Annotated in this window: 30 protein-coding genes; 1 reads left to right on the top strand and 29 read right to left on the bottom strand. The window is 45.2% G+C overall.

The features are described from left to right. Positions 1–192: 192 nt before the first annotated feature. The 7 genes from ONB37_18005 to ONB37_17975 all read right to left on the bottom strand — a co-directional run bounded on the left by ONB37_18005 (position 193) and on the right by ONB37_17975 (position 10,306). Positions 193–3,252 carry an alpha-amylase family glycosyl hydrolase gene (locus ONB37_18005; GenBank protein MDZ7402058.1) on the bottom strand — a complete coding sequence of 1,020 codons (3,060 nt, stop codon included), beginning with the start codon at positions 3,250–3,252 and terminating at the stop codon, positions 193–195. Positions 3,253–3,455: 203 nt separating this feature from the next. After that, entirely contained in the window at positions 3,456–3,956 is a 501-nt protein-coding gene (locus ONB37_18000; protein MDZ7402057.1) for a 3-isopropylmalate dehydratase, read from the bottom strand. A gap of 180 nt (positions 3,957–4,136) precedes the next feature. Further along, positions 4,137–5,399 carry a 3-isopropylmalate dehydratase large subunit gene (locus ONB37_17995; GenBank protein MDZ7402056.1) on the bottom strand — a complete coding sequence of 421 codons (1,263 nt, stop codon included), beginning with the start codon at positions 5,397–5,399 and terminating at the stop codon, positions 4,137–4,139. Positions 5,400–5,555: 156 nt separating this feature from the next. Beyond that, positions 5,556–6,041 (bottom strand): hypothetical protein, encoded by a 486-nt coding sequence (locus ONB37_17990; protein MDZ7402055.1) that lies wholly within the window; start codon positions 6,039–6,041, stop codon positions 5,556–5,558. A gap of 148 nt (positions 6,042–6,189) precedes the next feature. Then, on the bottom strand, positions 6,190–7,326 hold the full coding sequence (locus tag ONB37_17985; GenBank protein MDZ7402054.1) for an alpha/beta hydrolase-fold protein: 1,137 nt from the start codon (positions 7,324–7,326) through the stop codon (positions 6,190–6,192). A gap of 378 nt (positions 7,327–7,704) precedes the next feature. Beyond that, positions 7,705–9,210, bottom strand: a complete 1,506-nt coding sequence (locus ONB37_17980; GenBank protein MDZ7402053.1) for a sugar ABC transporter ATP-binding protein — start codon at positions 9,208–9,210, stop codon at positions 7,705–7,707. Positions 9,211–9,568: 358 nt separating this feature from the next. Then, the gene (locus tag ONB37_17975) at positions 9,569–10,306 is read right to left on the bottom strand and encodes a radical SAM protein (protein MDZ7402052.1); all 738 of its coding nucleotides are present in this window, start codon (positions 10,304–10,306) and stop codon (positions 9,569–9,571) included. Positions 10,307–10,789: 483 nt separating this feature from the next. Here ONB37_17975 and ONB37_17970 point away from each other — a divergent pair, with 483 nt between their 5' ends. Further along, entirely contained in the window at positions 10,790–11,104 is a 315-nt protein-coding gene (locus ONB37_17970; protein MDZ7402051.1) for a hypothetical protein, read from the top strand. A 696-nt stretch (positions 11,105–11,800) separates the two neighbouring features. Here ONB37_17970 and ONB37_17965 read toward each other — a convergent pair. From ONB37_17965 to ONB37_17860, 22 genes are all read right to left on the bottom strand, one after another. Further along, complete coding sequence (locus ONB37_17965) at positions 11,801–13,036, bottom strand: hypothetical protein (GenBank protein MDZ7402050.1); 1,236 nt, start codon at positions 13,034–13,036, stop codon at positions 11,801–11,803. Between the two features lie 293 nt (positions 13,037–13,329). Continuing rightward, the gene (locus ONB37_17960) at positions 13,330–14,586 is read right to left on the bottom strand and encodes a hemolysin family protein (protein ID MDZ7402049.1); all 1,257 of its coding nucleotides are present in this window, start codon (positions 14,584–14,586) and stop codon (positions 13,330–13,332) included. 62 nt (positions 14,587–14,648) lie between these two features. Continuing rightward, positions 14,649–15,086, bottom strand: coding sequence for an rRNA maturation RNase YbeY (gene ybeY / locus ONB37_17955; protein MDZ7402048.1), 438 nt, complete (start codon positions 15,084–15,086; stop codon positions 14,649–14,651). Then, on the bottom strand, positions 15,067–17,391 hold the full coding sequence (locus ONB37_17950) for an HDIG domain-containing protein (protein ID MDZ7402047.1): 2,325 nt from the start codon (positions 17,389–17,391) through the stop codon (positions 15,067–15,069). The genes ybeY and ONB37_17950 overlap by 20 nt, the downstream gene beginning before the upstream one ends. Further along, positions 17,360–18,361 carry a PhoH family protein gene (locus ONB37_17945; GenBank protein ID MDZ7402046.1) on the bottom strand — a complete coding sequence of 334 codons (1,002 nt, stop codon included), beginning with the start codon at positions 18,359–18,361 and terminating at the stop codon, positions 17,360–17,362. The genes ONB37_17950 and ONB37_17945 overlap by 32 nt, the downstream gene beginning before the upstream one ends. Positions 18,362–18,728: 367 nt before the next feature. Continuing rightward, positions 18,729–19,577, bottom strand: coding sequence for a LysM peptidoglycan-binding domain-containing protein (locus tag ONB37_17940; GenBank protein ID MDZ7402045.1), 849 nt, complete (start codon positions 19,575–19,577; stop codon positions 18,729–18,731). 33 nt (positions 19,578–19,610) lie between these two features. Continuing rightward, positions 19,611–19,886 carry a hypothetical protein gene (locus ONB37_17935; protein MDZ7402044.1) on the bottom strand — a complete coding sequence of 92 codons (276 nt, stop codon included), beginning with the start codon at positions 19,884–19,886 and terminating at the stop codon, positions 19,611–19,613. A gap of 338 nt (positions 19,887–20,224) precedes the next feature. Next, on the bottom strand, positions 20,225–21,985 hold the full coding sequence (aspS, locus tag ONB37_17930; protein MDZ7402043.1) for an aspartate--tRNA ligase: 1,761 nt from the start codon (positions 21,983–21,985) through the stop codon (positions 20,225–20,227). Positions 21,986–22,476: 491 nt separating this feature from the next. After that, positions 22,477–23,622 carry an AgmX/PglI C-terminal domain-containing protein gene (locus ONB37_17925; GenBank protein ID MDZ7402042.1) on the bottom strand — a complete coding sequence of 382 codons (1,146 nt, stop codon included), beginning with the start codon at positions 23,620–23,622 and terminating at the stop codon, positions 22,477–22,479. A gap of 35 nt (positions 23,623–23,657) precedes the next feature. After that, entirely contained in the window at positions 23,658–24,152 is a 495-nt protein-coding gene (locus tag ONB37_17920; protein ID MDZ7402041.1) for a biopolymer transporter ExbD, read from the bottom strand. Positions 24,153–24,337: 185 nt separating this feature from the next. Then, positions 24,338–24,874: a biopolymer transporter ExbD gene (locus ONB37_17915; protein ID MDZ7402040.1), complete on the bottom strand. Its 537-nt coding sequence runs from the start codon at positions 24,872–24,874 to the stop codon at positions 24,338–24,340. Positions 24,875–24,876: 2 nt separating this feature from the next. After that, entirely contained in the window at positions 24,877–25,527 is a 651-nt protein-coding gene (locus tag ONB37_17910; GenBank protein MDZ7402039.1) for a MotA/TolQ/ExbB proton channel family protein, read from the bottom strand. A gap of 368 nt (positions 25,528–25,895) precedes the next feature. Continuing rightward, on the bottom strand, positions 25,896–26,294 hold the full coding sequence (locus ONB37_17905; GenBank protein MDZ7402038.1) for a hypothetical protein: 399 nt from the start codon (positions 26,292–26,294) through the stop codon (positions 25,896–25,898). A gap of 14 nt (positions 26,295–26,308) precedes the next feature. Beyond that, complete coding sequence (locus ONB37_17900) at positions 26,309–30,868, bottom strand: tetratricopeptide repeat protein (GenBank protein MDZ7402037.1); 4,560 nt, start codon at positions 30,866–30,868, stop codon at positions 26,309–26,311. 73 nt (positions 30,869–30,941) lie between these two features. Next, complete coding sequence (locus tag ONB37_17895; protein MDZ7402036.1) at positions 30,942–33,824, bottom strand: tetratricopeptide repeat protein; 2,883 nt, start codon at positions 33,822–33,824, stop codon at positions 30,942–30,944. A gap of 752 nt (positions 33,825–34,576) precedes the next feature. Continuing rightward, on the bottom strand, positions 34,577–35,011 hold the full coding sequence (locus ONB37_17890) for a polymer-forming cytoskeletal protein (protein ID MDZ7402035.1): 435 nt from the start codon (positions 35,009–35,011) through the stop codon (positions 34,577–34,579). A gap of 160 nt (positions 35,012–35,171) precedes the next feature. Beyond that, entirely contained in the window at positions 35,172–36,062 is an 891-nt protein-coding gene (locus ONB37_17885; GenBank protein ID MDZ7402034.1) for a M23 family metallopeptidase, read from the bottom strand. A 272-nt stretch (positions 36,063–36,334) separates the two neighbouring features. Beyond that, a complete protein-coding gene (locus ONB37_17880; GenBank protein MDZ7402033.1) occupies positions 36,335–37,192 on the bottom strand; it encodes a ParB/RepB/Spo0J family partition protein in 858 nt (285 codons plus the stop codon). Continuing rightward, complete coding sequence (locus ONB37_17875; protein ID MDZ7402032.1) at positions 37,182–37,946, bottom strand: AAA family ATPase; 765 nt, start codon at positions 37,944–37,946, stop codon at positions 37,182–37,184. The genes ONB37_17880 and ONB37_17875 overlap by 11 nt, the downstream gene beginning before the upstream one ends. Positions 37,947–38,252: 306 nt before the next feature. Further along, the gene (locus ONB37_17870; protein ID MDZ7402031.1) at positions 38,253–38,705 is read right to left on the bottom strand and encodes a LysM peptidoglycan-binding domain-containing protein; all 453 of its coding nucleotides are present in this window, start codon (positions 38,703–38,705) and stop codon (positions 38,253–38,255) included. 496 nt (positions 38,706–39,201) lie between these two features. After that, positions 39,202–39,747, bottom strand: a complete 546-nt coding sequence (locus ONB37_17865) for a TlpA family protein disulfide reductase (protein MDZ7402030.1) — start codon at positions 39,745–39,747, stop codon at positions 39,202–39,204. An 83-nt stretch (positions 39,748–39,830) separates the two neighbouring features. Further along, a partial coding sequence (locus ONB37_17860; protein ID MDZ7402029.1) for a T9SS type A sorting domain-containing protein occupies positions 39,831–41,342 on the bottom strand: 1,512 nt, incomplete at its 5' end.

Genomic DNA, 41,342 nt, shown 5'->3' with positions numbered 1-41,342 from the left:
TGCTGAATCGGAATGGTCTGTTTTTCCCAAAGATGATATAACAACCACGGATGATAATTCAAAATAACCATTCCGAAAGCTGAGAGCTTTCGGAATGGTCTGATCTTCCCCACAGACGAAAAAACAAAAGCGGATGATGATCACTAAACTTCCAGATGTTGTTGAAACTTTGGGACCCCGAGATAAATAATTTTATCTGATAAGAACCATCTTTCTTACTGCATAAAATCTGCCAGAATGGATCGAATACAGATAAACGCCACTGGCGACCGATTTGCCAGCGTTGTCCAAACCATCCCAGATCACCTGATATTCCCCCGCCACCTGAGGCCGATCGATCAAGGTCTTGACTTCCTGGCCGAGGAGATTCATAATTTTCACTATGGTCGCGGTAGGCCTTGGGTCGCTTAGCTGATACCGAATCGCGGTGCGGCTATTAAATGGATTGGGGTAATTTTGTCCGAGCCCAAAGCTGAGTTCGCTCTGTGCGGCCGCTTGCTCCTCGACCGCTACCGCAATCGTGGGCAGAATGACCCGCTGTTCCTGGGTACTGATGGTGTAGATCGCTACCTGAAAGGCATCCAGTTCGATGCTCAACTTGTCCAGTTCCGCGCCAATTTTTACCTGCGAGGTCTGGCGATAAAGGTCATTCAAATAATAAAGTTGATTCCCATCAAAGCCATGGCTGAACTCGGCCCAGTTCGCCAGATTCAGGGGCAATTCCAATTGTCTTGGCAGGTTGGTGAAATTCATCACCACCAATCCATTTTGATCGGGAAACGGTCGACCGAAGGCGTAAATTCCACCACTGTTGTACAGCACTGGCTGGGCGCTGGGATCGCTGCTGTCGATGCGCCGGTCGCCATTGCGATCCTCCATCTGCCGGCGGAAGGCGGGAAATTGCGCGCGAATTTGCGCCAACTTTTGGTAATGAGGCGCCAACACCCGAGCAGCCGGATTCTGCCAGTTCACCGTCGATCGGACGCGAAAATCCCGACTGCCGCTCATTCCATAGCCCATGCCAACCTCCTGCCCCTGGTACAACAATGGAATGCCAGTCGCCATAAAAATGGCAGTCGAAACGGGCAGCGTCTTTTCGATGCTGTTATAACGATAAGCGACTCGATCCTCGTCCTGGTTCTCCAGAAAGCGCAAGAACAATGAATTTGGGCCAGGCCGATAACCGGCATTGTAGAGCTTGTCGTTCAAATTGGTGATGCTGGGAAAGTTCAAAATAGCGTCTTTCAAAATCCAATCGTAGCCCAGGTCAATGCCACCCCCCTGATCGGCATATTGGACTTCTGAACCAACACCGGTGCCATTGGTTTCACCCAATAGCATGATATCGGCTTTGGCCGCCCGCAAGCCGGCGCGCAGCGGCTGATCGAACGCAGCCTTGCCATAGCGCCGATGCGGCCCCCAATACACATCGAACCGAAAACCATCGATGTCATATTCCCGCAGCCAATGGGCGTAGACATCGATCATGTACTGCCGCGCTTCGGCATCGGACCAATCCCAATTGAGCAGTGCATCGGAGAATCCCGAATAATACACGATCCCGTCACTGGAAACCGTTTGGCCCAAGCCATTATCATTATGCGGAATAATCTTATGCTGATAAAAATCGTAATATCGGCTATACTGTTTTTTGGCTCGGACATCCAGCGCTATGGGATGCGAGCGACTGCTATGGTTAGGGGTCACATCCAAGATCACCCGCAATCCGAGCTCATGGGCGCGTCTGACGAACGACTTGAAATCATCGCTAGTGCCATACGCTGGCTCGATCCGATAAAAATCGATGACATTGTAGCCGATGTTCGTCCATTGGTCCACGACCCCCTCCACATCCATCACTGGCAGCACCCAGATCACGTTGAAGCCCATATTTTTGATGTGCTCCAAATTCTCCCGAGCCGCGGCAATTGTCCCAACATTGGTGTACGATTTGATGAACATGCAATAGATTCGGGCATTCGCCACCCAACTGGGAATCGTGGTTTGCGTAGGAATGACGATCGAACAATCGGACTGGACCGTGAAAAAATTGACTGTGGAATTGGAGTAGCCATCTGCGTCGGTAACGGTTAATTTAATGGAATAATCGCCAGCGATTTTAGGGGGCGAAATGGTAATTTCCTCGCTGGTCTGTCCCTCGATATCGCGAAGGGGTATGGGATTGGTTGATTGATTGCTCCATAAAAAGCTGACGGCATTGTTCTGGGGATCGTTGGCCTGGCCGATCATTCTGAGCTGGGTTTTATCGGCGCTCAGTTGGAAGATGATCTGTGGCTGCGGTTTTTGCGGGGCCGGATAATTCAGGATCAAAGTATCAGATTCCGTCACCTGTCCAGCCGTATCGGTCACCGAAACCACATAGCGGTTTTTGCCATATGAAAGCGTGACGCGGTATTCGTAATCTTTCTCGACTTCAGCCGGCAGGCTGATGGGGTAGCTATTCAGTTGTTTCAAAGTTAGCGATTGCAGCTTTTTGCCCGCCATGTTCACCCGCCAGCGGATAGTGCGATAATTCGCCCAGACGCTATCGGTCGATGGCGTATAAAAAAACACATCACCTGCCACCACCAGAAAGGTGATCGATTCAGTTGCCGATTCGCCTTTTTTGCTTTTCAAAACAATCTTGACCTCATGACTGCCATTTTTTAATTTGGGCAATTTGTAGTTCAAAATAGATAGATTTGGGATCACGTGTCCAGAAAAACTGCTCAGGTAGCTATTATCCAGCCAAATTTCGGATTGGTCGAATAAAATGGAATCGCCTTCGGCAACGAACACGCCAGCGGTGATGATCGGTTCAGCCTGAGCTACCACTGCATCGTTTTTCGGCGCGATCTCAAAGATCATGGCCTTTTTCACCACCAGGATCGAATTATTATTATCGCTGTAATTGATGAGCGGATTCAATGGGTCGGTGTACCATTGCCATTGCGAGCCATCGACGTTGAAATGCTCGTGGAATTTGTAATTGTGCGTTACTCCCACTTGAAGCCGGATCGTCTTTACATAGTAGCCCAGGGAATCGACATAGCTCATCTGCGAAGGCGCATTGATGGCGATCCGGCCATTGGAGTTCGGTCCCCAATTATTGAAGGACCCAGGCACGAACGCGCGTACCACATTCTGTCGAGTTGGATAGTGACGGAACGTAATATTGATATAATCCTGCCCGTAGATGGAATTGAACGATAATAGAGCTAACGAAAACAGCAGGAGCATAAATCTTTTCATTGGCAAATCCTCGAAATCGATTGGTGTTTATTTGGCCCATCGAATGACAATTTCGATGCGTATGGTGGTTTGCTTTGATCATTGGAGCCCAGAAAAAGTCATCCCCACGGATGGAGGGAAGCCACGGAATTGAAGATCATCTTCAGTTTTATCATCTGTGGGGAAAAAATGATGAGCAGGTTTAGCGACACATCATTTTCAGATTATCGCGGCGTTTGCATCAATTTCTTTCGGGTGTATTCCAGCAATCCCCCAGCATCACGGATGGCAATAATTTCTGGTGGCAAGGTTGGAAATGGGAATGGTTTGCCAGCCACGATGATTGCGCTATTCGCCAGATCCAATCGGACCGGATCCCCATCGCGATAGGCCTCAATGGCGGCTGGGCATTCGATCAAAAGCAACCCCTGATTAATGGCAGCTCGATAGAAAATTCGAGCGAAGCTTTTTGCCACGACAGCCTGAATTCCGACAGCCTTTAGCCCCAGTGCTGGTTGCTCCCGCGAACTGCCGCAGCCGAAATTCTTGCCAGCAAAAATGAGATCGCCAGGCTTCACCTGCTTGGCAAAATTTGGATCCAGGTCCTCCAGCAGATGCGGCTTGATCTCCTCAGCCGTGCTGCAGGTGTAAGTGTATTTGCCAGGGAATAGCATGTCGGTATTAATATCGTCACCATAATGCCAGACTTTGGGTTGTTGATCCATAGATTCTCCTTGTATGATACTTGACTGTCATTTTAGAAATGACCGTCATGGGCATCACTATTCAATTGTTCTCGCGATGCTAATTTAATCTTACAACTTGCATAATTCACAGTAGAAATAGGGTTGCCATTTCTACAGTCAGGTTTCCGACAAAATAAAATTGTGATCTTCCGATCGAAATTACAGCAATTTCCTCGGATCAGTGATCATTCCGGTGATTGCCGAAGCTGCTACCGTTGCTGGGCTGGCAAGATAGATCTCTGCCTCTTTACAACCCATGCGGCCCTTAAAATTGCGGTTGGAGGTGCTCAAACATTTCTCCCCTGGTGCCAGAACTCCCTGATGCGCTCCCAAACAAGGACCGCAGCCAGTCGGCAGGAAGATCGCCCCTGCCAGGCTCAACGTCTCCACGTAGCCCAACCGCAGCGCCTCTTGGAAAATGCTCCTCGAGGCTGGTAGCACCAGAAACCGCACCTGGGGAGCGACCTTCTGGCCCTTCAAAATTTCAGCCGCAAGCGCTAAATCGCTGACACGGCCATCGGTGCAGGTGCCCAAAAGACACTGATCGATGGGAATTCCCGCCACCTCGCTAACCGGAACCACATTATCGACTGTATGGGGCCGAGCCACCATCGGCTCCAATCGCGACAGATCATAATGGAGTTCTTTGATATAATGGGCGTCAGGGTCGGCCCAAATTTTTTCGTAGCTACCACGCTTTACACCGATGGACTCGAGATATTTCTCGGCCAACTGATCTACCGGAAAAGCGGCATTTTTCGCCCCCATTTCCACGCCCATATTGGCGATAGTGATGCGATCATCAATAGATAAATTTTGAATGTCGCCATGAAACTCCACCGAACAATAATCTGCACCATCCGCACCAATATCGCCGATGATCTTCAGCACCAGATCTTTCGCTGTGACGAACGGCTGAAACTTGCCAGTCAGCGTAATCTTGATGCTCTGCGGTACTTTTAGCCAGGTTTCTCCAGTCAACATCAATGCTGCGGCTTCGGTGCGATCGATTCCAGTGGAAAAAACGCCCAGCGCGCCGTAGGAACAGGTGTGCGAATCGCTGCCCACCACAATCGTTCCTGGCACCGCAAAACCTTTCTCGATCACCACCTGATGACAAATTCCCTCACCGGCATCGAAAAAATTTCGGATGCCATATTTCCGTACAAACTCCCGAACCTTTTTATGGCCAGCCGCGGTCTTTTCATCTGCCGCAGGCACCACGTGATCCAACACAATCACAGGAAAACTTGGGTCGATCACCCCATATTTTTCCAGATCTGGCGTTATCTTGCTGACAATCGCCGAAGTATTATCATGCGTCAAAAGATGTTTGGGACGAACGGTGACAATTTGACCGGGGACGACGCTGGACAGCCCGGCCTTTTTAGATAAGATCTTTTCTGCGAAAGTTTTGCCCATGTTCCACCCTCAATTGAACTGCGCTTTTCGAACAAACTTGCTCATTATCTCGATTCAAGCCAGATTCTGTCAGAATTATAATCAGAATTACAATAAGAAAAATCCCGTTGCTAATCGAAAGATTGGCATGAACGGTTGCCTGGATTTCTGAAACGCCTATTTGTCAAAACAGTCAATTATAGTCTTGAGATAGATCATCATCATCCCCACATTGTCCTCACGAATGTTTACCCCTTGCTCATCCTCTTCCATAAGAGCTTCAACCACATATCGAAGCACTTCAGTTTGATTATAACTTTGAAACATTTTGGCCGTTGTATCATAAGACTCGTTTTCGTCTTCTCCCTCAAGGTATTGGAGCATTCTGAAATTTTTGTCCTCTGCCTCAAATATCATTTCCTCAGTCACTTTTTGGAGCGGTTTATCACCTTGCGACATCATCCGCCAAACCACGGTTCCTAAATAAAATAGAAGCTCCCGTTCATCCTCATTGAACTGGTCTTCATCGACGGACATGAGATAGCTCAGAATGAAGGGTTGTTCTTTTGCGAACTGATTGATGATTTTAGGGTAATTTGCTGGGGCCATGGTGGCAATTTCTTGCCAGGTCCGCTCAACGATTTCTGCTGAAATTGGGTTCATCTTTTCCTCGCTAATAATGGGTGAGGCAACCGCATCATGGTTTGGTACCACGACATGGTCACGATTGATTAAATGGATTAATAAAAAAGTTACTAATCATTCAGAAGTTCGGTCAACCTCAGATGAGGCTTTTGCCAGAATGGATAATCTAAATCCCAAATAGAAAAACAAGCGGCCGCCAGACCCGTTTGGACCAGGAGCGCTCCGAATGATCCCCTTGCTCATCGAAATAGTATATCAAGTCCTGGCCTTCTACAAAACCCTTGCTGAGCAATAGATCTTTTAACCGCAAATAATCCGCTTTCATTCGACCCTCGGCACCCTTGCCGCTGCTGTCTAAATATATCTTAATTTCAGGCTTTTGTCCAGCGAAATTTTCAATTTCTTTCAATAATGCGCCGTTTCTCCACATCAACGATGTGGACAAACAACCCGCCTTGCTAAAAATATGGGGATAACGCCACACCAGATAAAATGAGATCAAACCGCCCATTGAAGAACCCATGATCGCAGTATGATCCCGATCAGCGAACGTCCGATAGTTGCTGTCGATGAAAGGTTTGAGTTCTTTCACAATAAATTCCATATAAGCCCGGCCCTTTTTCGTATCCGCGTATTCTTCTCGGCGATCGGCTGTATTGAAGATGCCTACGATAATGATTTCTTCAATTTTCGCTTGTCGGATCAGGCTGTCGGCGGTCTCATCCATTTGCCAATCGACCCCAAGAAATGAAGTGCGCGGATCAAACAAATTTTGTCCATCATGCATATAGAGCACTGGATAGCGCTTGGCAAGATCGAAATCATAGCTCGGAGGCAACCAGACAACAACAGTGCGATCATTGTTCAATTGCTGCGAATAGAAGCGATTGTGATAGTGCAATTTCCCAACGATCCCTCCAGCAACCTGATACCGTCGATCCCGCCAATTGGCGATCAGATGATGAACAATTAGATTTGGGCTTACTGTTAATTGTTTGTTCCCAGGTACCGTGCCATCGATGAGCACTTCCTCATTGTCCCAACTGCCACGCGTAAATTTGTACTCTATTTCAGCACCACAGGGAAGCGCAAGCGTGATCTCGTAGCGGTTCGGTAATACCTGTTCCATTCTCACCGCATTGGGCTGCCAGTTTCCCAATTGCGACATATTCCCCGTGATGTAAATGGCATCGGTTGGGAGTGAGTCCGGCACTGTGACAATGAAAGTGACGCTGCATTGATCGGCCATCGCCGAGCGGCTTATCAGCGCCAGCAAGCCGCAAGTCATAATGAATTTGAGCATCGCTATTCTCTCAATTTTTCCATTGAAAAAGATTCTTTATCGAGTGATTGGTCGACTGATAACTTTTCTTCTCTGATTTCAAACAATCAGAGTGCAGGATAATTTTTTAAGAACCACAAAAAGATCTATAAACTCCGTCTGGGCATTGGGGATTTTTTCAACATTGCGATTCCGAGCGGTTGCGATTGAATTGAATTAAAAACTTTTGCATCCCTGGTTCAATTTGATCTTTTCGATCACGCAGATCAAAACAGATGCTCGATCATTAGCGAATTTGTTTATATCATCTGAATTTTTGCTAATGGAACATTCAAATATTTTTTTGAAATGAGCGAATGACTATTGGATGAAACTGCTGGTCATCCGTCTCCAAAGAATCTATCGAGTCGCCAGGGACATGATTTTTTCCTCAGTAGCCTCCTCTCGCGAAAGCACCCCAGTGATTTTACCATCATGGAGGACCATGATGCGGTCGCTCATCTCAAGGATCTCTGGCAATTCCGACGAGATCATGATGATCGATACCCCTTGGGCGGCCAACTGGCGCATCAATTGGTGAATTTGAGCCTTGGAAGCGACATCAATGCCGCGGGTCGGCTCGTCGAACAATATGATTTTGGCTTTGCTACTTAACCAGCGCGCCAAAACCGCTTTCTGCTGATTTCCACCGCTCAGATTTTCGATCCGCTGCTGGATCGAGGCTAAACGAATTTTAAGCTGATCCACCAACGTGTTTGCACTGCGCGCCTCGAGCCGGCTGCGAATGAATCCCAATCGCACCAAGGGTTTGAGATTGGCGATGGTGATGTTCTGAACCACAGGTAGCTGATGGAACAATGCCTGGGCTTTGCGATCCTCTGGGATCAATCCCAGGCCGAACTTCACCGCATCGGCAGGCGATCGAATGTCTACAACATGACCGTCAATCAGGATTTTCCCAGATAGCTTCGGCTCGGCGCCAAAAATCGTCCGAATCAACTCGGAGCGACCTGAGCCAACCAGACCAGCCACCCCCAGGATCTCCCCGACGTAGAGCTTGAAACTAATCGGTTCGGGTAGCGAAGCGCAGCGCAATTCTTTCACCTCAAGCGCAACCCCTTCCTCTGCCAGTGCTGGCCTCGGATGAACAGTTTCATTTAAATCACGGCCGACCATCATTGCAATGAGCTGCTGGCGCGTAACCTCGGAGATCGCCCTTGTTCCTTGAACCACTCCGTCTTTCAACACCGTCACCCGATCCGCAATTCGAAAAATTTCATCAAGTCGATGAGAAATGTAGATGAACGATTTTCCCTGCTGCCTCAGCCGATCAATGATGTCAAACAATTTCTCAAGTTCTTTTGGCGTCAACACCGCAGAGGGCTCATCCATCACAATGATCCGAGCATTCAGCGATAGCGCTTTGGCCACTTCGACCAATTGTTGCTGGGCGACTGTCAATCGCTTTAATGGCAGCCGAAGATCGATCGCCAGCCCGAGCATGGCGCTGAGCTCCTGGCCGATGGAAAGCAGCCGCTTTCTATTGATGAACAGCTTCCATTTCTTCGGGAATCTTCCCAATAAAATATTTTCCGCTGCAGAGAGCGCTGGCGCCAACATAAGTTCCTGATAGATGACCGCAATTCCCAAAGTCTGGGCGTATAACGGATTGTTTATTTCCACGCATTGACCATCTAAGTAAATTTGGCCAGAACTTCTGGGTACCGCTCCACTCAGTATCTTGATTAATGTCGATTTCCCAGCGCCATTTTCACCTACCAGAGCATGGACCTCTCCAGGAAGTAACTCAAAATCAACTGACTTGAGTGCTACCACCCCTGGGAATTCCTTGGTAATCCCCTGCATTTTGAGAATTGGCTGCACTATTTGACCATTTCGGCTCATCGAATTGATTGTCCTTCAGCGAAGTTCATTCATGCTTGAACAAAATCCACTCAATTTGAATTATAAATGTCATTTCGAACGAAATGAGGAATCTGGTGACATGGGGTCTGGTGGACTCATGGATTTCTTCCTGCGGTCGAAATGACAGAAAAAGGTGCGTTTTCGGTCATGCAGTAATGAACTTTTCTTATCGCCGAATTTGGCATGTCGTCTCATGTGATGAATTGCAACTCTTACAATTACCCTGATTAAAAACCCTCAGCACTTTTGCTTTGTTTTGTTTTGCATGCTGATTTTTCCCATGGCTCACCGATCACAACACCATTTTGCAACATGGCTTTTCAAAAATATAGGATCATTAAAATCCTCGATGTAAACCATATTTCTTTGCCAATTGGACCGCACGATCATATTCTTCCATCGTAATGCGCCGATCAATGCCAGGAATCTCATAAGCTTGATAGCATGGACGATATTGGGCCATGATATTGACGTAGCTATCCTTCGAAAGCCCTTCAGCAATGAATTTCAGGATTTCTTCTGAACCGGCAATGTCGTTGGGCATCACCAGGTGACGGATGAGCAACCCCCGATAGGCGATCCCATTTTCGATTTTCAAATCTCCAACCTGCCGATGCATCTCTTTTAGCACTAGTTTTAGCACCTCGAAATAATCTGGCGCATCGGCGAACTGCTTCGCATAGTGAGGGGAAGAAAATTTCGCATCAGGCATATAAATATCGACAATCCCTTCCAATAACTGAATCACCTCCAATGATTCATAGCCACCGCAATTGTAAACTATGGGCAATTGCAGTCCTAATCGGATAGCATGGAGCAGCGCGGCGATCAGTTGTGGTGCATAATGGGTTGGCGTTACCCAATTGATATTATGGCACCCCTGATACTGAAGCGCTACCATCATTTGGCCGCATCGTTGGACCGAGACAATCTCCCCCTCTCCTCCATGGGAAATCTCATAATTCTGACAGAAGCTGCAACGCAAATTGCAATGGGTGAGAAAAATTGTTCCTGAGCCACCCCGGCCGACCAATTCTCGCTCTTCTCCGAAATGGGGAAAATAGCTTGAAATCATCAAGTTTGCCCCGGCTCGGCAATAGCCCAATTCCCCCTTTAAACGATTTACCCGACATCGGCGCGGACATAACGTGCACGACGTTAGCTTTTCCGCTAATAAGCGAACACGTTCTTCTAACTCTCCGCTTTCAAATAGAGCTAAATAACTGGGCTTTGGCATTGCAATTGATGATGAAAATGGGTACATTCTTGACAAAAATTGAGCTGGAATCTTATCTACCAATTGTCACGTTTCTGGACGCTAAATGATCAGTCTGAACTAAACTCTCACCATCAATGGAAGATATATTTCGACACTATCCACAAAATTCATCGGGTGCTGGCGAGCTCACCAAAGCATATCCTGCTTTGACCATATATTCCTTCAGCCATTAGCGCAAGGTTGAGGGGAATTGCCGCTTGCCCATTTAACTTATCTTTTTTCGTGAAATATTTTCTTGCCAGAGAATCATAAATTTTGGTGTAAGCAAGGAGAAAACCCATGGACGATATCATCCATTTATCGACGCAGAATGTCATGCAAATGTTATTTGGTATCCCTGAAAATCATAAGCATTGTCGGTTGGTCCTGAAAACCGAACAAGCAGCCACGCTGGTGTTTTCAGAGGCATTGGTCGCCGCCATTGTTCGGGCGTATGTGACAGTCAAAACGCACCCCACGCAGGGTGGCCTTGAAATGACCTCCCAGCCGATTTCCAATGGCAAAGCGGATTTCGCAACATGGCAATTGCTTGAAACCGATAAATCAGATAACGAAATTCAGCGCGAGATCTCCAGCTACTTGACCAAGAGCTGATCGGCAATTATTCTAATTAGCGCCTGAACGAAAACTCACCTCTCTGTCATTTCGATACGCCAGTTGGCCTTTGGCGTCAACCTAAGCGAATGAATGGGCAAAGATTGTCATTGTGAACATCCGGCGATTGGCTATTACCGTCAATTTGAGCTCAGAAAATGTTAAAACCATTAAAGCGGCTATTGAAAGCGATACGAGTTTGCACTTTATGCCCGAATTCACTCGGGCATGAATGACAAATTAGCAGGAGCTGCTGAACGCATCACCGGTCATTGAAACCAAAATATCCTGTTTGGACGCTAATAATCAGTTGGCGGATCGCTCAAAATAACATTCCTTTCTTAAGTTAACGCCAATGGCCAGTTAGCGGAAACAAAATAATCTCAAAGCAACCAGATTCCTCACTTCGTTCGGAATGACATTTTTGTTATAGATTTAATAGTTTTCGCTCAACTACGAATTGATTTTAATGGACAGCACACAATTTATCTTTAAAATGATTGAAAAAAATCCACTCATTTGATCAAAGAGTCGGAGGCGATTTCGCATGCTCATCAATTCACTTATTCAGAAGCAAAAATAGAAATACCACCCTCTATTGGCAGTTGAGGATGGTATCTCGATAATCATTACTCCCTAAAATGAGGGAACAAATTTGTAGTTGCTTTCATTACTCCCATCAGAGATTAAGAAACATTACGATCCAGATTCTTTGGATTTCTTTTTACGCTCCTTTTTGGGTTTTTCTGTCGGAGCCGCAGGAGCAGGTTGTTCTACTGGGGGTTGCGGTTCTGAACTCGCTTGTCCCTGATCAGTTGGTAGTTTCGTCTCTTCTTCCTCTTCTTCCTCAGAATCCTTGCGTTCTAATAGATTATCGCCATCCTTTTTCTTCCGCAGAACCAGATACGCAACAGTGTTGCCCACATTGAAACTGCTTAAGCCATACGAAACGATAATGAAGCCGATAATCAACATCCAGATCGCAAAAATATAAGAAGCAACGAATTGATAGCCATGCGGCAAGGGCAACGGGATGAAGTCTTTGCTGAAATAGAACCAGCCGACCAGATCGCCCAGCAGGTTTCGCGCCCATAATACTGAGTGATAGAGCCAGACATTCAACAGATACATAGCGTGAGCGGATATATTAATGAAATTTGCCCCCATTGCGAAGCTAAACACGCGCTCCATGACCAGATATGCTTGTTTCGATAACAAAGCCGCGATCAATAGTCCCAAGATTGAAAGAGCTACGGCCACCACGGTATACCAGATCAAACGCCAAGGTTGAGACCAGAGCAAGGAAAAGGATTGAAACACAGCCTCAAATGCATCGTCTTCTGTGGTCGCAATGATCGCAGGACTTTCAATCAGCGCCACTGCCAAGACGATGATCATAAACACTACTAATAATGAAGTGAAAAACCAGATAAGCGTAAATAGGGTAATGCCGAATTCCCCGACAAAAGGTATTTTGCCCAACAAGCCGACGATCGCACCGCCAGCGAGGATGAACGCTACCATGAGGGCAATAGATATTGGAGAAAGTATGACAGAGCCAGCTTTTCTGAGGGCAAATTTGACTGCGTCAAGCCAGGTATAAAAATGGTCATTTTTAAGAAGCTTATAGGTAGCACGCGAAATCGCAGTAGCTGTTATCAAATAAATGGCGATCAACCAAATCAATCCAATGAAATAGACAATAAGACTGTACCAATTCGGAGATTCTGGAAATAAGCAAGGCAACAAGCCATATTTTTTCCAGCCTTTGACAAGCCCTACACCAGCAACAATGAAACTTAAATAAGTGAAAATAAGATAGCCGACATAGCCCGTGATTAGCCCTAAAAATTGGATCCAAATTCGTTGCAGACTTAATGCATAACGAGGCGATTTTAAGATATCTCGCGTATCAAACCGCATCTCAGTCATAACATCCTCCGTTTATCGTTGGTAATTCCACTCCCACTTGCAGAACCAGTCGAAACAAAATGCCTCTTATAATAATAAATTTTCTCTACTTTGTCAAGATTTTTTCCAGGATTTTTTGGCTTCTTTCCTGTTGAATCCAGGGATAAATAACTATGTTTCGACCTCATCGATCATTGATCTCATCGAGCCAGCATCAAAGAAGCCATAATTTAACCCGTTGCAATTGGATATTCGGTTGTTGACCTTCTTATTGCATCATCAAAAGATGAACAATCAAACAAAAGATCGATTTGTTAATCTTCTGGAAACTCCTCGTCTAATTTGGGAGCAGTTTTGATGATTAGTACCTCCACGATCCGGTTTCGCTCTATTTTTTCAATAATGAACTTGTAATTTCCGTAGACAATCTCTTGCTTTTTTCGAGGTACCGAGCCAATTAGATCAAAAATAAAGCCGCCCAGACTTTCATAGCTCTGATCCACTGGCAAGTCCATGTCCAGCTCTTCATTCAGTTCATCTAAATCGATCTTCGCATCGACCAAAAAATGCGTATCGTCGATCTTTTTATAAAGCGGTTTTTCGGCATCGAATTCGTCTTGGATTTCCCCCACGATCTCCTCGATTACATCTTCCAACGTAATCAAGCCGGCAGTTCCACCATATTCATCTACCACGATCGCCATGTGCTGCTTTTCCACTTGGAAATCTTTCAGCAACTCATCAATCGGCTTGCTCTCTGGAACGAACATCGCAGGTCTCGCCAAAGCTGCGAGATCGGCATTTTGGGCTTCACCTTTGATGAATGGCAAGAGCTCTTTCGCATGGATAATGCCGAGGATATTATCTACTTTTTCATCATATAGCGGAATACGAGTATGGCCTTCGGTTTTGATGATTTCGATTAACTCGCCGAGCGAGGTGTTTTTCTCAACACAAACCATGTCGATTCTGGGCACCATGATCTCTTTAGCCGTGGTCTTCGAAAACTCAAAGATCGAATGGATCATCTCGCGCTCATCTTCCTCCAGCGCGCCCTTTTCCTCACTCACCTCAATCAGAGTTTTTAATTCCTCTTTGGACAGCAAGCGCCGATTCACCCGGGTGGCTAAGATTCCGGATAACAACTGAGGAAATTTCTCCAGCAAGCTGACAATTGGAGAAAGTAAAACTCGTAAGATCGAGAGAGGGATGGAAATCGTTTCGGCGAATTGAAATGAGTTTTTGACCGCGGCGATTTTCGGAAACAATTCCCCTAATATAACCAACACAAAAGTGACCATTAAAATTTCAAGGGCAATGGCGAGATTTTTGGGGAATTGCCAATAGGCACTTAGATCTGCGGTCAATAAAGCGGCGACGGTCGCGGCCGCCACGTTAACAATCGTGTTACCAACCAGGATGGTCACTAATAATGTTCGTGGTTTTGATAAAAGGTTTGCAACTCGTATCCCGCTTCTGGAGCTACTCTCTTTGAGCCGTTCGATTATCTCTTTCGACAACGAAAAGTAAGCTCCTTCAGCGCCAGAAAAAAACGCTGATGCGCCGATCAATAAAAGGAATAGAGTAAGCCTTAATAAAATTTCTGCTTCCAAAAAAACACTTTCCCTTCTTTTTATCGTCCTTGCTTGTAAATCGTCAAATAATCATCTTCTTTTTTAGTCATATTCTTTCGTTCGAGATCAGTTCGATCGTCATAACCGATCAAATGCAGAATACCATGAATGATGATCCGAGTCACTTCCTCTTCAAAATCTACGCCATAATCCTGAGCTTGTCGCGCGATCTGATCGACATCGGCATAAATTTCGCCCTCTAATAACTCTGAGACATCATCGCTTAAATTGAAACTCAATACATCGGTTGGCTCGTCATGCTGCAAATATTTTTGATTCAATTCGATCATATAGGCATCATCGACAAGCACGATATTAATCGTGGCGCGCTCAATTCCCTCTCCTGCCAGAACGCTCTGCGCGATTTGTTTCAGTTTGGAATTGGTTATCCTTGGAGTTGCGCAGCATTTTTCGATCCTAAGCTGATATTTCGACATTAGGCGCTTTCACTTTTTTCTGTTTCTTAGGTTTGAACTTTTCATCTTGATCCGGATATTCGATTCGAGCATGAAAAGTTCCCAATAAGACTGTTGCGAAACTTTCTTTAATTTTGGTTAAATCTTTTAGCGTAAGCGGAGAATCGTCCAACTGGGAATCATTAAACCGTTCCTGAACAATAGCGCTTACCATGGTGCGAATTCGGCTAGGGGACGGATCTTTTAAGGTTCGCGAGGCGGCTTCCACTGCATCAGCCAGCATCACAATACCAGTCTCTTTGGTTCTAGGTCGCGGACCTGGATATCGAAAAGTCGACTCCTCAATTTCAGTTCCATTGTTTCGTTCGAGTGCCTTCTGATAAAAATATTTAATGATATTCGTCCCATGATGTTCAGCAATGAAATCTCGGATTTGCTGAGGCAAACGATATTTCTTGGCGATCTCCAATCCTTTTTTCACATGATTGACCAGGATTAGACAGCTCATGGTAGGCGATAATTTTTCATGGGGATTTTTTGATCGCATTTGGTTTTCAATGAAATATTCGCGTTTTTCGATCTTCCCCACATCATGATAATAAGCACCGACCCGTGCCAATAGCGCATTTGCCCCAATGGCATCAGCAGCAACCTCCGCCAAATTGCCCACCATCAAACTATGGTGATAAGTACCTGGAGCCTCCATGGCGAGCTTTTTCAGCAGCGGATTATTTAAATCCAAAAGCTCCAGCAACTTCATGTCGGTAGCGATATCGAAAAAATATTCGAATAGGACCTGAAGTCCGTATACCATTAGCGGGGAAAGAAAACCGTTGAGCGCACCATACATCCAGCAAGTAGCCATCGTTTTAAAATTGGAATAACGGATGATTTCCACCGCTGTAATCGAAACCCAATAAGCCGCAACGATCATCACAATGGAATGAAACAACCAGCTCCGATCCCTAATGCGCTTGACAGATAGTACCCCAATAATCCCGACCAAGAGCGATACCGCAGCGATGTTAAATTCCCCGCCCCGCATCAAACCGATAATCAGGCTCAACACCGCAGTTCCCGCGAATCCGACTTTGGTATCGAAAAATATTGTGAGCAACATCGAGCCAATAGTAATCGGGATCAAATAGGATGAAAGAGAGAATCGATTGATGTTATAGGTTAAAAAAGTAACCAGGAGAAATATGATTGCGATTAAAACGACTCGTTTGAGATCGGCCAGTATCAAAAACCGATTTTTGCTAAAGCTGAGGAAAATTGCAAACACTGCAACCGCTAACGCGATGATCAACAATTTGCCAAAATAGCGAACTGCTGTTAGCAAGGCACTGACCCCCGCTTCCCGTGCCGCTAACTCGATTGCTAAGGAGTTCAGTTTATCGAGATGTTCCTTGGTGATTCGCTCATTGCGATTGATAATACGTTCTTTTTCGAGTACGGTTCCTTTCGCCAGTGGTACATTGTTGCGAGCCTCAACGATCCGGCGATGGGTCTCGACTTCATCGTAAATTAGATTTGCTCTAATAAATGGCTTTAAAATCTGGTATCCGATTCGTACCCTGAGATCATCATTCGGAAAAGCCGCTCTCAATTTCTCCAGCAGCACCGCTTCAATTTCTGAAAAATTATAAAACGATCGATATTCATCGACGATCTCCTCATTCACAGTTACCACAGAAATCTTACCTTCTCCATGCTTAATTACCTCTTTGTTGACATTTAGAATACCGACCGCATACATATCGCGAGCAAGGCGTAACAATTGCTCTTGAAATTCGTTCAGTTTGGTCTGACTTGAAATCCGCAAAAATTGGACTAAATTTTCATCGGGAAAGCTGATCGAAAAGTGAGACAGAAGTTGGGCAACCCGAGTGATCACGGTAGCGCCGTTTATGTTTTTTTGCCGTATCGCCCTAAGCGAATCGAAAAACACTGCCAATCGCTGCTGGTTTTTGTTGCTAAGCGTGTCGTTTCGATTAAACACTGGCAGAACCTGTTCCTCAGCTCGTTGACGGTCACGCTTCAATTCCTCTTCGGTCTTGTAAATGGCAAAAGTAAAAGGGGCGATGATCTCCTCCCCGAGATACACCTCTTTATCTTTCAGATCACCGTATTTGTACGATTTACCATGCGGTAGCATGATAGAAATTGCAAAGACAACAATGGAAGCTACCACGATGGTCTTGAAATATTTCTCAAAAAATTTTGGCTGGCCATTATTGCCCTTTGAGCCCCCCAATCGCAGCTTAACCCACCAAGCCAATTGATCCCAAGTCTTAAACACGCCCGCCTCCGCTATTTGATTCATCCGTCTCAAGCTGGTTACTATCAAATCGATCATAAGCTTTGATGATCTCGCGGACTAAACGATGTCGCACAACATCTCGCTCCGACAGATAAACGTAATCAATTCCCTCAATACCCTGCAATATTTTTTGAATCTGCACTAGGCCCGATTGCTTTTTATTTGGCAAATCAATTTGAGTTATATCCCCGGTGATAATTGCCTTGGAATTGATTCCCAGCCGCGTCAAAAACATTTTCATCTGATTCGGATAGGTATTTTGGGCTTCGTCCAAAATGACAAAGGCATGATTCAACGTTCTGCCGCGCATATAGGCTAACGGAACGATCTCGATGGTGCCATTTTCCATATATTTCTTCAGCTTGGCAGGAATAACCATATCGAATAGCGCGTCATAAAGCGGCTTCAAATAGGGATCTACCTTCTCCAAGAGATCACCAGGCAAAAAGCCCAGGCTTTCGCCAGCCTCCACTGCTGGCCGCGCCAGGACCAACTTGTCGACCAGTTTATCTCGCAAATGTGCCAAAGCTATTGCAACTGCCAAATAGGTTTTCCCTGTCCCAGCAGGACCAATCACGAACACGATATCGTTCTTCATCGCTGCCTGGCAATACCGTTTTTGCCCTTCTGTTTTGGGCTTCACATAACCATCCTTTGTATAAAGAACCACAGAGGACAGGTCTGTTGGTTTTTCTTGGATTGTTTCGCCCGATTTGAGCACCTCGATCAACGTGGTCAGATCGTTTTCTGTGATTTGTTGGTTCCGTTCCAGAATCTTAATCATCTCTAAGAGCAACTGTTCAACGATCTGAATCTCACTTTCAGCGCCAACCAATGTGATCTCATCACCGCGGGCGATGAGTTTCGTGCCAAAATTTTTTTCAATCCGTCTTAAATTGATGTCATTAAAACCAAACAACTGCAACTGATTCACACCGCGGATGGAAATTTTCTTCTGAATCTCAATCGACATCGTCACTCCCCAATCATCGCTCCATTCATCGCTCAATTTTGAGCATCGCCATAGCGCCTTGACTGCAACTCTTTTATCTACTGAAGGGGAAATGAGGAAATATACCCTTGTGTTCCCTTGCAGCCCCGCGTTTGGCTTGAGAGGCCTTCTCTTTCAGCCTTAGGAAAACAATTTAAATATTCATATCCAGCAATCGCCTAAAATTGCCTGGTTTCTCAACTCTTGTTATATCATAAATAGAAAAAGCTCTTAGGTTATCGCGATCGCCAATAACCAAGAGCTTTTCTTCATATCTATTATTGATAATAATTGCTACCTTTCGTTGACATCTCTTGCAATGTCACAACGATTAAAAGCTACAATGATTTTATTTGTCTGGCAGAATCAATACCTGGTGCGGGTAGATAAGGTTTTTATCCTTGATCACGTCTTTGTTGGCTTCAAAGATTTTGGTCCATTTGGTTGGATCATTGTAAATTTCTGGCTTCCCAGCGATCTTTGCCAGCCAATCTCCCTTCACCACGATATATTCGTTGTCAGCAGCGCTTCTTTGGATTTTGAAAATCTGATTTGGATAGATTAAATCTGGATCTTTGATTTGATCGCGATTATAGGTGTAGATTCTAATCCATTGATAAGGATCGTTATAAATAGCAGGCTTGCCAGCAATCTTCCACAGGTAGTCGCCTTTCACTACCGTGTATTCATCGAAATCAGCCTTTGGAAGGTTGGCACGCAACTGTGCGATTTTTCCTTCAATGGTGGCGATTTTATCTTGCATTTCGCTCAGCAAAGCGATTTTATTAGTTTTAAGCTGGTTGAGCTGTTTTTCAAGTTCATTGATTTCTGCACGGCGCTTGAATAATTCTTCCGAGGAAAGAGCTGCCAGCGCATCAACTTTTCCCTCCAATTCATTCAGTGTTGCTCGAAACGCCTTTACGCTCGCTTCATCAGTTCCGAGCAAAGCATAGATTTCTTTCCAGACACTGGCAATTTGCTGATCGACTTCAGCAATCTGCTGATTGAGCGCTTCGACATCAGCATTACATTTAGCAAGCTCCGCTTTGGCATCGGCTTCTCGCTTTTGATATTCCGCTAATTTAGCGTTGTATTCGTCCATTGTCATCTTTTCTTGAGCAAAGGAAGAAAAACTGAATAACAAAAGCAGACTTAAAACCAGAGCGAAAGCGGATGCGATTTGGGTTCTATTTTTCATCTTGCAGTTTCCTCCAAAAAAGATTAATGACGATTACATTCCGCTTAACCGATTAGCGACCACTTCTTTTTCGCTCTTGGCATCTTCCAGCTTTTGCTTTTTCTCAGCTAATTCTCGCTGGACATCAGCTTTTCCCTGTTGACACTTCGCCAGTTGCTCCTCTGCTGCCAAAGCTGCTTTCCTCTGCTCCTCCAAGGCTTGCAACTGCTTTTCGTTCGGGTGCTTGGTACAGCCTCCCAATGAAAGCGAGAGAACCAGACCACAAATAGATACAATCACGAGCACCGTTCTCGCCAGTTTCCTCATCAAGTTGACACCTCCTTCCGTATGGTTGATTTAGTTTTTTAACCTGCCTCCATCAAAAAATATACTGATAACCCTTCTCCCTCCGACTCTAAAAGACCAATTGGTGAAAAACGATTCCATTAAAATTTATTCACCTTAACCTTTTAAGTCAATTAATAATAACAAAAAAAAAATTAATTGTCAAGTAAAAAATTTGATTCTCACTTTTTTTTTCATCCAAATACTTTTCTCCTGCAATACTGCTGAGGTTTGGTATTGCCATCTTCCAATGGCTTCACTTTCATCGGGCAATAGGCTACAAACAATTCAGCAATATTGATCGCTGAAGTTGAAAATTCCTATTAAATATCAAGCTTCAATCCTAATTCTTTCAACTGTTCGGGTGTAACCTCAGACGGCGAATTATCCATTAAAGACAGCGCACTCGTGGTCTTCGGAAACGGAATCACATCTCGAATTGAATTTCTCCCAGCCAGAATCATGACCAACCGATCAAAGCCGAAGGCGATGCCGCCGTGCGGAGGGGCACCATACTGAAGTGCCTCCAACAAAAAGCCAAATTTCTCTTCTGCCTCAGCTTTGTCAATCTTCAATAGCGAAAAGATCTTCATCTGGCTATCGTATTGGTAATTTCGAATGCTTCCCCCTGCAATCTCATAACCATTCATCACCAAATCATAGGCTCGAGCGCGAACCCGACCCGGATCGCTATCGAGCAGGCTCAAATCGTCGGTTCTTGGGGTTGTAAAAGGATGATGCATCGCCACATATCGGCCAGATTCATTATCATATTCCAAAAGAGGGAAATTTACTACCCAGAGCGGACAGAACTGATGTTCATCGATCATGCCTTCATCCGCCGCCAGCTTTACACGTAATCGACCCAATAGGTCCAAGGTTGACTTTCGCTCGCCCGCCATAAATAGCAACAAATCCCCTGGTTCGGCCTGCATGCTCCGATTGATCTGCTCAACCATACCATCTGCCAAATACTTACGGATTGAGCTGTCCCAACCATCCGATGTGACCTTCGCAAACAATACCCCTTTGCCGCCCAGATCCATCACAAATTGGTTGAGGGTATCGAGCTGTTTTCGGGAATAATGGGCTCGGCCCTTTAAATTGATCCCCCCAACGATCCCATTCGATGCCACGACATTCGAGAACACCTTGAAATCACAATTCGCAACGTATTGGCTAATATCTTTGATCGATAGGTCAAAACGTAGATCTGGCTTGTCGGTACCATAGCGCGATATCGCCTCATCGTAATTCAGTATTGGAAAAGGAGCTGGCAAATGAACATCCAGTATAGCGGAAAAAATGTGTTGCATCAGCCCCTCAGCCAGGCGAAAAATATCTTCTTCATCGACGAAGGATAATTCTAAATCTATTTGAGTGAATTCTGGCTGGCGATCCGCTCGGAGGTCTTCGTCCCGAAAACATTTAACGATCTGAAAATAACGATCATAACCAGCAACCATCAGAATCTGTTTATAAGTTTGTGGGGATTGAGGCAATGCATAAAATTTTCCCTTATGAATGCGGCTTGGCACCAGATAATCCCGAGCCCCTTCTGGCGTACTTCGCATCAAATAGGGTGTCTCGATCTCAAAAAAGCCATGGGAACTCAGATATTGGCGTACCAATTGAGCGGTCCGATGTCGGATCAGCATATTTCGTTGCATTTCAGGCCGCCTAAGGTCAAGATAGCGATATTTAAAACGCAGCTCTTCCGAGGCATCAACATTATCGACAATTAAAAAAGGCGGCGTTTTGGCGGGATTCAAGATCTCGTATTCATCAGCCACCACCTCGATTTCTCCGGTGGCTAATTGGGGATTTACCATGCCCGGCGGCCGCTGCCGAACTCGACCAACAACGCTAATCACGTATTCTGTCTTCAATTCACGAACATGCGCAGCCGCATCGCTATGCGAGGGATCAAAAACAATTTGGGTTTTGCCGTAGATATCCCGCAGATCGATAAAGGTCAAACTGCCATGATCGCGCCGCCGATCCACCCACCCTTGAAGAACGACTTGTTGATTCTCATGTGACTTATTTAGTTCACCACAAGTATGTGTTCGTTTAAATTTCAATATTTGCTCCTGAAAATTTGATTTTCGATTTACTCATCATCTTTTGTGGGCCGAATTTAGTTAATTTTATAGCAAAAATCAATAACTATTTTCCCAACGGTTTCAAAGGCAGGAACAAAAAGTTCCTTCAATTGCCAATGTCTTTTTATCAATGAAAACCCATTCAAAGTGTTTATTTCATTTCGGCCCATCTTTTGAGCACAATTTCTGAATAGTGCTCATGGAAAAATAAATAAAAATTAGAAAACAAATTTTTGCTTTCATCAGCATCATCGCTATTGCAGTAGCTAGCTCTACCTGTTGAACATAGCTTGTGCATTGGCTCAAAAAAGAGGCTGCCGAGCTTGGCATCAAAGATCTTTTTATCATCCCCAAATAAAAAAACCATTGGCAATTTGCCAATGGCTTCATTTCTGATAGCGCATTATCAGTTCAATATCATACTTTCTCGGCGCCGATTAGGCCAAGATTATTTGATAATAACTCAACCGCTAATAGCCAAAAGTATAGACCTGCCGAAATATTGCATCCCCTCTGGCAGGATCAATCGCTCCAAAATCATCCCAGCGTTTGATCCGGCTGATTACACACCGTTCAATGCTTGGGCTGTTCAATGTCGATGAAAGAACGTTTACATCTTTCACTCGGCCAGATGGATCAATGGTAAATCTCACCACCAGTTTCCCTTTCAAGTCTGGATTCACTTTTAGCTCACGTTGGTAACAATACTGAATCGAAGCATTGTGGCGATTCACCACTTCAGACACTTGGTCTGGATCTCGGCTCTGAGATTTGACGCCTCGCTCATCAGCAATTTCGGAAATTTGTTCGAGCACAATTTTATTACTGCGTTGAATTTCAGCGCTGGCAATGGTTTCTTTGCCCCCGAAAATCTGCTCGATCCCTTGAGTTTCAACCGGCCGAGAGCCTGTTTGCGTGATCCTGCTGTTTGCAGGGTTAATTGAGGACGATCCCCCAGGTCGACCAGATGTTTTCAATCCATCCAACTTGCCCAACACTTTGTCCAAATCAGCCTGGTTGTTGCCTGCTTCACCAAGAACATCGGCCACTTCATTTCCTTGCGCATTACTCCCCGAACCTGTGAGCAATCCTAATAACCCTTTCGAGCTCACTTCTTGGGAGATCTGATCCCGAGATGACGTTCCAATTCCATACGGCGTACCGTTTCCCGACTTATTCGCGCCGCTCAGCAAGCTGCCAGATCCTCCTGATGCTCCTGCATTCGAAACCCTCCCGCTTGACGAACCTCGTTTAGCGCCAGCAATCAATCTTCCATCCAAATCAGCTTCAACCGGGGCTTGCAAACTGAGTGCTGGTTCTGAGATCAGTTTTTGTGGCGTCCGTTCTAATAAGTAGGTGGCAAATTGTTTCTGGATGCGATCGATCTCATGCTGTTTATATCCAGTTTCAGGAGGGTGAAGAGCAAAATAGCTCGCCGCACTAAAATGAATGATAAAACTCATGAACCAAATCAACAAAAATCTCTTATCGATAACGGCAATAAGGTTCCGCTGATATTCTTTGGGAAGCCGGGCCAGTCCCCCTGCGATCGCAATTGGCCAGTCTTGATCATTATTAGCGTGCTCGTATCCACGCCTTTCGCGCAGTTGATTCACGTTCACCCTCTCTTGTAGATCGTGATCTTGATGACTTAAGCCTCTTTCCTATAAACAACGAGTCGCATATTAGGATATTCGGATCTTCCGCACGTAGCCATCACTTTTACCAGCAATCGATACGGAATTTCTTTATCACCCTGAATCGTCACCTTGCCCGAAAATTTGGTCCCATATGCTACTTCCATCTTTTTTGCTTCTCGGGCATACATTAGCAACTTCTGCTGTAATGGTTCAATTAACAACCCATCACTGGCCATGATATTTGCGACTTTCTCGATGGGCTCATGATTCAGCATGACCCATTCTTTGGAAATCACTAAATCCAGTGCTACCTCAGGCGACCTTTCAATGGTGGAAGTCGGCAAAGTCAAATATTCCGAAGGTTGTATCAGCAAACCTTCTGTAGAATAGTTCTTGAGCAAAAACACCAAAATTATGGTAAACATGTCCATCATCGAGGTCAAATTCACCCGAATTTTCCCCGGATTGGTATCATGTTTCTTTCTTCGGGACGGAATAAATGCCATTCAATCCTCCAAAGATTTATTCTAAAAAAATTGGCAAAAATCGCACTAGTCAAATCGACAAGCGTTGAAATCTCAACAATCGATTTATCAGCCGATTTTTTTTGGTTCGTGCGCCTGAAAATTTGTTCAGCGATCCAATTCGATATCATCGACCATCTGACCAATTATTTCATGAATCACCTGATTCATATCACCCCAGAGGCCAGCGATACTTCAGGGAACAGCGTATAGTTACGATCTTCGATTTTAATTGACCGAGCAGCATCCATGGTATCGACCAGTAGCTGATATTGGATATCAGGTTCTGCTTGGATGATGATATTTTCGGTATCGCTAAAACTGCCGAGCGCTTGCTTTTTAATTTCGAACAATTTTCGCGAAAGCGTTTCAAAATCATATTGGCCATCGGGCTTCAAAGGAACAGTTGGCCCTTGACCATCCGTGCTTTTCAGGATCGCCAACGAGCTCGAAATATAAAAGCCCTGATTGGTGATCGTGATCGCCAGATCAAGCTTTTTTTGAACCTCCTTAGGCGCTTCCAACTGGGACACGCTGGTCCCCACTGCTGGGGGCAGGTTCAAATCGATCACGCCGATTTTTATCAGTTGCGCTGTTGAGAGCAACAATGGGATCATGCACACCATCAGGTTCATGACAGGAGTCATGTTGAGCTCAATATCCTCTGGTTCAACAGATCTTCGAAATGATGGTCTAAATGCCATAGTTATTGATTCCCTGTGATTAAATTAATAAGCTTCACGGTGTGTTCGTCAATTTCATCGATGATTTTAACGGTCTTGTTATGTAAAAAAGTATAAACGAGAATGCTAGGGATGGCGATCGCTAACCCGACCAGGGTTGTATTCATGGCTACCGAAATGCCTGCTGCCAACATTCGAGATTTTTCAGTGGCGTCGATCCCAGGTGCTGAAACCGCTTTGAATGCCGCAATCAGTCCATAAATTGTCCCCATCAAACCCAAAAGCGTGGCAACATTGGCTAATACCGACAACAATCCAGTCCGCTCTTGAAGTTTGGGGATCACTTCCAAAGTCCCCTCATCGACTGAATTTTGGATGGCGCGAAATTCGATGGTATCACTTTCGCTTACTTTCCGCAATCCAGCCATGACCACCTGGGCTAGCGCCTTGTCGCGCGCCGACTGGCAAAGCAGCAATGCCTGCTGGTAATCGCCCGCCTTGACCAATTTGCGGATCTCGGCCATGAACTTCGGAGCATTTATGTTTGAGCGGACCATAATAAAGTAAGCACGTTCGATCGCTATGGCCACAGCGAATACCGCAACCAAAAGTAGCAACCACATGAACCCCCACCCAGTTGAATTGGTACTGAAATTCTTCAAAACCTCAGCCATTAAGCCACCTCCATTTGTTGATTTTGTCCTATGAATAATGGAAAATTGCCACATTTATATGAAAAGTTTTTTAAATTTTGTCCCAAATTCCTCATCAAAGCACGAATCCATCCTTCATCGTTCCTCTGACCCATTTCCCCTGGAAAGCAATTATATTCGTCTCAATCAGTTTTCTGACTCGCTCGGTAGAACATCAACAGCAATGCGATAATGTTTAAGCATGATCACCAGAGCGAGAAACGGTTATTGCTACGCTTCAACTTCTTAGCTAAAAAGAAACAACCAATACTGTTTCCAGTCCTGTGCCTTTCTTAGCTGGCGCTGCGCCCCACCGATAGCCGCTCAGGGTGGAGTTCCCATGTATTGATCTATTTTTTGTTCTTTTCCTGGTTAGGGCTGATCAGCTTTTTCTTTAAGTCCTCGATCTTTTGTGGCACCAACAATCGATTATCCATTATCATCGGTTTCTCTGGCGCTTGTTTCAATTCTTGCTCAAAAGATCGATTTACGACCTCCATCTCACCCAATTCGGGAGCCAACCGGCGAGGCAATATCGCCACCCGAGGCTTTTCAACCACAGCTTCAATTAAAATTTCTGAAAGCTCGATTTCTTCTTCGCCCCCTATCTTCATTTGCCCCTTGGTTGTATCAACGATTGCCGTTCGGGTGCTATCGGATGATTGCGGCTGCTGACTCTGCGCAATCGTTTGGCCGGCATTTGCCAGCAGCAATAACGCAAAGCAAAGCAACACGATGTAACGTAACATCAATTCCTCTCCCTTTAATGCATGATGATGTATTTATCCATTATCAAATTTTGTCTCACCTTGTAATGACTTGCCTCGAGCTGGATCTGTTGCTGCTTATCGGCCCAGCCAGGCAATGATTTTAAAGTCAGCACCGCAATCAGCCCGCCAGAGCTGCCATCATTATCAATCGCCTCAATCGCCAATTCATTATTCCCCTCCATCAGATTGTCAGTCAATTGATGCACATGTTCGATCTGCCAATTCGATTCGCTGCTTGTTACAGCGGCAATATATTCCCCATTGCAGAATAAATTATATGAATCATCCACAATGAGTTTGATCACGGCTGACACGGGCAATCCTTCAATCTGGAACGATGTTCTAAAAAATACCTGTCGACTCGGCTTCAAGGTGGTTCGATCTGATGGAGGATGTTCCGAAGATCGCGTTTGAAGTAGCGAATCACCAGAAATTTGGGCTCCCGCACTATCGGCAACCATCAACCAAATACCTGTAAGTGAATTGTGGCGACGATCTGACGAGCGCACCACATAGCTTGCTCGATCCCAGGTTCGATCATCAAAATCTGGATTTACCCATCCCTCGACATACCGATGAGTGGCGCGCCAACTTTCGTCGCTTACAATTTGTTCGGTTTTCACTGATAAATTGATCAATGCGGCATATTGTTCAGGATTTGCGTGCACTAAAGCAAGCTTAATTTGCGGCACCCAGGCGTTATTTAGTTGCAATTTTTGGGAAAGCTGGAGTCCCAATTCTAATAACGTTACGGTAGCCTCTTTCAACGATAAATAATTATCTTCTAATGTGAACAGTGCATCCTCATAATTGATATTATTGCTGGCTCTAAACAGTCGCTCGTACCTTTTCCGATTAGCCCGCAAAGTATCGGCCAACTCCTGGGTACGCTGTGCAATTACGAACAGATCTCGTAACATAAGCTCACGCGTTTCAGCAACCAAAGGATCGCTGATGTTCAATTGTACTGCTTTCTCCAAAGTCTTTTGATATATTTCAGCGGTCATCTTGGCAAAAGCGCGACTAAAATCGACGAGATTTGCTAACTGATCAGAAAAGATAGCTGGATCAACACCTGGTTCAGCGCGGTCAACTAATTGTTTGTAAGATTCCAGATTTGCTTCATATAACTCCAGAGATTTTTGGGCTAATTTTTGATATTCAGCCGCCAGCAAATTATTGGCTGACAAAATTTTCTTTCGCGAGAGTTTGACCCATTGATTTTCGATCCCTAAATTCCATGCCTCCTGAATATTGCGGCGATGGGCGTCAATGATCTCCGAAATCAACGGTGTAATGGCTTTGCCCAGCACTTGCCTGCGATATTCCATCTCAGCCACATGATTCAACCCATCTGGGATCGGCGCTTGCAAAAATGCATCCACTGTTGAAAAATTCAATTCTGCTGCATCATAGATCACTTCAGAGACCTTTTCTTTGCAGCGCTCAATCCAACGACGAGCGACATGGAGCGTACTATCCTCCCGAACAAAATCTCGCGACGCCCCTGCTGCAGAGAGGGTGTCATTTTTGATCAAAGAGGTTTCATATTGCTTCGCCAGTCGGCTCAGAATTTGAATGGCTTGTTTATAAGACTGCTCAGCTTTCCCATACAATTCCACTGTTGCCTCATTGATCTGTTTTTGGGCAATGATCCGGCGTGTTTGTTCCATGGGTGGGATCTCTTGTTTCCCCCAGGTCGATGCAAACTCCTCATAGCTTCGGCCGATATGCCAAGTTGCTTCATATAATCGAACCGTCCCATAAGCGGCAACCTTGGTATAGCCATCCACGATCTGCATTAACAATTCTTTCTTCTTCTTTTTTGCCTCTTCTAAACGGGCTTGCGGCAATTGAAATTCTATTTTGTCGTACTCATCATATTTTAATTGGGTCATTTGAAACAACGCTTCAGCTGCAAAATAATCGTTTCGCTCCAGATTTTTCTTCGCTAACTCCTCGTTCTTTTCCACAGCCAGGCGATATTCGTTGATCGCTCGATCGAATTGATTCTTGGCCCGATAATATTCGCCTCGTTGAAAATAGGTCTCAACGACCCGTGGCGAATTGGGATACCGGACAGCATACTCGCCATACACCTGATTGGCTTCATCCAATTTATCCAATTTCAAATAATATGTTGCGATATCAAAATACAAATCTGCCGCATCTTTTGAATCAGGGAACCGCTGCACAAATGTTCGATTGACCCGGATCGCATCTTCCCATTCCTCTGCGCGAGCAAAAAAGTAGCTGGCGTTGAACAAAGCATCATGCGCTTGGTTAGGATCCTTCGCGACCGAGGCCAATTTCTCATAGGTAAGCGCTGCATTTTTGGGCTCATTCAATTCCCCATAATCTAACGCCAGATTGTTCATGGCATTCAAAAGATAAACAGAATTCGGTCGCGTCTCAATCAGATAATTATAAGTCTCCACTGCCCGACTGAATTCTCTGGCTTTGTCAAACTCGAGTGCCGCGTTGAATAGGCTGAGATCAGCAAACTCCGCGGTGGGAACCTCACGCACAACGCGCAAATATTCGTTGCCAGCTTGGAGATGATCGTCGCGATTCGCATAGGCTTCAGCCGCAAGAAAAATGGACTCTGCCAGCCGGATTCTGGCTTTCCTCTCTAATTGCGGCGAAATATCCTGGCTTTTTAGCAACCGACGCGCCACTATCTCGGCACTTTTATAATCCTGTTTCCCAAAATAGCTTTCCAGCGCAATATATCGAATGTTATTCACCTCTGGATGATCGGGAAAATGCTTCAAAATCGTATTGAAGTACCGCAACGCCTCCTTGAACTGATTGTTGTTATAATAGACAGCACCGGCATTGGACAATACCGTAAACGTCTCTGGCTCATGGGGAAAAATTTTGATGTAATTGTTATAAGCGCGAATCAGCTTTTTCTCACTCTCAGTCAGCTCCAATCTCCGATATTGCAATGCTGGTATGCCGACCTGTGGGCGATCCGTGGAATCTGTTTCGCTCAGATCAACTGCCACCTTCTTTTTAGTGGTGTCACTTTCAACCATTTCCTTGGTCAAGGCGATGGCGTTCTCAGCGGCGAATTTTTGAAAGCGGCTATTCCAATACAGATCACTCATGCGCATGTACTCTTCAAACGCCGCGTCCTTTTGATTCAATTTGGTGTCTAAGACCAGGGCCATATTCCAATGGATCATCGGGGCACTGCTATCGGAGGCAAAAATGCTGATATATTTTTTGCTATCATTCACTGCTTGAAGATAGAGATATTCGTCATTATTCTCCTCAGCCCGCTGAAACAGGAGGGTGATATTGTCTCTCAGTGCGCGCTCGGCAATTCGGTAGGCCTTATTGCGCAGCCGTTCATTTTCATGAGACTGCCACCAGGCGCTGCCTGGGCCATAATCATGAAATAGCTTTTCCCTCGCCACATACGCCATTCTGTCGTCCCTCATGTAGCGATAACAGGCAACGATCTTCTCCTGAATTTCCGGCGCTTCATCGTGTTCAGGGTACATCTTCAGCAAAATATGATAAGCCTCAATCGCTTCATTGTAAAGCTCCTTTTCATACATATACACGTCGCCGATCTTCTTCAGGATCTCAGCACCATAACTTCGACCACCAATTCGGTTCAGGTATTCAACCGCCCGTTGAGTCCCCCCATAGTCCAAAAAGCTAATTCCGATATATTCGAGAGATTCATCCCGCAAGCTGGGATTAGAATAGCGCTGGCGCGGATCGATCGATTTGGCACGCTCAATGTCATCGGCCAGAAGCGTAAAATAGGAGACTGCTTCGGGGAAATTATTCAACCGATAATAGCTCCACCCCAGTCGATACAGCGCCTCATCAAATTTGGGGCTATCTTTGAACTGAAGCACCTTCTTATAATACTCGATCGCCCGTTCAATTTCATTTTTGGGCGGATTGAAATAGTACTCGCCGATCCGCATCAACGATTCTGGGACATAGCGGCTCTCAGGAAACTGGTCGATCACATATTGATAAATCGCCAAAGCTGAATCAATTTGACCGATCTCTTCTAATAAAAATGCCTTATTGTAAAGCGCATCATCAACCAAGTCACTATGAGGAAATTCATCGATAATCCTTTGATATAAAGCCAGGGGACGGCTTAAATTTTTGGTGGGCTCCACAAGGGTGGTGTCTATTCCTTGCGACTCAAACTGCTCCATCTGTTGATCGTATTCTTGCATCCGCTGCAAGTAATCATCTTCAGCCGCTTCGTAGTATAATTCTGCCAGCCGAATCATCACACGATCCAACATGGTGCTCTGGGGATTATTGGCGATAAACTTTTCAGCTTGTGCAATCCCTCGATCACGCAATTTTATCTTGTCAATATTAAATTCCTTGATCTGCTTCTCGTAGAAATCCCGATAGTTCAGGATATCTTCGATAGTGTAGGATTCTAATAACGAGTCGATCTTTGCTTTGCGGCTGGTATCCACCCCCGTCGTTTGCTGTGACCGTAGCGGTTGCGACAAGATCATCCACACCAATAGCGCCAACATGTTAATGATTATTTTTTTCATTGCTAATTCCTAACAGGTCAACTGCTTTCCCACCACTGGTTCCTTCAGCCAATTGAACTTACCTCTCCCAATCTTAAAATGGATATTCGATTTCCTCGGTTTCGATCTCTCTGGTTTTAGTCTCGAAATAGATTTCCTGAAAATAGCGCTCTTTCTCCAATTTTTCTAATCGAATTTTCTCCGCCTGAATTTCCTGCTCAATTTTCTTTACCTCATCATCAAATCGTTTCACGCGCTGCTCCAGTTGCTCTTTTTTCTCTCTGAGCAAGTCATCGATCAATGTCAGGTTCTTCTGATAACTGCCAATCTGCTGAAGTTTCTCATAATAAGAAGCAAAATTGATATCGCTTATCCCAAATCCGGAGAGGTTAGCCCATTTTTCGGTCTCGGTCTTTATCTCCTCCACATTGTTTTCAGCCAACCAAACCTGAAAGCGATTGAGCTGATTATTCAAATCTCGAAGATCATCTTCGATCATCTCCAGATCTACCATTACATCGATTGAGGCGGCCTCGCTCCCAAGTGCGGCCAACTGAGTGATCGTCTCAAGATCTTTTTGGATCCGTTGCTTCTCCAAAGCCAAATCTCGCATCAAATTCGTGATGATCCCGCGGCGATATATCAGCCCCCCCTCTTTGCTTGCAAGAGGATAATTCAATAAACCTGCTACACCAGATGGAATTGCGCTCTCCTGATAGCGCTCCAATGTTGCAACCAGCCGGTTTCGCTGGCGAACCGCATCGGCCAGCAAGGTTTCGTCCCCTTGTTCTCGGGCAAAATTGATGATCGAATTGAATTCCTCGATCTGCTTCAATAACGTTTTGCGCTTTTCATTATATTGATCCACATAACGACTATTAACAACCCCTCGGTAGCGAAGTGTCAAAAGCGCGTCGCTAATTAGATCTCGGATCCTTGAGACTTGAGGATAGATCTTGCGATTCTGCTGTTCGAGCACTTGCTGCTCCAGTATCTCCAGCTCATTCAATTGCGATAACAGCCGCTTTCGTTCTTCATTGTATTGTTGTGCTTGGCTCAAAGCCTGTTGGGCATTGGACACATACTGGAGGTCCATCAACGCCTCATCTGGCCGATTCAAAATTCGCTTACAATGCGCCGATAAAACCAACGCTTCGTAAGTGTAATTGGACAGCAGATAATTGTTGGACAGCAGGTTAACCTTCTGAATCGCAGCGTTGTATTGGGCCTGCTTCAGATTCGCCCAGGCCTGTCCCATCAGGCTGGCATCATAATTTTCATATCCCTTGGAAACCTGGTCAAAATACGAAATCGCCTTTGCATATTCGCCACGCTGATAATGATAATAACCCAGCTTTAACAGCGCCTCATTTCGAAACATCGCGTAATTTAAATCGGTCCAGGGATAGCTCCGCAGTTGGACGATCTTCTCGAAAATTTCCCTAGCTTGACCATATTTCTCAAGATTTGAGAGCACTATTCCAAGCAAATACTGAGCCGGGAGATAATACTGTGAATCATCTTTAATATTCTCCAGCACTGTCCGGGCAGCCTCAAATTGTTTCTGCTTCAGATAAAGATAACCCGCCAGGTATCGTGCCTTATTCAAATCCTCTCGATCGATATTAATAAGGTCCTTCACTTTTTCGAAATATTTGAAGAATTCACTCTGCCATCCATAGCTATAGCTAATCATCATCAACCGCAAGTAACATTGCCCCAAATATTGCGAATTTGGATATTCACTGATGAGCGCCATATAACCTGCTTGGGCGGCATCATAATAGCGATTGGCGAAATTCGCCTCACTTCGATAAAATAAAATTCCGTCCAGATCTTTATAATAATCCTTGTACCCAGAATAGATTTGCTGGAACTGGAGCTCCGCCAATTCATAATTTTCATTTGAATAATTGAGCAAGGCGTCACCCACTTCGCGCTCCAGCATTCGCTTTCTCTGGCCCTCGGTGGCACTGCTGATCAATTTTTCTCGAATGATGCGATATCTGGTATAGCGCGCCTGATAATCGGCAACCCGCTTGGCCTTCCAAGCATCGTAGTAATCCGATATCGTTTTGCCTTTGAAGCCTTCATCATTCACGTATCCAAATAATTGGAGTATCCTAATATCGATATTGGCCATGATATGATTTCGCAAGCCTTCAATACTGGATCTTTTCAGTGAATCTGTTGCGATCTGCTGCTCGAGTTGATCCATTTTTTTCAGAATATTAACCAGCGAAGCAGCCTCTGCAATGTAACTTTCAACGACTTTATCCGATGATGGTCCAGCAATGCGGCTTTCCTCAAGAATCCGCATGATGCGCTGCTTCTGCTGAGTTAATTGTTTCACCATCTCCCCATCGCCGATCGCCGATGCCCGCTTCTCAAATGACTCGATTTGTTCATAAATCTTGAGCAGGTTGCCTACCTCTGATGAATATCGCTGAATCATTGCTGCCGCTTCCTGTCTGGTCATCGGCCTCCTGAGCGATTTTTGATCATCTAAGATCGCCATTAATCTGTCCTTCAACTGTTCCACTTCTTCGATGAGCTTCAAATCCTCCATCTGCTGAACAGTTGATTCCAAACGCTCTATCTCAGAGACGATGCCTTTAATCGCTTGAATCTCGGCATCATATTCTTTCACTAATTGATCTTCCTTGCTATAAACCAGGTCTAATCCCGCATCCTCCTGCGCCAGCCCAGCTTTTTTGCGAATTTGAACCTCCTCGGTCACATCGCGGATCAGCCCCAATAATAGCTGTTCCTTGATTGCCATCTTGTGAAGAAACCGCTTCGTTTTTAGATCGAGATAGAATCTCAATCGCGTGTCGAAATCGAGTGTTAGATCGCGATGTTGATGCGGCATAGTTGATAACTCGCCCATTGCCTGTCCAACATAGAGCAGGATGATCATGACGCTGATAAATTCAACTAACCACCGATAATGTTTTTCGCTGTGCTTGCGGTTCATAGGGACTTTCTTCTTACAAATGTGTTCTTCATCCATCGTTGGCTATTTTTAGCAGCCAACCGCCAATTATATCATATTTTTTCGTCTTAGTCAATAAAAGAGTTTTTAAATTTTTGTCATTGCTCAGACATAGCTACTCTGTAAGATTATTATCAGAAATTTTAAAACTCATGTTATAGCTGAGACAATTTTTCAATTGTGATGTTGGATTGATAGCGTCAAAATAATCCAAGCTTCTGGCGCTTTGATAATATCGAACAATGCTCATGCAAATACAATCTGCTAAAGGATGAAGCCAAGTAAGATTCTTTAAATAATACCGGTTATTTCAACCATTGCGGAAAAATAAAAACAAGTTTTATTAAAAAATTATTTAATGGGGCTAAAGGCAGGAGCTAAAAATAAAAAACCCTTCCTGCTTTTTTGTCATGGGATGATCAATCCCATATTACCGCGAATCTAATTTGCGGTGTCTGAAGCTACCGAAAGGGTTTTCACTTAAAAAATAAACTCTGCTGATTTTAAAGAACAATCAAAATCTTAAATAATCTTTAATAAACTCCGCTTGGGCTTCTGGAGAACAGCTCAATTATTCCCACTTTTAGCGAAATTGTGCTATTGGCTGTTTTCGCCTCGCTCAATTCTCAGTGGAGATCTGCGATCTAAACAATGGCCAGCGAAAGTGATCTGCTTTTTGAACTTTCTGCTAAGCCTTCATTTTGTTGCGGTTGGAGCGATCCCAGAAGCCATAATTATTCTGGTCGCTGCGGTCCTTTTTTAAGATCAGGGGCGACCGGGGATTCGCCGATCTTGGGCTCGAAGGGCAGCTTACCATCCCGTTGCATCGAGCACCGGCCGTCGAAAATCGCTCCGTCATCGATGACCAATCGGGATGTTTTCAACTCGCCCAGAAATACCGCTTTTGACTCCAGGACCACCTTGCCAGTCGCGCTCACCTTGCCGCGCACTCGACCTCCGATGATGGCGTTTTTCGCAATAATATCTCCTTCAATCTCCCCATCTTTGCCAATTACCAACAGCTCCGTTGTGGTGAGATTGCCCTTGATCCTTCCGTCAACGCGGACGCTATTTTCAACTTTGAGGGTCCCTTCCAAAGAAGACCCTTTTCCCACAATCGTATTCAGATCGCCAGATCGCGAAATTCCATCTTCTTCTTTCTTGCTCAACGTTGTCTCTCCTTATCCTGTTTGATTCACCATATTTATCATAAAACTTTCGACCTAAAAAAGACGCAAAGCTGAACACTAAACAGTACTAACGAAATTCGCTTTGCTCCTTTTATGGTCATGACTATCCAGGTAAAAAATTTAGATCTTTCGAATCAATTCACTTTTTGCTCTGAGTCGTGAGGAGATATTCCTTTGGATCCACCGGGATCCCGTCCTTCCATATTTCAAAATGGAGGTGGGGCGCGGTGCTCCGACCCGAGCTACCAACCAAAGCGATAACCTCGCCTTTTTTCACAAAGGTATTTTCTTTTTTCAAGAGGATTTGATTATGCCCATAATAAGTAAAATAGCCATTGAGATGATAAATTATGATCAGATTTCCCAGCGCTTCGGTCCAATTCGCGAAAATAATAATCCCATCTGCCGCTGCCCGCACCGCAGTCCCTCGGCTGGCTGCAATGTCGATCCCCAGATGATTGGGCAATTTGACATCGCCCCGACGAAAATCCGTGGTCACCATCCCTTCCACTGGAAGAAAATTAGGTATATTGGTCGCAAATTGATCGTAATTCTTCTTCGTTCGCGTGATGAAATTCAACCGTGGCTTGCTCGGTAGGTTCTGCCCAGCCGAAAGGACATCTTCGCTGCTCATTTCAGTCGCTGGGACCATATTGATACTCCGGCGGAATGTATTCATGAGTTGCGATTTCTTTCGATCGCTGATCTCGAACCCCTGATCCACCCCCAAAGCGTTGCGTAACCGCGTATTGTAATCAATTAATTCTTCAACCGTGTCAAACATTTGGTTGATCCGGCGATTGTCCTCTTTTAAATTAATGTTCTCGCGCTCCAGCCGCTTGCTGTACCGATTGGTTACCGCAAATTTATAATAAAACGCAGCCCCAGCAAAAATATGGATCACCAGGACAATAGCCACGCCCAAAAGAATTCGAACTGTGTTGGAACTCAGCCGGAATGTCAATGGATCGGAGTCATCATCAGGGATGATCAATATCGATAATTGTTTTTCGCGTTTGCGCTTATTCATGGTCGATCCCCCGCCTCTCGGGGCAGAATTAATCTAACAATGCCTTTCGATTGAAAAAATAGGCTGTTCATTGAAAAAATCCTTAGCGCCTGGCCATAACGATTTTAGCAATCATGCTATGCAAATAATTTGCCGCTTCAACGCTGACTGAAGCGATTCACTTTTTATCCAATGATAATTTTTTGCATGCGACCTGGAGGCTCAATCTTCAATCTCGCGTTCTCGTGAGTTTTACTGCTCAGCGAAGCCTGGCAACCAAAAACTTGACGTTATCACTGCTGCAAAATTTCTAATAAGCGTTCCAATTCTTCATCAGAATAAAACTCGATTTCAATATTACCTCCCTTTTTCTTCAAATTGATTTTCACCTGAGTCCCAAATTTGTTCCTGAGCCGCTCCTCCATCTCCAGGACGAAGAGCGATTTTGTTGGCTGATCACCTTCTGGAGTCGTCCTTTTTTTGGCCGCTTGTCTCACCAATCGTTCCACATCGCGGACCGAAAGATGATCTTTGATAATTTTTTCCCAGATGCTTTTCTGAAGCTGCTCATCTTCGATTGTGATCAATGCCCGGGCATGCCCCATATCGAGCTGGCCGGTTCTCAAGCTTTCCTGGATCATCGGGGGCAGCTTTAATAAACGAAGGAAATTTGCTACTGTCGACCGTTCTTTACCAACCCTTTTCGCAACCGCTTCCTGAGTCAAATTGCAATCGACCAGCAGCTTGTTATAAGCGCGGGCAATATCAATGGGATTAAGGTCCTCTCGCTGAATGTTTTCGATCAGCGACAGCTCCAGCATCTCCTCATCGCTTCGAACTTCGAGCACATAGGCAGGAATGCTCTCAATGTTCAGGGCAGTCACAGCCCGCAGCCTTCGCTCACCAGCGATCAGCTCGTAGCCATCATCGACCCTCCGAACGGTGATCGGCTGGATAATGCCTTTCTCCGCGATGGAATTTTTAAGTTCCTCCAGCGCCGCCTCATCAAAATTCTCCCGCGGCTGAAACGGATTGGGCTTGATCTTGTGGACCTCGATCTCTCGAATGGAGCTGATGCGCTCTTCGCTCTCCTCCTCAGGGATATCTGGGATCAATGCGCGAAGTCCTCTTCCCAAGCGCTTACTTGCCATTCCTGATGAATTCCTCCGCTAAGCTCATATAGTTCTCAGCTCCCATCGATACCGCATCATACAGAATAATCGGTTTTCCAAAGCTCGGTGCCTCACTAATCCGAACATTGCGATTGATCACAGTCTTATAAACTTTTTTATCGAAAAAGCGACGCACATCTTCTGCTACTTGTCGGGAAAGATTGAGACGGCCATCGTACATGGTGAGAACCACCCCTTCGATTTCGAGCCGGCTATTGAGATGTTTCTGAACCAATCGAATTGTATTAAGCAATTGGCTCAGCCCCTCCAGCGCATAGTACTCGCATTGGATCGGTATGAGCACCGAATCCGAAGTGGTCATGGCGTTCAAAGTCAACAGTCCCAGCGAAGGAGGACAATCGATAAAAATATATTTATAGCGATCCCTTACCTTGGGCAGAACCCCTTCCAAAATTCTCTCACGGGATATGGCGGAAACCAATTCGATCTCTGCGCCAACCAAATCCACATTCGACGGCAGCAAATCAAGATACTTCAATTCCGTCTTGAGGATAACATTCTCGATATCCTCTCCTTTGATCAGCACGTGATAGATGCTCTTCTTTATTTGCTTCGCATCAAATCCCAAACCGCTGGTGGAATTCGCCTGAGGATCTATGTCGACCAATAGTACAGGATATTCAGCAACAGCAAGGCAAGCGGCTAAATTTACCGCCGTCGTCGTCTTGCCAACCCCACCTTTCTGATTGGCAATCGCAATGATCTTGCCCATTATATCCTCCTAATTGTATAAAACATGTGCTAAATATACAATACAATGGGGTGAAATGCAAGATAAAAATTTAGGCAGGTTGACTTTTTTAAAGCGCTTTCTCGCGCGCGGATTAATGGCACTGAGGATAGCCCTAGTAGACCCTCTGGCTTTTTTTAGCAGAAAGCGTTGTTCATCATCAGAGGTTTAGACTCGCAAACCACACTCGCCCAGTTATTATATTTTTGCTGGATCAGATATGATTTCCCCGCTGTTGCTGCAAACGAACCCGCTTTGACAATATGACGAATTTCGATCCATCGATAACTAAATTATTCTCCGCTCCAATCCCTGAGTTCTCGTGGGAATTCTTAATACCTGTCCCACGAACAGCGGCTCATCATCTCCAATTCGGTTGATTTTCTGAATTACGCGCCAATGGACGCCATAGATTTGAGCAAGCACTGCCAGCGATTCGCCTTCAGCAACCACATGGTGAACAATTTTAAAGGCGGGGACGTCTTTGATCTCTCGAACCTCTGCCACAGGATATTCCGCTGCATAAGGTTCTGGACTTACCCTCTGCAACCTGGTCTGCGCCACAGCTTGGACCATACCAGATGCAATTTTTCTCACGGGAACAGCACTGATTAGTTTCTGCTGAATTACTGAATAATTGATGCGAATGGAACCCTCAATGATTTGCTCATTGCGAAGATAATTCATAGCTGATTGCATCGCCAATAAAACAATAACGGATTTGATCATAAATTTTATCATGGCTGTCGTCTCCTGATGCAGTGCGGAAATGTTGATACTAATTCATGCCTGAACGAAAATTCACCGCCTTGTCATTTCGACCGAAGAGAGAAATCTTTAACCGAAATATCATCAAGTTGACCAGATTCCTCACTACGTTCGGAATGACAAAGCAGGGGTTTTCTTTCAAGCACTGATCATATTCCCGGTAGATTCAAATGCTGTGCCACATTCATGTGCCAAATGGGAAGATCTTTATCTGGCTGAAAATCTGGCCTTTGCTCCTTTAGAATTTATTCATAAAACTTCTGGATGAAATTTCATTTGTGATAAAATTACGGAGTTGAAAGTGGATTTTGTAGTGAGGGGGGATTTTGAAATTGGATGGAGTATAAAAATTGACCGTCATTTTCAAAATGACGGTCAATTTTTAAAATCTTGAAAGCTAGATACGAAAGCCATGGCCTTATGTCAATCTTCAAAGGAAGCCAGTAACAGCGAACAGTTTTTCAATTTTTCATGGAAATAGCTTATTTAGAACCGATCTTATCTGTTGCCTAAAATCTTGCTGATACCCCTCGGCCTGCCATACCAGCTTGCCATCTCTATTGACCACAAAGGATCTCGGGATCGTAGTTACACCGTAACTTTTCGCTGCCACGCCATACTTATCCAAAAGAATAATCCCTGGGTAGTTTCTGCCTTTCAAAAACGATTCGACGGTGGACTTTTCCTCTTTTAAATCGATCAGCAGCACTTTGATCGGTTGATTCTCAAATTCACCCAGCACCTCGGTCAGCTCCTCGATCTCTTTATGGCAGGGCTCACACCAAGTGGCAAAGAAACTGATGATCACTACATGTTGTCTCTTATCTTTGATTGGAGCCCGAAGCTCACCGCAATAATCTCGAAGATAGACGTACTCGTCTTCGATGGACTTTAGAACGAAAGCAGGCGCCTGATCGCCTATCTGCAGCTTTTTTTCTTGCGCCATCAAGGTAGTATTGATGAGGAAAAAGATCAAAAGCAACAGATGTTTTATTGAGGTTGTGAAATCTATCATGACATTCCTAAGAATTATATATGTAAAAAACAGACTGATTCCATCGCTTGGAGCGATGGAATCAGTACAATTATTTTCCCTTCTCACTTCATCAATATCATCTTCCCCAGCAATCTCACATTGCCGCTGGCGGTCAATTGGTACATATACACACCAGAACTCAGAGCTCTCCCGGTTTCGTCACTGCCATCGAAGTGAAACTGGTATTGTCCAGGCTCGAGTGTCCCCGTATAAAGGGTCTTTACCGCTTCTCCCAGCGTGTTGTAGACTTTCAGGCTCAGCTCGGTCTTGATCGGAACCGAGATGGGAATGGTTGTCGTGGCATTGAACGGATTGGGGTAGTTGCTACCCAACGAAAAGCTGGTGGGTAGAACGGCGCTTAACTTCTCATCCACGGCTGCTTCTTTGCCGACGATGACACAGAATTTTGTAATATCACGAATCGGCGTGAACCAGTACACAGCCATATCCCGCAGGTTAACCCGCCTTGCCGAGGTTTGATCAATTAGGTAAACAGCAAGCTGATCTGGAATTTCTTCCACACCCACAAAGGCAATCTGGCAAGCTTGCCCCAGAAAAGCGGAGACCTCAAATTCCCAGCTCTCCATCTCCTCAATCCAGGGACGGATGTCGCTGGCAAAGATGCTGTACTGCCTGTCCCAACCTGGACGTGGAAAATAAACGGTGGGTACTGGGCCAATAGTCCGTGGCTTGCGGAAATCCAGGCCATCCAGCCCTTTGCTGGCGTGCTCAGATACGCCCAACCAGGCAGCGCTGTCGGTATAAACCCCAGCCGTTAAGATGATCTGAACCTGCCAGCCGTCACCTGTTGCCGTCTCACTGGCAAAAGATTTTGACATGGTGCCTTTGTAAGGGATTTTGAGGCTGCTCAATTGGCCAGCGCTGTTATCAAAATAGTAACCCTCATATGGAGCCAAGCTGGCGGAGGTAGCAAATGAGCCGTTGAACGACCAGATTGGCTGACTAATCCCATTGGCTTGAAGAACTGTTTCCCAGGGGATGGCCGTGTTGAACGGATTGGTGATCAGGTTCCAGCCAGCGCGCAACGGGATCTCGGCCTGGTTCGATGCATTCAACGGCGCCGAGGGGACGGTGGTACTAACGCTCCAGGGACCTTTGTGGATCAGCCAGAACGCCCGGCCCACCGAAAAGGTGAAAACAGCGCTACCGTCAAAAGCAATAAAATAATCACTGGTCGCGCCATTATCCCAGTAGGCCTGCCAGTCCGTATTGGGCACACCTGGTATCAGGTCGCTGATTTTTGCATTGCTTGCTCCCGGCAATCCCACGATGCGATAATCTGTGGGATGGTAATCCGATCCCCTGGCGTACGATGGAAAGTTGACGCTATGGCTCAAATTGATGGTTGAAGGATAGAGAAATAGTGTAGTAAACGCTTGATCTTCCCCATACGTCGTGCCCACGCTATTGGTCGCCACCACCCGAAAATGATACGTCGTATTGGGCAATAGCCCAGATAATTGGGCGGACACCGAAGCAGAACTGGTGCCGCTCACCGAGCTGGGAGAAGCTGTGATCTCACTGCCGTAGCTTGTAGTAGTACCATATTGAAA

It is taken from the genome of candidate division KSB1 bacterium, from assembly GCA_034506395.1.
Lineage (GTDB): Bacteria > Zhuqueibacterota > Zhuqueibacteria > Thermofontimicrobiales > Thermofontimicrobiaceae > Thermofontimicrobium.
This window is presented reverse-complemented; position numbering and strand designations above follow the sequence as displayed.

Coding starts and splice junctions, on each gene's coding strand:
- ONB37_18005 (MDZ7402058.1), bottom strand. CDS start 3,252: ATGAAAAGATTTATGCTCCTGCTGTTTTCGTTAGCTCTATTATCGTTC.
- ONB37_18000 (MDZ7402057.1), bottom strand. CDS start 3,956: ATGGATCAACAACCCAAAGTCTGGCATTATGGTGACGATATTAATACC.
- ONB37_17995 (MDZ7402056.1), bottom strand. CDS start 5,399: ATGGGCAAAACTTTCGCAGAAAAGATCTTATCTAAAAAGGCCGGGCTG.
- ONB37_17990 (MDZ7402055.1), bottom strand. CDS start 6,041: ATGAACCCAATTTCAGCAGAAATCGTTGAGCGGACCTGGCAAGAAATT.
- ONB37_17985 (MDZ7402054.1), bottom strand. CDS start 7,326: ATGCTCAAATTCATTATGACTTGCGGCTTGCTGGCGCTGATAAGCCGC.
- ONB37_17980 (MDZ7402053.1), bottom strand. CDS start 9,210: ATGAGCCGAAATGGTCAAATAGTGCAGCCAATTCTCAAAATGCAGGGG.
- ONB37_17975 (MDZ7402052.1), bottom strand. CDS start 10,306: ATGATTTCAAGCTATTTTCCCCATTTCGGAGAAGAGCGAGAATTGGTC.
- ONB37_17970 (MDZ7402051.1), top strand. CDS start 10,790: ATGGACGATATCATCCATTTATCGACGCAGAATGTCATGCAAATGTTA.
- ONB37_17965 (MDZ7402050.1), bottom strand. CDS start 13,036: ATGACTGAGATGCGGTTTGATACGCGAGATATCTTAAAATCGCCTCGT.
- ybeY (MDZ7402048.1), bottom strand. CDS start 15,086: ATGTCGAAATATCAGCTTAGGATCGAAAAATGCTGCGCAACTCCAAGG.
- ONB37_17950 (MDZ7402047.1), bottom strand. CDS start 17,391: ATGAATCAAATAGCGGAGGCGGGCGTGTTTAAGACTTGGGATCAATTG.
- ONB37_17945 (MDZ7402046.1), bottom strand. CDS start 18,361: ATGTCGATTGAGATTCAGAAGAAAATTTCCATCCGCGGTGTGAATCAG.
- ONB37_17940 (MDZ7402045.1), bottom strand. CDS start 19,577: ATGAAAAATAGAACCCAAATCGCATCCGCTTTCGCTCTGGTTTTAAGT.
- ONB37_17920 (MDZ7402041.1), bottom strand. CDS start 24,152: ATGGCATTTATTCCGTCCCGAAGAAAGAAACATGATACCAATCCGGGG.
- ONB37_17915 (MDZ7402040.1), bottom strand. CDS start 24,874: ATGGCATTTAGACCATCATTTCGAAGATCTGTTGAACCAGAGGATATT.
- ONB37_17910 (MDZ7402039.1), bottom strand. CDS start 25,527: ATGGCTGAGGTTTTGAAGAATTTCAGTACCAATTCAACTGGGTGGGGG.
- ONB37_17905 (MDZ7402038.1), bottom strand. CDS start 26,294: ATGTTACGTTACATCGTGTTGCTTTGCTTTGCGTTATTGCTGCTGGCA.
- ONB37_17900 (MDZ7402037.1), bottom strand. CDS start 30,868: ATGAAAAAAATAATCATTAACATGTTGGCGCTATTGGTGTGGATGATC.
- ONB37_17895 (MDZ7402036.1), bottom strand. CDS start 33,824: ATGAACCGCAAGCACAGCGAAAAACATTATCGGTGGTTAGTTGAATTT.
- ONB37_17885 (MDZ7402034.1), bottom strand. CDS start 36,062: ATGAATAAGCGCAAACGCGAAAAACAATTATCGATATTGATCATCCCT.
- ONB37_17880 (MDZ7402033.1), bottom strand. CDS start 37,192: ATGGCAAGTAAGCGCTTGGGAAGAGGACTTCGCGCATTGATCCCAGAT.
- ONB37_17875 (MDZ7402032.1), bottom strand. CDS start 37,946: ATGGGCAAGATCATTGCGATTGCCAATCAGAAAGGTGGGGTTGGCAAG.
- ONB37_17870 (MDZ7402031.1), bottom strand. CDS start 38,705: ATGATAAAATTTATGATCAAATCCGTTATTGTTTTATTGGCGATGCAA.
- ONB37_17865 (MDZ7402030.1), bottom strand. CDS start 39,747: ATGATAGATTTCACAACCTCAATAAAACATCTGTTGCTTTTGATCTTT.